The organism is Mesorhizobium sp. M0139, assembly GCF_040322455.1.
Lineage (GTDB): Bacteria > Pseudomonadota > Alphaproteobacteria > Rhizobiales > Rhizobiaceae > Mesorhizobium.
Window position 1 is genome coordinate 1 of sequence record NZ_JAMYTN010000015.1, and the last position, 56,337, is coordinate 56,337.

The window sequence follows — 56,337 nt, forward strand, 5'->3', positions numbered from 1 at the left end:
CCCACCCCCGCGGGGGCGGGGCGCCCCCCCGCCCCCTTCGTTTTCGCAGGCTTCGAAATCAGTCCTTTTCGAAGATGCGTGCCTTGGCGACGACGCCAGCGATTGCGCCGCCGATCAGCGGCGCAACGATGAACAGCCAGAGCTGGCTGAGGGCTGCGGCACCGGTAAACAGCGCCGGGCCGATCGAACGCGCCGGATTGAGCGAGGTGCCGGTCACCGGGATCATTGCGAAGTGCAGTCCGGCCAGCGTCAGGCCGATGACCAGGCCGGCGAACGCCGTCGAGTGCTTCTCGGCGGTGACGCCGAGGATGACGGTGACGAAGGTGAAGGTGCCGATCAGCTCCCACAGGAAGGCCGAACTCGTCCCCCATTTCGCCACGTCCCAGCCATTGGCGCCGAAACCGGTGGTGTGCCCGCCGGTCTGGCCGGAGACGATGATCCACAGCGCCAGCGAGGCCAGAATGGCGCCGATGATCTGCGCGATCCAGTAAGGAATCACACCCTTGGCCGGCAGCCGGCCGGCAAGGAAGACGCCGAGCGTGACGGCCGGGTTGAGATGTGCGCCTGAGATGGGACCCACCGCGTAAGCCGCCGCAATCAGGCCGATGCCGAACGCCAGGCCGATGGCTTCCTGGCCCAGCGGCAAGTCGGCGAGAAAGCCACCCGTCGCCACCGACGCCGTGCCGATAAACACCAATAGAAATGTCCCTAGAACTTCCGCAAGATACGTTTTCATTGCCCTCTCCTCGTATCGATCCGTCGGTCCGCTTTTCCGCGCCGCGAATCATGGCGCAAAGAGTATTCCCAACGCAAAAGCTTGGAAAGCAGAGCAATTGCGCCACAGATCGTGCTTACGGCGGCCAGTTACCAACATTAGAGACCTTGCATATATTTGAGATTTGTTATCGCCGGCGTGCAGACATTTGCCGGCGGGGAAAATCGTCGGCCGCGAGCGGAAGGCCTCGTCGCCGCGAAATTCAAGCGGGGTTCAATCTCGACGCGAAACGCTCTAAGAGCAGGCCGAAAGATACTGTGCTCGATAGATGGAATGACGAATGCGACTGGGCGGACGGCTGGCGGCAGCCATTGAAGTGCTGGACGACATTGGCCGGCGCCACCGGCCGGTGGCCGATGCGCTGAAAGATTGGGGCCTGTCGCATCGCTTTGCGGGCGGCGGCGACCGCGCGGCGATCGGCAACATCGTCTACGACGCGCTGCGCCACAAACGTTCCGCCGGCTGGCTTTTGGGTGAAGACACGCCCCGCGCCATCGGCTTCGGCGCGCTGCTCATCGAATGGGGCCAGACGCCGCAGTCGCTCAACGATGCGCTCGAGGGCGACAAGTTCGCGCCACCGTTGCTCAGCGCCGCCGAGTTGCAGGCGCTGGCCGAGCGCCGGCCTGAAGACGCGCCGGAGGCAGTGCGGGCGGACATACCCGACTGGTGCGCGCCGTTGTTCGAACGAGCCTTTGGCGCAGACTGGGTTGCGGAAGGGGCGGCTTTGGCGACCCGCCCGCCGCTCGACATCAGGGTCAACACGCTGCAGTCCGACCGCGCCAAAGTGCTGGCGGAACTCGCCGACACCGGCGCCAAGGCAGCTGCTATTGCGCCGCAAGGCATTCGCATCCCGCCCATCGACGGCGACGGCCGGCACCCCAACGTACAGGCCGAGCCGGCTTTCCAAAAGGGCTGGTTCGAGGTTCAGGACGAGGGTTCGCAGATCGTTGCAACCCTTGCCGGCGCGCAAGCCGGGATGCAGGTGCTCGATTTCTGCGCCGGCGCCGGCGGCAAGACGCTGGCGCTATCTGCGGCGATGGCCAACAAAGGTCAGGTCTTCGCCCATGATGCCGAAAAGGCGCGGCTGGCGCCGATCTTCGACCGCATCCGCCGTTCGGAAAACCGCAACGTCCAGGTTGTCACCAAGCCGGCTGAGCTCAGCCCCCTCGCAGGCCACATGGACATTGTGCTGGTCGATGCGCCCTGCACCGGCAGCGGCACCTGGCGGCGCCGTCCAGACGCCAAATGGCGGCTGACGCAAAGACAGCTCGATGCCCGCAAGGGCGAGCAGTCGGCGATCCTCGATGCGGCGAATGCCTATGTCAAACCGGGCGGCCTGCTGGTCTACATCACCTGTTCGGTGTTCGACGAGGAGAATGGCGAGCAGGTCGCCGCCTTTCGCGAACGGCACAAGGGCTTCGTTCCGGTCGATCATCGCGCGCTCTGGGATGCCAGCTTCCCCGGTCACGCAGCGGCCGCCCGGATCGGCAAGACAAGCGATATCTCGCTGTCGCCGGCTCTGAGCGGCACCGACGGGTTCCATTTCTGTGCGCTGCGTCGGGCGAATTGACGCTGCGATTGACAGGCTGACATAGCGCCAGTTGCAGATGCGCGGCGTCGGCCGCCAGACGGGGTAGAATTCTTGCAAAGATATGTGTCGCTTCTGCTTTTCCTCCTTCTGGTGCTCGGCGGCGGCCTGTTGATCGGCTATGCGACGCTGCCGGGTGAATGGTATGCCTCGCTCGCCAAGCCGCCCTTCAACCCGCCCAACTGGGTCTTCGCGCCGGCCTGGACGCTCCTTTATGTCCTGATCGCCGTAGCCGGCTGGCGGACATGGGAGCGGGAACGAGCAGGCGCCGCGATGAAGATCTGGGCCCTCCAGCTTGTTCTGAACTTCGCGTGGTCGCCGACTTTCTTCGGCGCCAAACAGATGGGGCCGGCACTGGTAGTGATCCTGGCTCTTCTCGCCAGCATTGCGCTGTTCATAGCCACGGTGTGGAACCGCGACCGGGTTTCCGGCTGGCTGTTTGCGCCCTATGCCGCGTGGGTAGCCTTCGCCACCTTGCTCAACGCGTCGCTGCTCCTGTTGAACTGAGTGCTTTGCTGCAGTGCAGCAAAAGCATTTGCGTGGCGTTCAGGCGTCTGCGATAAGCTTTGCAGATAAATCAGGGCGATGGCCATGGCAGCAAAGATCGTACCCGCACCCGATTATGAGGACCGCGTCAGGGCGTCGTTCGCGCGCCAGCAGGCGATGGCGACCATCGGCGCCGAACTGACGCTTGTGACGCCGGGCATCATCGAGATCGAAATGCCCTATTCCCAGGCACTGACCCAGCAGCACGGTTTCCTGCATGCCGGGGTGATTTCGACGGCGCTGGATTCGGCCTGCGGCTATGCCGCATTTTCGCTGATGCCGGAAAATTCCGGTGTGCTGACCATCGAGTTCAAGGTCAATCTCCTGGCGCCCGGCCGGGGCGAACGCTTCCTGTTCCGCGGCTCGGTGACCAAGCCCGGCCGCACCATCATCGTCGCCGACGGCCAGGCCTACGCCTTTGCCGCCGATGGCGAGGCCAAGCTGATCGCGACCATGACCGGCACGATGATGACGGTGGTTGGCCGTGACGGGATAGCAGGCTGATGGCCAAAATTACGCGAATTGGTGGCAAGGACGTCCTCTTCGTCATGGCGGCGCAGGCCGAGTACGGTCCGCATCTGCAAAAACTGTTCACGCCGCTGATGACGGGCGTCGGCCCGGTAGAGGCAGGTGTGCGGCTCGGCGCCGAACTGTCATGGCTGAAATCCGAGAAGGCGTTGCCCGATCTCGTCGTCTCGCTCGGCTCCGCCGGCAGCCGCACACTGGAGCAGACGGAAATCTACCAGGCGGTCTCGGTCAGCTATCGCGACATCGACGCTTCGCCGCTAGGCTTCGAAAAAGGCGCGACGCCGTTCCTCGACCTGCCGGTGACCGTCCCGCTATCATTCAGGATACCGGGCATTAAAGAAGCCAGCCTGTCGACCGGCGGCGCCATCATCACCGGCGCCGCCTACGACGCCATCGCCGCCGATATGGTCGACATGGAAACCTTCGCCTGCCTGCGCGCCTGCCAGTTGTTCGATGTCCCGCTTATCGGCCTGCGCGGCATTTCAGACGGTGCAGCCGATCTGCGCCACGTTGGCGACTGGACCGAATACCTCCATGTCATCGACGAGAAGCTGGCCGATGCGGTCATGCGCCTCGAACAGGCCATCGGCTCCGGCACGCTACACAAGGAGCAGCCTGGGCAAGAGCCGGCAGCGCTCTGAAAGTCGGGCTACGCACCCCATTGCGCCGACTCGTTTCTTTCTCTAAAGGCTCGCCATGACGACAGCCAATCATCCCGATACAGTCCTGGCCGACACCGTTCTCATCATCGATTTCGGCAGCCAGTTTACGCAACTCATCGCCCGCCGCATCCGCGAGGCTGGCGTGTTTTCCGAGATCGTGCCGTTCCAATCGGCCGAAGCTGCCTTCAAGCGCATCAATCCGAAAGCCGTGATCCTGTCGGGCGGTCCCGCCTCGACATCGGACATCGGCAGCCCGCGCGCGCCGCAGATCGTCTTCGATGCCGGCGTACCTGTGCTCGGTATCTGCTACGGCCAGATGGCCATGTGCGTGCAGATGGGCGGCGTCGCCGAAAGCTCGAACCATCGCGAATTCGGCCGCGCCTTCGTCGAGATCGAAAAGGACAGCCCGCTGTTCGAGGGCCTGTGGGCGCCAGGCCAGCGCCACCAGGTGTGGATGAGCCATGGCGACCGCGTCATCTCGCTGCCCAAGGGGTTCGAAGTCTTCGGCAAGTCGGAAGGCTCGCCTTTCGCCATCTTCGGCAACGTCGCGCGCAAGATGTACGGCATCATGTTCCACCCGGAAGTTGTGCATACGCCGGATGGCGCCAGGCTGCTGAGAAACTTCGTGCACAACATCGCCGGCATCGAAGGCGACTGGACGATGCGCGCCTATCGCGAGCATGCGGTCGAGACAATTCGCAAACAGGTCGGCAAGGGCAAGGTGATCTGCGCGCTGTCGGGCGGCGTGGATTCATCGGTCGCCGCACTTTTGATCCACGAAGCGGTCGGCGACCAGCTGACCTGCATTCTTGTCGACCATGGCCTGATGCGCAAGGACGAGGCCGCCGGCGTGGTGGCGATGTTCCGCCAGCACTACAATCTGCCGCTGATCCTGGTCGACGCGTCGGAAAAATTCATCTCGGCGCTGGAAGGCGAGTCCGACCCCGAGAAGAAGCGCAAGACCATCGGCCGGCTGTTCATCGAAGTGTTCGAGGAAGAGGCCAAGAAACTCGGCGGCGCCGATTTCCTGGCGCAAGGCACGCTCTATCCCGACGTCATCGAGAGCGTCTCCTTCACCGGCGGCCCGTCGGTGACCATCAAGTCGCACCACAATGTCGGCGGCCTGCCGGCGCGCATGAACATGCAGCTGGTCGAGCCGCTGCGCGAACTGTTCAAGGACGAGGTGAGGGCACTGGGCAAGGAACTCGGCCTGCCCGAAAGTTTTATTGGCCGCCATCCGTTCCCTGGACCAGGCCTTGCCATCCGCTGCCCCGGCGGTATCACCCGCGAAAAGCTCGAAATCCTGCGCGAGGCCGACGCCATCTATCTCGACGAGATCCGCAAGGCCGGCCTCTACGACGCCATCTGGCAGGCTTTCGCCGTGCTGCTTCCGGTGCAGACCGTCGGTGTGATGGGCGACGGCCGCACCTACGAATTCGTCTGCGCCCTGCGCGCCGTGACGTCCGTCGACGGCATGACCGCCGACTTCTACCACTACGACATGGCTTTCCTCGGCGCGGCGGCCACCCGCATCATCAACGAAGTCCGCGGCATCAACCGCGTCGTCTACGACGTGACGTCAAAGCCGCCAGGCACCATCGAGTGGGAGTGATTCAGGCCCACTCAAACGCCGCCGAAAACACGCCATTGTACGCCATAACTATTTGACAACACATATAAACCCATTCGGCGACAATCGGTGCGCAGAGATTGGATTGACGGACCGGCTGAGGGACCTTCCGCATATTGGTAGCTCAGATTTTTCGAAGTACCGTCAGATCCAATGAGGCTCTGACGGTATTTTTTTATGCCTTAAGGAATTGAAGATAAAACAAAATTTCTGCCGAAGAGCCTCGAAATTGTACTGACGGTACTTTTCAGGAGGTAGCGGGGAATGCTGACGGACGTCGCCCTTAAAGCCCTGAACCAAAAGAGAACATCTACAAGATTGCGACGGCATGTATGTTCGCGTCATGCCCAGTGGCGCGATCTCCTTTCGGCTGGATTACAGGCTCAACGGAGGCCGCGAGACGGTCTATCTTGGCAGGTATGGACGGGACGGAATCTCGCTTGCCTCAGCCGGGAGAAGTGTCTCGACGCGAAGCGCGCTATTGGCGAGTGACGGTCGCCGGCGATAGAAAAGCAGCGCGACAAGCGCCGAGTTGTCACCCCGGTCTCCGGCCGACTTCAGCGCCGAAATGGCTACCAAACCAAAGCGATGCCCGGGCCTCCAAGGCCTCTTCTTATTCCGGCCAAGCCGGCCCGGAGCGCCGCATTCACTCACATCCCTTGAACCTGAGTGCAGAGTTGCCGCATCGAAGCCATTTGAGCAGCCGAGTTCGCGCCCGAACCCGTGCTGGTGCTGGCGGTCGTATCGCCAGCTGTATTCGAGGATCCCGACGTGCCGGTGGTTGTACCCGAACCAGTGCTGTTGCTGGCCGTGGTGTTACTGCCGGTCGAACCAGAGCTGCCTGAAGTGCCGGTGGCTGTGCCAGAGCCGGTGCCGATACTCGCCGTTGTATCACTGCCGGTCGAAGCCGAGCTACCTGACGTGCCGGTCATTGTGCCAGAGCCAGTGCCGTTACTGGCCGTCATCCTCGAGCAGTCGGAGCGAACCTGTGCCTGCTGTTCAGAGCTCAGGGACGACCAGTTCTTGCGGATCTCATCCTGCGACAGAAGTCTTCCCGAATTGGCGTCGCTGAAGAATGAGCCGGAGAGCTTGCTGTCCCAGCCGCTCGGGATACCGCTTTGGCCGGAGCCAGACGTAGAGCTCATACTGGACCCGGCCGATGAGCCGGACGTTCCGTTCGTGCCGCTGGATGTTCCCGACGACTGCGCCAAGGCCGCGGTGGCGAGACAGAGAGAGATCGCTGTAGCTGTCAAAATCTTACGTTTCATGTGAGTCTCCTTTGGGGTTCGACGCCGTTGCGGCGTCGAATCCTAATCCCGAGGAAAGGCACTTGTTCCTGTAAAGAGTGGAATTCGATGTCATGATCCTTGTGCACCAGCCTTGGCCTCGAATGCGATGCCGGAGCGCTTCAACGACGACTGACGCCTCAGGCGAGAGCTGTCCGCTACTGGGTGTTAGAGGCGATATGCGGAACGCTTCCCGAATAGTTGGGTGCCACCATCGGGTAATTGCGAGGCAGGTTCCATTTGGTTCGGTAATCGTCCGGATTCATGCCCAGTCGGCCAAGGTGCGAACTGCGTCGGGTCTCGGTTAGAGACAGGAGGGTGGCCTTTGCCGCGGCGTATAGCTCGACGTGCGGAGCTCGTCTCGACCGCGCACACTCAATATGTTTTACGATGACGCCCCCCAGATGTCATATGAGCGAATGCCTTTCCGGCGAAATAAATTGCTCCCAGCAGGTCGACGCTCAGCACCTTCAGCCAGCCCGCTCTAGTGAATGCCTCAATGGTTAAAGATTATCAGGCCGGCGCGTTGTTGACGATTATTACCAACCTGCCGAACGCGTGAGCGCAAGTCGACAGCACCGTGATAGCGGCCTCCCCGGCGCGCCCCTTGTCGAACCGATGCGCGCCTTCTCGACCTTGCCTCCACCCACGTCGGCTCACCCGTGCACCTTCGGTGCCCAACCGCATGGCGATGGCCAGTCCAATGCCGCTTGCAGCACCGGTTACAATGCAGTCTTGTTATCCAGGCGCATCGGGTTCGACCTCTTTCTGGGGAGCAGCAAGTGGTTCAGTCCAGCCTTCAGCGACCCGATCCACGCTCAGCAGGCTGCGCGCATAATCCTGTTGCGCGCGAACAATGGCATCGTCTTGCTGTGAGGGAAGAAAGACCGGCAAAGCAAGGCAGACACTTTGTGTGGCCAACAGCTTGTTCCAGTTCGCGATCAGCGCCTTGAAAGCGCGCCCCACCGCCCTCGGATTTCGGTCGAGGTCATAGAGGCCGAGCGGATTGATCCGTCCGTTGTTCTCCCGAAGCGCACTGTCCCAGTCCACCTGATCCGTCAGCGAGTACCAGGTGAAGCCTACGATGGGGATGCCATCGTTGCGGATCCGCAGCACGTTGGCCCACTCTTTCCACAGCCAATAGACGGCCTCGTCTCCATTGGGGCCTTCGCTGATGTTGGTCTCCGTATGCATTACGGGAAGCCGGTAGCGGTTGAAGTACTGCCGCGTGATCTCGTCATAGCCAAACACCTCGCCGGACCCGGACGTCGTTCCGTCTGCCCAAACCCGATGTTCGTTGGTCTGGTAATAGTCGGTGCCCATCACGCAATGCCTGCGCAGATGGCTTTCCAGGAAGAAACTGTATTCTTCGGCCGTCATCCCGTTTTCGAGAAGATAGCGATAGGTGTGCGCGTCGACGTCATGACCGTAGTTGAGGTCAAGCGACAGGAAACGCTCGCTGTTGAACCGTTCCGCTCTGCCGACCGCCTCGGGAGAATCGGCGTGGAAGTATTCCGAGGATTCGCTCTGAATGAAGATGGCGTCCGGCCGCACCTCGAGAATCGCCCGCATGGCAAGCACGTTCGCCTTCACGATGTGCTTGAGGGCGGTGACGAAAGCAGTGTCGCTGCTCAGTTGTTCGTTCCACCATCCCCAGCGGGCCGAAAAGGTGGCGCAGATGAACATCTCATTTATTGGGGTGAAGAGCTGGATCCACGGATAGCGCATCGCGAAATCCCTGGCGTAGTGCTCGAATAGTGTCGGAAAGTCCGGGTTCTGGAAGTTGCCAATCCAGTCCGGAACGCCAAAATGGCAAAGGTCGACGATCGGAAGAATGTCTTTCGCCTTCAGGTCCGCGAAGGTCTCATCGGCGAATGCCCAATCATAACGTCCGTCACCCAGCCATGTTTTGTGGATGGGAGGTCCGTAGCGGAGGAAATGCACCCCGAGATCCTGGACCAGTTCGAAGTCGGTGCGCCATCGTTCGTAGAAGCGGCATTTTTCCATTTCGTCGACGCGCTCCCGGCCTTGTCGAATGGTGGGGGTGCTGTTCTCGATGCCGGTGGCAAACATGAACGTGAACATTGATGGTCCTTAGCCAAGGCGGAGATGCCCGCGCTTGGTCAAACGTTCAGTGCTCGACGCAGTTCCTGCAAGACTGCTTGTCAAGTTCGGTGGGCGCCTGACAACCACGTGCCTGCAAGTGCTATTCACAGTCGGTTGACCGTTCGTTGCGAAAGGCAACGGCACATGGCGGAAAAGCCTTCGAACCGGCTTTTTGCCAAAGCCGGAGAATGGCTGGTCGAGAAGGTTCAGCGGCGATTTCTCCAGCCTCACCCGGCCATTCGGAAAGATGGCGCTACGCTCGTGATTGTGAGCAGGGGCCACCCAGGCATAGGCGGGTCGAGATTGGCGGAATTCTATCCCACGGTTCAAGCGAGCAGCTTGCGCCGAATATGATCGGACTATGCTGGACGGAGAGGTCGGCTTCGGGCCAGCCCAGTTGGCGTCAAACGGGTCTTTGCGAGTTAAGGCGGTATGGTAGTTATCCACGTTTGCAAACTGCAAACGGACGTTCCGCTGCCGGCCCCATTTGAGCCATTCACTGGGACGCAGACCCGCGGTACATCACCGATATTCTCGAAGCCAATAGTTGGTCTCGTTCATCGTCCCATGGTTCGACAGACCCATACGAGAGAATACGAGAGATATGGACCGGCGAACCATCCGCTGTATTGATCTCCTGTAGAAAACAGTGCCCCTCAGAGACTAGCATGATCGTTATTTGTCAATGCGCTGCGAAGCTGTTCGCCCAATTGATTCAAGAAGCTGATCCAGCCACTCCCTGACCGCATTTATCTTCTGCCGAACGGCAGCACCGCGCCTGAATCCTGCCTCCGGATCAATGTTCGCGTGCGCAAAAACGGCCGCTCGCGAACATACATTGACAGGTCCAGTTCCGAATAATAAGTTCGCTCATAGAACGAATTAACGGGAGTTCAATGTGACTGACCTGCCGCGCATATCCCGTCAGTTCTCACAGCGCTCCGTGATGGAAGCGATCGTCCAGGGCGGGCCGATCTCCCGCGCCTCGATCGCCAAGCTGACGGGCCTGTCGAAGCAGACCATCTCCGAAATCATGCGCGGGCTCGAGCAGGAGGGCTGGGTCCAGGAAACCGGCCGCACCAGCGGCCATGTCGGGCGCACCGCCGTCACCTACGAACTGGTCCACGACGCAGCCTATATCATCGCCGTCGACCTTGGCGGCACCAAGGTGCGGGTCGCGCTGACGGACCTTGCCTGCCAGATCTTTGCCGAAGCCGCCACACCGACCGACCCGCGCGGCGGCCAGTTCGTCGTCGATCAGATTGCAGCGCTGGCCTTCGATGCCGCGGCCAGACAGCACGTCGCGCGCAAGAAGATACGCCTGGCCGTCATCGGCGCGCCTGGCGCTCCTGACCCGGCCACCGGCCGCATTTTAATGGCGCCGAACATTGCCGGCTTCGACACAATGAATGTGCTGGATGCCTTCGAAGAAGCGCTCGGCGTCGCGGTGATGATCGAGAACGACGTCAATCTCGCGGTGCTTGGCGAGAACTGGCTCGGCCAAGGCCAGGGCATCGACAATCTCGCCTACATCGCGCTCGGCACCGGCATCGGCAGCGGGCTGATGCTGGGCGGCCATCTGGTGCGGGGTGCTGGGCACGCCGCCGGCGAGATCGGTTTCATGCCGATCGGGGCCGATCCCTTCACCGAGGAATCACTGCGCACCGGCGCATTCGAACGCGCGGTGGCCACCCACGCCATGACCGATCGCTACCACGCTCTCACCGGCAGGCAGGTCTCGGTGCCGGCAATATTCGAGAATGCCGCGCTTGGCGACAAGGACGCGCTCACCGTGCTCGACGAAACTGCCCGCCATCTGGCGCAAGGCGTTGCGGCAATCGCGGCAATCGCCAATCCAGAAAAGTTTATCCTCGGCGGCTCGATTGGGTTGCGGCCCGAAATCCTGTCCAGGGTGCAGGCGCTTCTGCCGCTATGCTTCCCCTATCCGGTCAGGGTCGAGGCGAGCGAACTCGGCGCACGCGCAGCCCTCATTGGCGCGGCGGCAATCGGCCTTGGCCAGTTGCACAACACGCTGTTCGGCGTCGACGCGCCTGATGGCCGGATTTCGCTGCCGCCTGCCCAGGCCGCCGCCCTGAAGGAGGCCGCGATATGACTCACGATATTACCGCCCGCCTGCAGGCAGCGCTCGACCGCGACGACGCACTAACGCTGTTTCGCCGCGCCATCGGCCGAGAGAGCATCACCGGCAACGAAGCCAACTTCGTCGACTTCCTAGAAGCCAGGATGCGCGACCTTGACCTCAGCGGCCTGACCAGGACGGAATTTCTTCCCGGGCGGCCCAACATCTGGGGCGAGCGCAAGGGGGCCGACCAGGGAAAGCGCCTGCTGTTCATGGGCCATACCGACACCGTCCATGCAGACGGCTGGCGCGAGCATTGGGCAGGCACCGAGCGTGAGGATCCGTTCGCCGCCCCGATCATTGATGGTGCTGTCTGGGGCCGCGGCTCAGGCGACCTCAAGGCCGGCATCACTGCTTCGCTGGCGGCACTCGCGCTACTCGACAAGGCAGGCGTTCGCCTCAAGGGCGACGTCGCCTTCGCTTTCATCGGCGACGAGGAGAGCGGCCAGCCCGGCACCGGCATTTCCGCCGGGATCAAGCACTTCGTCGGACGCATCGAGACCGGCGAGGTCACAGCACCCGATTTCAGCGTCTATGTCGAGCCGACCCGCCTGGCCGTTTATGCGGCGCAGATCGGCTTCTTCATCACCGATATCTCGATTACCGGCAAATCCGCCTATTTCGGTGTGCCAGAACTCGGCAAGGATGCGCTCCGTGCAAGCCATGCCGCGATGACGGCGCTTTGGAAGCATTCGGATGAGGTCGCCGCGCGCGCTGAGCACAAACTGGTCGGGCGCGGCTTCCTGCTTATCACCGGGCTTGCCGGCGGCGGCTACATTGCCGTTCCCGAGCGCTGCACGCTCTCGCTGATCCGTAAGCTGTTGCCTGGCGAAGACCTCGACACCGCCGCCGCCGAGATCGAGGCTGCCGTGCGCGGCGCGATCACCGATCCGGATATTTCGGTAGAGTTCGCCTACCCCGCCGGCCGCGACCACAGGCTGGGCGGCACCGCTGCCGAGATCGGCGAAACGCGGGCAGAAGTCGCCATGCTGTCCGACGCGATGGCTGGCGCAATGAGCGGACGCGGCGTCATCGAGGGCGCACCGTTCTGGTCGGAGTCCCCCTTCATCATCAATCAGCTCGGTATTCCTGCCGTCTATTGCGCGCCCGGCGACATCAGGAATTGCCACACATTCGAGGAGCACGTGGATGTCGAGGAATATTTCGCCGGCATAGTCGGCTTCGCCGCCTTCATGGCCCGCTATTGCGGCGTGGCCGACTGAACCACCAACGAAGCAAAATGGGAGAACTGACATGCCGATGAAGACACTGATCGCCGCCGCCTTTGCCGGCGGATTGATGCTTGCCGCCAACCCAGCTTTCGCACAGACGGTCGGCCCGCAGGGCGAGAGCGCCACGCCGAGCGCCGACGTGATCCTAAGCGATGCCGACATCGCCGCGCTCAAGGACAAGGGCTACAAGGCTGCGTTGCTCTGGCACACCTCGTCCGATTTCACCAATGCGGTAACCGCCGGCGCCACCGACGAATTCGCCCGCGCCGGCATCACCATTGCGGTCAAAACGGATGCCCAGTTCGACTCCGCCCGCCAGCGCAGCGACATCGAGACGGCGTTGGCCGCCAAGCCCAACGTCATCTTGGCGCTGCCGCTCGACCCGGTCACCTCGGCAGAAGCCTTCCGCCAGGCGGTCAAGGACGGCACCAAGTTGGTGTTCCTGTCCAACTTGCCCAAGGGCTACAAGCAGGGCACCGATTACGCTTCGATCGTGACTGACGATCTATTCCAGATGGGCAAGCAGGCTGCGGACGCGATGGCCAAGGCGATTGGCGGCAAGGGCAAGGTCGGCTACATTTTCCACGACGCTGCCTACTACGTCACCAACCAGCGCGACCAAGCCTTCAAGACCACCATCGAGAAGGTGTATCCCGACATCAAGATCGTCGCCGAACAGGGCATATCCGACCCGGCCCGCGCCGAGGAACTGGCCAACGCGATGCTTTTGCAACATCCCGATCTCGACGGCATCTACGTGACCTGGGCCGAGCCGGCCGACGGCGTGCTGTCGGCGCTACGCGGCGCCGGCAACGCCAGGACCAAGATCGTCACGCTCGACCTCGCCGAGCCGGTCGCGCTCGACATGGTCAAGGGCGGCAATGTCGCAGCCCTCGTCGCCGACAAGGCCTATGAACTCGGCCGCGCCATGGCTGCTTCCGGCATGAAGTCGCTGCTTGGCCAGCCGACACCAGCCTTCGTCGTCGCCCCGGCCCTGACCGTCACCAAGGAGAATGTCGCGCAGGGCTGGAAGGACTCGCTCAACCGCGACGCGCCGCAGCCGGTGCTCGACGCGTTCAAGTAAGGCTCTCGCTCCGGCGCGGCCCGCCGCACCGGAGCTTTTCTTCGACAACAAAAAGGGGAATCGGGACATGCGCATAGCATCTGCAATCATAACGACGGTGGCGAGCCTGCTAGCCATGCACGCCTTCGCCGCCGAAGGCGTCACCACAGGACCGAATGGTGAAAAGCCGGTGCCGGCGAGCAGTCTTACGCTGACGCCAGCCGAAGAGCAGCAGATCAAGGACGGCAAGTTCACCGCCGCCCTCGTCTGGCACGAGATGAGCGAATACACCAACGCCGTCAATGCCGGCGCCCATGACGAATTCAAGCGCCTCGGCATCGAGGTGGTGGCGCAGACCGATGCCGGTTTCGACGCCGCGCGACAGAAGGCCGATATCGAGACGGTGATGGCCAAAAAGCCGTCGATCATCCTGTCGCTTCCCGTCGATCCGGCGACTGCAGCTTCGGTCTACGATCCGGCACGACAGGCCGGCGTCAAGCTCGGCTTCGTCGACAATTCCCCGGCCGGCTACAAGCAGGGCAGGGACTATGTCACCATCGTCTCCGACGATCTCTTTCAGATGGGCAACAAGGCCGGCATCGCCATGGCCGAGGCGCTCGGCAAGAAAGGCAAGGTCGGCTACATCTTCCACGATGCCGACTTCTACGTCACCAACCAGCGCGACCAGGCCTTCAAGAAGACCATCGAGCAGGACTATCCCGATATGAAGATCGAGGCCGAGGCCGGCATGGCCGACCCGGCGCGCAGCGAAGACATCGCCCAGGCGATGATCACCCAGCATCCGGACCTGGACGGCATCTATGTCACCTGGGCCGAACCGGCGCTGAGCGTGCTTTCGGCCTTGCGCGGTGCCGGCAACACGCACACCAAGATTGTCACGCTCGACCTCAATGAGCCTGCCGCGCTCGACATGGTCAAGGGCGGCAACATCGCGGCCCTCGTCGCCGACGAGGCCTACAGCATTGGCGTGACGCTGGCGCGCGCCTCGGCAGGTTCTCTGGTCGGCAAGAAGGCCGAACCATTCTATGCCGTAGATTCCATCGCCGTCACCAAGGACACGGTGAAGGACGGTTGGAAGAAGTCCCTCAACAGGGACGTACCGGCGGCTATCGCGGACGCGGTGAAATAGGCTCGAGGCGAAGCGCTCACCACCGGAGGAATAAAATGTCCAGTGCCAACACCAGCGCCGGTAGCAGCTTCGCCAGCCGCTTCAATCTGCAGCAATATGTCGTCTACCTCGGTTTCCTGGCGATCTTCCTGTTCTTCGCCATTGTGCTGAGGGACAGCGGCTTCCTCACCGTCCGAAACTTATCGAACATCGTGTTGCAGACGACGCCGGTGACGATCATGGCCATCGGCCTGGTCTTCGTCATGTCGGCCGGCGAAATAGATTTGTCGATCGGCTCGATCGTGGCGGTGGCGGCCCTTGCAGCCGCCGTCACCATCAACGCGTACGGCATGCCGGCAGGGATAGTCGCCGGCCTCGGCGCCGGCCTGCTGATCGGCGTCATCAACGGCGTGCTGGTGGCGTATGTCAGGCTGCCCTCCTTCCTGGTGACGCTGGCGACGCTCGGCCTGTTCGCCGGCGTTTCGCGTTCGATGACAGACCTTCGCTCGATCTCGGTGACCAACGAAGCGTTCACCGGCTTCTTCGGTTCCGGCTCGCTGCTCGGTGTCCCCTCACTCGTCTGGTGGTCGGTGATTGCCGTGGCCATCGGCCACCTGGTGTTCCGCGAAACCCGTTTCGGCGCGCATTTGCTGGCGACCGGCGACAATGCCCGCGCCGCAAGCGTATCGGGCATCAGCGTGCCCAGGATCAGGCTCGCCGTGCTGACCATCAGCGGCGGACTCGCCGGTCTTGCCGGCTTGCTCTATGCCGGTCGCCTGCAGGCGGCGAAATATACTCTCGGGGAAACCGACCTGATGACGGTCATCGCCGCCGTCATCGTCGGCGGCACGCTGCTCAATGGCGGCAAGGGCTCCGTGGTCGGCGCGCTGGTCGGCTCGTTGATGATGGGCATGCTCAACAACGGCCTGATCCTGATGGGCCTGTCGGTCTCCGACCAGATGATCGTGCGCGGCCTCATCATCCTGACCGCAGTCGCCGTGTCGCTGCGCGAAAAGAACCGCTGAAGGAAGCCATCCATGTTTCTCGACATTTTGCGCCGCCGCAACCCCGCCTTTATCGAATCAGCTATCCGGTTGCACCAGCAAGGTAAGCTGCCGGCCAATGCTTATGTGCTCGATCTCGACACGGTTGAGGCCAATGCGCGGGTTCTCAAGAGCGAGGCCAACCGCAACGGCCTGAAGATCTTCGCCATGACCAAGCAGGTCGGCCGCTCCTCGTCGTTCTGCCGGGCTGTGATGCGCGGCGGCATTGACCGCGCGGTCGCCGTCGACATGGCTTGCGCCCGCGCCACCCACAAGGCAGGCATGAAGCTTGGCCATCTCGGCCATCTCCAGCAGGTCGCAAAATTCGAAGCGGCGGCTGCGGCGAAAACCTTCAAGCCGGACTACTGGACCGTGTTCAATGATACCAAGGCTGGGGAAGCGGCAACAGGCGCCAAGGCGGCCGGCTATGTGCAGCATCTGCTGGCCCGCATCGCCGCCGAAGGCGATATCTTCTATCGCGGCCATGAAGGCGGTTTCAATGCCGCCGACATTATCGATGTCGCCGACCGGCTGGATGCCGTCGAAGGCGGCCGTTTCGCCGGCATCACCACTTTCCCTGCTCTGCTGTTCGACCATGCTTCGCGGAAAGTGCTGCCGACCCCCAATCTGGCGACGCTCGCGAAAGCTGCGGAAGCGTTGGCCAAGGCAGGCCGCAAGGACATTGAGATCAACGCGCCGGGCACCACGTCGAGTGTCATGCTGGCGGCACTCGCCGAGGCTGGCGCGACGCAGTGCGAGCCCGGCAATGGACTGCATGGCACCACCGCGCTGCATGTCATGGAAGATTTGCCGGAGCTGCCGGCGGTGCTCTATCTCACCGAGGTCTCGCATCTCTCCGGCGGCAAGGCCTATTGCCTTGGCGGCGGCTTCTACATCGATCCGATCTTCCCCGACTACGACGTCAAGGCGATCGTCTCGGCTGAACCGACGACGGCAGGCTCGGCACTGCGCAGCGTCGAGGTGCCGCCGCCCTCTGCGATCGACTATTACGCCATGATCGATGCCGCCGGCGCGAACGCGCCGAAGCCTGGCGACAGCGCCGTGTTCGGCTTCCGTGGCCAGGCCTTCGTCACCCGCGCCCATATTGTCGGCGTGTCGGGCATTTCGACGGACAATCCGAAAGTGGAAACCATCGAGAACGGCTTCGGTGAACCCTATGCCTGGCCAGTCTAGGAGAAACACATGACGGTGAGCGCGCCCATCCTTCAGCTGCACGACATTCGCAAGAATTTCGGCGGCATCACCGCGATCGAGAGTTTTTCGCTCGAGGTTTTCCCGGGCGAGATCGTTGCACTCGTCGGCGACAACGGCGCCGGAAAGTCGACGCTGGTCAAGATCGTCTCGGGCGTCCACCCGCCCTCGTCCGGCACCATCGTCATCGAAGGAAAACCGGTGACGATGTCGAATGCCACCATGGGGCGCGCGCACGGCATCGAGGTCGTCTACCAGGACCTGGCGCTGGCCGACCAGCAGACGGTCTACATGAACATGTTCCTCGGCCGCGAGCCGCTGAACCGCCTCGGTTTGCTCGACCGCCGCCGCATGATCGACGAGACCGAGAAACTGGTGAAGGAACTGGACGTGCGCATCCCCTCCGCGCACGCCACTATCCGCGATCTCTCCGGCGGCCAGCGCCAGGGCGTTGCGATCGCGCGCGCCACGCATTGGGCAAGCAAGCTGATCCTGCTGGATGAGCCGACGGCGGCGCTGGGCGTTGCCGAAACCGCCCGGGTGGAGGCTATCGTCCAGTCGCTGAAGCAGCGCAATGTCGGCATCCTGATCATCAGCCACAGCCTCGACCAGGTCTTCAAGCTCTCCGACCGCATCTGTGTTCTCAGGCGTGGCAAGCAGATTGGAATTCGCGAGACCGCGAAGACCGATAAGAACGAGATCATTGCCATGATCACCGGCCTGCAGCAGCAATAGCAGGAACCTCTCTGAGAGCCCCCGCCCGAGATCCGGATGTTGTCGGCGATCACGCGATCGATCAGCTTGTGCCGCGTGGTGATCGCCATCGGCCCGTCCTGGTCGTAGCTGCCTTGCCACTCCGGATGCGGCGCCAGCAGCGCTGGCACATACATCGTGTCGGCCGAAATCATGCGCTGTTCCTTGCCGGAGTTTGCGAGGTAGACCGAGTGGCCGGGCGTGTGGCCGGCGCAGCGATGATCTGGAAGCCGGGCGCGACTTCGGCGCCGTCATGGATGCTGCTGGAGCTGCTGCGTCTGGTGAAGTTGCCTGCATCGCCTGAATTTCTCCAGGCGTATCCGCACCAGCTTTCTGGCGGCCAACAGCAGCGCGTTGGCACCGCTATCCCAGTCTCGATTTGATAGGACCTATGCAATGTATGGCGGCGCCGACATCACCGTGCCGCCCGGCGGCGTCAAGCTGTCCGGCTTCGGTCGCGACAAGTCGCTGCATGCGCTGGACAGATACACCCTCTCAAAACAGCCTGGATTTCTCTCGGCTGACCGTTTCTCGCTAAGCGCTGCCGAGGATGAAATCGGCGCAGCGGTCGGCGATCATGATCACCGGCGCGTTGGTGTTGCCGCTGATGAGACGCGGCATGATCGAGGCGTCGCTGATGCGTAGGCGCGGCACGCCGCGCACGCGCAATTGCGGGTCGACCACCGCCTGGTCATCGCTACCCATCCGGCAGGTGCCGCAGGGGTGATAGACCGTCTTGGCATGTTCGAGGATGTGGTCTGTTATGGATTGATCGGAAAGGTCGGCGGCCCCGCCCGGCGACAGCTCCTCGGCGATCACCGCCTGCAGGGCCGGCTGACGCAGGATGGTGCGGGCGATCTTCATGCCGGCGAGCAGCAGGGCAACACCAAGATGCGACGGCAGGCTTTCCCTACGAAACCCGCTTCGAGGATCTGGAATATCTCACCACCGGTCGCACCGATCTGGTTTCGGTTCTTACCAACAATGCCTACCTCCATTCCCATTCCTCATTCTTTTGTCTTCCTGCTTGTCCTGGCGGCGGTGATGTTGGTCGTTCTGCACCGTACCGCCTTCGGACTATACCTCTACGCCGTCGGCAAAAATGAAGAGGCCGCGCGGTTTTCGGGAATCCGTACCGGCCGGGTTATCATCTGCGCCTATGTGATCTGCGCCGGGCTGACGGCGCTGTCATCCATCTTTCTCGCAATGTACACACGCTCGATCCTGCCAAGCTCGCACGGCAATTTCTACGAGCTCTACGCGATCGCCGCCGCCGTCCTTGGAGGGTTCTCGTTGCGGGGCGGGGAAGGCTCAATCATTGGTGTGGTGCTTGGAACGATCTTGCTGCAGGTGCTTCAGAACCTTGTCAATCTTCTAGGCATTCCCTCCTCACTCAACTTTGCCGTGAGTGGATCGGTGATCCAGATCGGGGTACTGGCCGACCAGGAATACACAGAGTTTCGAAAGCGCCGCGAATTGATGCGGGGCCGGCTCGCAACCGCCGAAGGTAGGCTGTGATGCCCGAGCCGGTGAAATAGGTTGTTCACGGCAGTTGCGATCGCCGACCGGTTGGCTGCTTGCGCCCGGGGGGCAGCCGAAGGCCGGGATCTAAAACGCCGCAATATTGCCTCTCGAGCGGCTCCTGCTTCGAAGGCAGTCGCCGCAATGTCGATGCAGTCGGCTCATGATGTGCCGAGTTTCGATCTCGCATGGCGATGTAACTTATGCGATCAGCCCGTACTGCCGTGCCTTGTTGCGCAAGAACGGCAGACCGTTGCCCATTACAACCGCTTCACTCTCGGCCACCGGACGCCACACGCTGAGGCCAAAGGCCAGACGCGGATCCATGTTGATGAAGCTCTCCATCGCGAGCCCGCCCTTGAAGCGGATCGCGGCCAGCGTTGCGAACGTCTCATCCCAATTGCAATTGCCCTCGCCTGGGGTGCCGCGATCAGACTCGGAGAGATGGATATATTTGAGGTAATCGCGGGCGGTGATAATGCCGTTGCCCATGCCCTTTTCCTCGATATTCATGTGGTAGGTATCAAGGTGCACGAACATATTGTCGGCGCCCACTCGTTCGATCAAAGCCACCGCCTGAGCCGCGGTGTTGATGATGTGGTTCTCGTAGCGGTTCACGGCTTCGACACCGAGTTCGATGCCGCGAGACTTGGCTTGCGCGGCGGCGGACGTCATCACTTTCGCAATGTTATCAAGTTCGTCCTGCGTAGGTGGCACGCCAGTACGCTCGCCGATGCCGCCATAGATTACGCCGCACAGCGCCTGGGCTCCGATGTCGGCCGTCTTGTCGATAGCCACCTTGAGAAAGTCAATCGCTTCCTGTGGGTGGCGCGATGCCCAAGCATGTTCGGGCAACCCTAGCGAGCACACCGCCTGCATGCCATTTGCCGCCAGCAGCTTGCGGGTGTGATCGGCATCGCAAGAAAATGGATCGGCCAGCGAAATTTCAATGAAATCGAGATCGTATTTTTTCACCGCCGCTACAGTGTGCTCGGCGCCCTCTACGGACCAACCACTCGTCCACATGCTCGTATGAACGCCAAAACCCTTCATCGTGTTATCCTCATGAAATTGAGCTGCCCGGCAGCCCACCGCAAGATCATGACGCCGATCAGCATGATGCCCCAAATGGCTGTGGCCAGGTGCTGGCTGGCGCCCAAGAGATTCAGTCCCGAAGAAAGCAACTGCAAAACGATGAGGGCTAGGAAGACCGAAACGACCTTGCCGAAGCCGCCAAACGGATTCACCCCGCCCAAGAAGCAGGCAAGCACCGTAATCAGCACATAGGACTCGCCATGGCCGACACGGACGGAATTGAATCGTGCCATCATGATAATGCCGGCCAACGCACACATGGCGCCAGACAGCGCGTAGATCAGAATGATCACGCGTCGCGTCGAGATGCCGGAATAGCGCGTCGCCTCGATGTTGGAGCCGACCATATAGTTTGAAAAGCCAAGCCTGGTTCGGGTCATCAAAACATGCCAGACGATGACTGCGCCGAGCAGTATCAGCAGCGGGACAGGAATGCCGACGATGCTGCCGTGGCCCAGGGGCTGGATGAATTCGGGAAAGCCCGAAATATCGGCGCCGCGGGTCAGAAACTCGCCAAGGCCGCGCAGGAAAATCATCACCGAGAGCGAAACGAGGATGGGGTGCGCGCCGGTATAGGCTATCACCGGGCCCATGACCAAGCCGCTTGCCGTGCCAACGCCGACCGCAAGAACGGAACCGAGTAGAAAGGCATAGATGCTTGCGTCCGGTCCTCCGTTGGCCTGAAGAACCCAGGCGAGCGTGAGGCCACAGAGATTGGCCGTGAACGTCACGGCGAGATTGATGCCGCCCGAGATGATCGGCATCAACATCGCGAGCGTAAGCAGTCCAAGTTCAGGCAACTGGAAGGCCACCGATTCAAAGGTAGCTTTGGACAGGAATCGCGGCGAGAGAGATCCGAAGAATGCAATCACCAAAATCAATGCCAGCAAAAGTCCGATATTCTCGGCGCCCAACGTGCCGGCAAGACGGCGCAAGAATCCGTGCCGTAGCGCTCCAGTTTCGAGCACGCGCTGCGTCATGTACCCATCCTCTGCCGCAAGCCCGCGAGGATATGCCCGAGCGGCGCGTTGGACAGCGTGATGGCAATCAAGATGATCGCCCCGACGATCATCTTGAAAGCATAGGGAGAGATGCCGAGGAGGTTCAGCCCGTTTTGCGTCACCGACACAAGAAACACGCCAAGGATGCAACCGAGCACGGTGCCGCGCCCGCCACCCAGCCTGGCACCGCCAAGGACAACAGCTGCCAGCACGTCCAGCTCGCGCCCCACCAATGCGTTGGGCACGATTTCCTGGGAATAGTGCACCTGCACAAGTCCCGCGATCCCGGCCATCAAACCAAGCCAGCCGAAGGCAATGAAGTGCATCGCCGCGATGTTGATACCGAGGCGACGGGCGCCCTCCGGGTTATCGCCAAAAGCGTATAGCTGCCGTCCCGTGGTGGTATACCGGATAAGCCCCCAGGTGGCGGCGACGCAGACCGCCATGATCGCAACCGGCAGTGTTAGCTCGGCCCAATTGCCATTCGCCTGTTGGAACTCGAAAAGCACAGTGCGATGCGTCCACCATGCAGGCAGATTGTAGATCGATACACCGTGCGTGAAGAACATCAGAAGGCCGAAAAAAATATTGAAGGTGGCGATGGTGACAACGATTGAAATGATCTGGAAATAGTAGATGAGGCCGGCGTTCACCGCACCCAGGGCGATCCCGACAATTGCCGCCAAGGTGAGGCCGATGAACCAATCACCACCTCCCATTTGGGCTAGAGCCAGCGCCACAACGTATTGAACCACTGACGCGGCCACAGCGAAGGAGATGTCGATGCCCCCAGCGATCAACACCACCAGCAGCCCAACCGCGAAGATCAGATTTGTCGAGCTTGTGTTGAGCAGATTGAAGAGATTGGCAATGGTGAAGAATTTGTCGCTCGCAACGGAGAGACCTGCGCTCATGATGAGAAGAACCACAACGAGCCATGTCTCGGTGGGATGAGCCCGGAAGAGCTTGCCGCGGTTACGCATAGACGGCAGCTTCCAGGTCGCCGAGCGGGATGGCGTGCGGATCGTATTCGGCGACTATCTTGCCCGCAGCCATATGAAGGATACGATCGGCGTTGAAATAGACCTCCGGCACTTCATCGGATATCAGCAGAATCGCCAGGCCTTCGGCAGCGAGCTTGGCGACAATCTCGAAGATGCCGGCCCGCGCGCCAACGTCCACCCCCACGGTTGGCGAATCAAGAATGATCAGTTTCAGGCCGACCGCCAGCCATTTGGCGATGGCCACCCTTTGCTGGTTGCCGCCCGAGAGCGTGGAAATCGCATCGGTCTGCCGCCCGACTTTTATCGCCAATTCCTCGATCCAATGATTGACGAGCGCGTCCTTCTTCTCCGAGGAGATCAGCCCTCGATCAAGGATCTTGTCGAGCACCGGGATAACGGCGTTGTCGGCGATGGACTGAGCTTGTATGAGACCAAGGGACAAGCGGTCTTCGGAGAGATATCCAATACCCGCGCGGATTGCGTCGCGGTTGGAGTTCAGATGAAGAACCGTCCCGTTGAGTGCGATGCTGCCGCGGTCTGGGCGCAGCATGCCGAAAATAGAAAGCGCGAGTTCTGTGCGACCGGCGCCGAGTAGCCCGGTCAGGCCAAGCGTTTCACCTCGCCGTATTGTCAGCGAAACGTCGTCATAGTCGCCTGCGCGGGTCAATCGATCGATCTTCAACACGACGGGTGATCCACTAAGGTTTCTCGTGCTCACGGTTTGGTCGAACGTCTTGCCGGTCATCAGTTCGGTGAGGCGTGATTGGGTCATTCCGGCGGTCGGGAACACCCCAACGACCTTACCGTCGCGCAGAACGGTGACGCGACTTGAGATCTCCAGAACTTCCGCAAGGCGATGGCTGACGAAGACGATGGCCATGCCTTCATTCGAGAGTGTTCGAACGATCGCGAGCAACCGGTCTGTTTCCGATTGAGTAAGCGACGATGTGGGCTCGTCCATGAAAATAACCTTCGCATCGCCGGCGAGCGCCCGGGCGATGGCGACGATCTGACGTTGGGCGATTGCAAAGCTACGCAGAGGCGCGTCGACATCGAGGTCGGCGCCAAGCCGCGCCAACAGCCCTCGCGCCACCTCGCGAATGCGCGAATGATCGACGAGCCGAGGCATGTTGCCGAGGACAGTTCTGATCCCGATATTTTCCGCGACTGTCATTTCAGGAAACAGTGCGAGGTCCTGCCAGATGACTTCCACCCCGGCGCTGCGCGCCGCAGCCGGCGACATGATGTCGACAGACTTTCCGGCGATCGACATGTTTGCGCCGGCTAGCGGCTGACAAACGCCGGTGATTACCTTGATCAGGGTGCTCTTGCCGCTGCCGTTCTCACCGGCGATGCATTGCACTTCACCCGGGAGAACCTCGAAGGCGACATCCTGGAGGGCTCTAACGCCACCAAATGTGACGCTTATGTTGCTAAACGACAGAACCGATGGGAGGTCCTGCGTCGTAGACGCGACGAGGTTCACGGCGGGCCCTTCTGAAATGACTAGGATGGGGCGTGCCGGGATTGATTTGCCACCCCGGCACGCCAGCCATGGTCCGCCATCTAAAGCCCTAGGGCTGCAAGACCATCGACCGTTTCGACCGTGATAGGCTGCACAGCGTCCACGATGATGGTGCCGGTTTTGAAGTCAGGGTGAACGACACCCAGACCTTCGATCGTCATGCCGTCGGTAATTTCACCGCCGCCCGCCAGAAAATCAGCCATCGTTACGAATACTTTGCCCGCTTCCAGAGGATTCCACATATAGCCGCCGTCAATAATGCCGGATTTGAGCATTGCGCTGCCTTGGCTAGGCGAGAATGAACCGACAAGAACCACCTTGTCACCAAGCTTCTGCTCCTCGATCGCGCGTCCGGCGCCGATCGGTCCCTGACTGCCGAACGTCAGGAAGCCGCCGAGGTCAGGATTGGCGGCAAGCACATCCAGAGCCGTCTTTCGGCTGTCATCGGCGCTCTCGGCGACGCCATATCTGTCGCCAACCATCTGCATGTCGGGAAAGTTCTTCTTCAGGTAGGCGATTGCAGCATCGGCCCAGGCATTGTGTGCGGGCACAGTAAGAGAACCTACGTACACAACGTACTTGCCTTTGCCGCCCATTTTCTCGGCAAATAGCTTGGCATGGGCCTCACCGAAACCAACGGCCGAGACCATTTCGAAGTCCCAATCAGCGTTCACCTGGTCTGGCGATTCATGGGTTATGACCTTGATGCCCGTGTCGCGCGCCTTTTTTAGAACCGGCTCGAGAACGTTTGCATCATTCGGCACGACGCCAATTACGCTGACGCCCTGAGCTATCAGGTCTTCGATCGCGCGGACCTGAAGTGCCGGGTCGGCGCTGGTCGGCCCGACCATGAAGCCGTCGTCGCCAAGCTCTTTCGACTTTTCCTTTATTCCCGTTTCCATGGCATTGAACCAGGGAATGCCGCCGATCTTCACGACAACTCCAACCTTGACGTCCTTTGCCAGCGCAGCATTCATTGTGGCGACCGAAAGGGCTGCGCCGAACGCTGCCGCGAGTATAGTTTTTGCTAACATTTAATTCCTCCCTGATTGACGAGTTTTTCAGTTGCCTATTGCCCATGTCGGCTTTGTTTGGCCCACCCCTTTGTGCCCGACGGCATTGACGCACTCGGCGCCGCATTCCTCCCAGAACGCGCCATAAAAGACTTTGAATGCCGGCCGGTCAAGGTGCTAAATAGATTTAGCAAGGCGGTCACGCCACCAGCGTCTAAAAACATTTCTCGATTGATGTAAACGATCCGCCCTTCGCACTCAGGCTGCACCCGTAGAACGACATGCGATCGCCCGCGAGCCTTGGGTGGAGGCGGTGCTACCCAGATCCGAGGTGCTGATGAACGGAGTTGAACTTCTGCAACGATGTCTCGTGACAAAGAATTGCTAGTGGTCGATGCTCGATTTGGATGCCGAATCCCAATCTTCTTGGGCGCCGTCATGCTCTCCGGTTCGCCCAAAGCTGGTCGGTACGGTCACCAGCGGAAAGTGGTCTATCGAATAATTCTCGAGAAGCGAAAATCCTTCAGCAATCATCACCTCGACATTCTGTCGGACCATGGTCACATCGAAGGGCAAATGCGCCGCGAATGGATCCCAGTCGAAGCTTCCGACAACAACCCGTCCAAGCTCACTTGAGGCTAGCGTCGAAGTGAACCGCAATGTTCCTTCAAGAGCGGTCACGCCGTTGACGAACATACCTGAGGGCAGATGCCCAAGCTGAGCGTATCGTGCAGCGAGAGACCGAGCAGCGTTGGTCGGTGCGTATCCGCAGCAGTCAATCGTGCCCGGGCCCGTAACAATCCCATGCGCTGCCAGCGCATCGTGAAAACCCAGCAAACGGCTACGTGTTGCGTCATCATCGCTGACCCCGCCAAAGAAGAAGAGATCTTCGGTGGAGCCCCCTCGTTCTTTCAATTTCTGAACAATGATCTCTGTGAGCGCCTTGGCGCCCCCGTAGTTGTCAGAAACAACTGAGGGAGCCCGGCGGCCTGGCAGATCGATGTTGATGCACCGGACGCCCGCTGCCCGGCACAGATCATTCAGCGGATCGGGGTCACGAACGCCCGCAAGGAAGAGAAATTCCACCTGCTGAGCCAGCAGGGTTTCCGTCACACTCAACTCGTTATCAGGATTGCGATGGGTGCTGACGACGATCGGGCACAAGCGGTGGACGCGGGATTCCGCTTCAAAGGCTTCGGCCAATCCGGCGAAGAAGCGATTGCGGTAATGTGGCAAGATCATTCCAGCGAGTCCGGATCGGGAAAGCCGCAATCCTCGTGCCTTGAGGTTGACAGCATAGCCAAGCCGCTCAGCCCAATCGAGGATGGTCGCTGCGGTTTCCGCCTTGATCCGGTGCTGTTGCCACGAGCCATTGAGGACGAGACTGACGGCGGTCGGGGACGACTTTGCCGCCACCGCGATATCATAAATCGTTGACTTGCGTCGGACAGACTTTCTCGCCATTGGTGACGCTCCCGCTGGGAGATGCAGTAGACGCTAGTGCGGGGTCAAGGCAACATCTCTAAATTGCGTCAAACGGTTTGGAGGAGCGACCCCACGGAAGGACGCGGCGTCTCGTGCCTCCGGTCCGGTCTCCCTGATTGTCTCGATCGTTGCAATGACAGCGCCAGGGAAATCGGCAGATTTGGGATTTTCCCTGAAGCTTCGTTCAGCGTCACTGGAGACACCAACCCCAGTGTTTCGGCTTTGGTCTCCCCGATGATCAATCACCTTGCAAAGGTCGACGAGAAGTTTCGATCAGTTTGGAGCCCACCGTTGGCGATGGTCGGGCGCACGCGTCACGATCGAGTCCTCCGTTTCAATAGCGGGAAGATGAAAGCTTTGGGTTTCTGAGTCTCTATCTGGCCCCAAAAGGGTGCTGCCGGATGCGCCTCGTCTCCGGGCGTTGTTTGCGTACTTGGCCGAGGTGCCCTTGCTTGGCAAGTTCCTTCCGCGACAAGGGTCTGCTCGACAGCATTTTCGTCGCTATTGCCAATGCGGAGCCCCGGAGGATCAAAACCGGTTAGCAGCATGATGCCGACGGTTCAGAGCAAGCGACTCAGATTCCCGATTTGCTCAGAGTCTCCCAGCCTATGGCTCTCCGTGCAGCGGGCCTTGAGCGTCTGGCTCGACCTTTTTGAAAGCTCGCCTCCAATCGCTGGACGAGTTTGGCGGCAAGGCTAGTCGTCTCCATCGGTGTTATGATCGATGCCAGGGAGGCCGCCTGGACCATGGCGTGAACTCATTGCCGTATGCTGGCAGTGCAAGGCAATGAACTGACTGCACAACATGTAGGTGCATTCGTGAATCAAATTTCCAGATAGCCAAACAGCGCGCGTATCTCGATTAGGTGGCAAGGAGTTGCGAAAGCTATGTTCGCAGTTTGAGAATCGTCCGATATGCCGCACAACGATGCCGGCAAGACGAGCCGAGGATGATCTGACGCAATGTTCAGATCCAAGAAGGACGGTTACCTGTGGCCCAGAAAGGAATCACACTAAAGGACGTTGCCGCAGCGGCTAAGGTGTCGCGCGCCACGGCCGCCCGGGCGCTCAACAGCTATGGTTACGTTGGCGACGAGACGGCGCTCCGCGTGGTTGAGGCAGCCGAAAGGCTGGGCTATCGGGCCAACCTCGTCGCGCAGGCGCTGCGCAGCGGACAATTGCCGATCATAGGCTTCGTGCCCGGCGATATCCAGAATCCGTTCTTCGCCCGAATCGCGCACGACATAGAGGTGGAACTGCGCAAGCACCGCCACAATCTTCTGATTGCCAGCAGCGAGGAGAATGTAGAACAGGAGAAAGAACTGCTTGAGAGCCTTCGCTCGCTCAGCATTCGCGGCTTCATCCTTGCCCCAACGTCTGCAACCGACAGCCACCATATCGTGCAACTGGCCCGCGAAGGCGCACCGATCGTGCTCATCGACCGCGTGGTAAAGGACCTGCAATGCGACAGCGTCGTCGTCGACAACGAGGGCGGGGCACGCGAGGCAGTGGACTATCTGGTTGGCAACGGTCACCACCGGATCGGTCTTTTGCGCGACGAGTCACGCATCTTTACGGCACAGGAACGCTTGGCTGGCTACCAAAACTCGCTCCACTCGCATGGGATCGCAATCGATGAAGCGCTCATCGGCGTATCGCGCTCGACCGTCGAGCACGCCATCGAAGCCACGATCCGCCTGTTCAGCCGGCGCAATCGCCCGACCGCACTGTTCACGGTGGACAGCCTCATGACGCAAGGCGCGCTTCTTGGCCTGCGTTCAATGGGGCTCTCGATTCCGCATGATGTGTCGGTGGTTGGCTTCGATGACTTCAACCTCGCCACGTTCACCGATCCGCAGATAACGGTCGTGGCGCAACCCATCTCCGAGATCGGACCGCTCGCCGCCAGATACCTGCTGGAGCGGCTTGCCGGCAAAAAGGTTGCACCGCGCCGTACCCGATTTCAGACCCGCTTGATCGTACGCGGATCGGTTGCCCGGCGCGCTGTGCGCTAAAGAGCAAACCCCTCGATTTCGGAGAATTTCGTCTAAAGGACTTGCCATTGGCGAAATTGCGTGCCCATTATTGCTTGTGAGATCGATCTCACATCGGGAAAACGAGCTAGACGGCCCACCGACGCCTAAGGCGGGCTAGAGGCCTGTAACATGCGAAATACAAGGAAAACGTCATGCTGAACTTCGATAGGGACCGCTTCGTGAAGATCCAAAGCGGGGCCGTCGCCGTCGCAGGTGAGGTTCGCTCACTGATGCGCACACTGCTGGCAGATGGCGTCGAGCGGCTGTTTTTCATGGGCACCGGCGGCGTGCAGCTTCTAACCTTGCCCGCGATCGAGTTGGCGCAGCGCTGTTCCACCTTCCCGGTGAGCGGTGCCTATCCGGCGCAGGTCGTGATCGATCCGCCCGCCGGTCTCGACAGCAAGGCCGTGGTGGTCATCCCGTCCTTGTCGGGCACGACCAAGGAAGGCGTCGAGCTCATGGCCTTTCTGAAAAAACGTGGTGTGCGCACGATTTCGCTCACCGGCCATTCGGATACGCCAATCGCACGGGAGGCTGACCACAATTTCACGAACTTCGCCGAAGACGACACCTCGTCGGAATCCTTCTACCTGCAGACGCTGCTGATCGTCCTGGCCCTGCTGGAAGAGCGCGGCGAATATGATGATTTTGATGGCACTGTCGCCGAACTCAAACTGCTGCCGGATCTGCTTGCCGACGCCAAGGCTGCCTTTGAGGACAGGGCGGCCGAACTGGCCCAGACAATCAAGGACGATACCTATCACATCTTCACCGGCGCCGGCTCGGTGTGGCCGGAGGCACACTATTACGGCATGTGCATCCTCGAAGAGATGCAGTGGATTCGCACCCGCCCGGTGCACGCCGCCGACTTCTTCCACGGTACGCTCGAGTTGGTCGAGCCGGGCGTCAGCGTTTTCGTGTTCAAGGGCGAAGATGCCCTTCGGCCACTGGCCGACCGGGTCGAGAACTTCGCCAAGCGCTACACGGACCGCGTTCGCACGCTGGACGCGGCCTCGGTCAAGTTGCCGGGCATCTCCGCAAAGGTCCGCGGCATGATCTCGCCGGTTCTGCTCGCCACCTTGCTCGAGCGGCTGAGCGCCCATCTCGAGGTGCTGCGCAACCACCCGCTGACCACCCGTCGCTACTACAAACGCGTGGAATATTGATCCCCTCTTACCTCTGAAGGAGCTATCCATGAAACGTTCGCTGCAAGTCGTGGCGGTCACGGTGGCCGCGGTATCATCATTGGGGTTGTCGATAAGCGGCAGTTCCGCCGCTTCGCCGGCTGTCACGGCCGACCCAAACGCCAAGGTGGAATACACCGGCACGCTTTCGGTCCTGACCAAGTTCGGGCTGCAACAGCTGTCGCCCTATTTCGTCAACCTGGCACAGGCCTATGAGAAGCTCCATCCGGATGTGAAGGTCGAACTTATCCAGGAGAGCGACGACAGCGTGAAGGGCAAGACCAAGACGCTGGTCGCTTCCAACTCGCTGCCCGATATCTATTTCTCCTGGACAGGCAGTTGGGGTGGCAATTTCGTGCGCGGCAATCGCGCCGTTGATCTCACGCCCGTCATTGCTGCCGATACCGAGTGGGGCAAGTCGCTGTCTCCAGCCGCCGTCAAGGCGTTCCAGTACAACGGCAAGTTCTATGGCATTCCGCTTTACCAGGATGCCAAGTTCATGGGCTACAACAAGCAGATCTTCGCCAAGCTCAGCCTCAAGGCACCCGCCACTTTCGAGGACTTGCTGACCAGCTGCGACGCCATCCGCAAATCCGGCGTGACACCGATCTCCTTCGGCAACAAGGAGGCTTGGCCGGCGATCCACTTTGCAGGCCAGCTGCTCGCCTACAACGTGCCGCAGGCAACGCTGGAACGCGACTTCGATCCGGCCACCGCCCAATACAGCGATCCAGGCTATGTCGCAGCACTCAAGCAGTTCAGCCAGCTTGTCGAGCGCTGCACCGATGGCGCCGGCGTCAACGGCACATCCTATGCCTCGGCTCTCCAGGCCTTCACCAACGCCCAGTCGGCCATGTACTACCAGGAAATCATCGAGTTCGATCAGGCCGCCACGCCGGAGTCGGCGTTAAAGCCCGCCGATTTCGGATTCTTCCGGCTGCCGGTGCCCGCCGGCGCCAAGGGTGACGCCAGGTCGATCGAGGGCGCGCCGGAGGGCTACATGATCAATGCGGCATCGAAGAACATCCCGCTGGCGATCGATTTCATGAAGTTCGTGACCTCGAAGGAAAATGCGCAGGTCTTGTCTGCGCCACCCTATGGCCAGCCGAGCGCCACCATCGGCGGCGCCTCGGAATCGAACATGAGCGCGGCTGTGGTCGATGGCCTCAAGGATATCAACGCCGCCTCATACCTCATGCCCTGGCTGGATACGGCCAACCCACCGCGCGTCGCCGCCGTCTGGCTGTCCAGCCTGCAGGCGCTGGCGGGCGGCTCGATGACGCCCGAGCAAGTGATGGACGAGGTGCGCAAAGCCGCATCCGCGGCCAAATAAAGCAGGCGAGCATGGCAAGGGCCTCGGACACAGTGGACAGCGGCGCCGACATCGGCGTCGCCAGGCCGCAACGGCCAAAGAGCCGGCGGGCCTGCTTCGCCAACCTGTTGTCGTTGCGATGGGCGGCGATCGCGCTCATCCTCATCGGCTGGTTCGTCTATTATCCGATCGTCGACAATTTCATCGTCAGCACCACCGACCAGGACATCTACACCGGCGAGGTCACCAATGTCGGCCTCGCCAACTACGACCGGCTGCTGCATGACCCGGTCGTGCTGCTGGCGCTGTGGAACAACTGCCTCTACGCTCTCATCTCCGTCATCTTCCAGGTCTTCGGCGCGTTCCTGCTGGCGGCCATTATCGAGGACCTGAAAAGCGAAAGCTGGCGCCGGCTGTGGCGCGCCGTCTATTTCGTGCCGTCGGCAATCTCGATCACGGTGACCGGCCTGCTGTTTTATTTCATCTACCAGCCGCAGATCGGCTTGCTGGATGCCGCGCTCAGCCGTGTTGGACTGAGCCAGCTCGTCATGCCTTGGCTCGGCAATGAGCACACCGCCATCTATGCCATCATCGCCATGAGCCAATGGCAGGGTTTTGGCTATTCGACGCTGCTGTTCGCCATCGCCATCCAGAAGATCCCGCGCGACCTCTACGATGCCGCAACGATCGACGGCGCGGGTCCTCTTCGCCGCCTGTGGAGCATCACCTTTCCGCTGACCCGGGAAATGACGGGGTTGATGATCATCGTCACCATCACGGGCGCGTTCCAGGTGTTCAACGAGGTCATGGTGATGACCGCAGGCGGGCCCAACAACAGCAGCCAGGTGCTGGGCACGTGGCTCTACCAGAAGGCCTTCATCGAGGACAATTTCGGCTATGGCGCGGCGATCGCCGCCGTCATCTTCATGTTGACCATGCTCACAGGTGCGGCACAGCTCTGGTACACCAAGCGCCGCCGGGTGCAGCTATGAGTGCGATGGTCGCAGCCGGTCGCAGCCGGCACGTCAATGTGTGGTCGGTCATCGCCAGGACGTTGCTCTATTCATTCCTGGTCTGCCTTGGTGTCGTCGTCATCTATCCGCTGATCTGGATGGCGCTGAGCGGCTTCAAGGACAATGCGCAGATCTTCGGCGATCCCTTCGCCCTGCCCACCCATTGGTCGTGGAACAATTACGTGCAAGCGTGGAACCAGGGCGTGCGTGGCTACGTGACAGTCTCGGTGCTGGTGACCGTCGCTTCGGCCATATGCACCGTGCTGATCAGCGCCTGGACGGCTTTCGGCCTGACCCGCACCAAGATGCCGGCAAAGCCGCTGGTTATAGCCATCGTTCTGGGCGGCTTGATGCTGAGCCCCACGGTGGCGATCATTCCACTGGTGAAGATGTTGCAGGCGCTCGGTCTCTACAACACCTACTGGGCGCTGATCATTCTCTACACGGCGTTCCGTGTGCCGTTCACCACCTTCCTCATCCGCGCCTACATGCTGGATCTGCCTGAAGACATCGACGAGGCGGCGACGATGGATGGCGCCAGCGAGGGTCAGATCTTCTGGCGCATCACCTTGCCGCTGTGCCGGCCGATCATCATTTCCTGCGTCATCCTGCACGTCCTGTTCGCCTGGAACGAATATCTCTTCGCCATGATCTTCACGAGCGGCTCGGATGTGCAGACGCTGCCGGTCGGACTGACGTCGATCATGGCAACCCACGGGACCAACTATGCCGTGGTGTTCGCGGCCATGACGATCTCGGCGCTGCCTATCGTGATCGTGTTCTTTGGCGCGCAACGCTACTTCATCCGTGGCTTGGCCGAAGGCATCGGCAAATAACAATTCCCGAAAGGAGCCTTCATGCCGCAGCTCGCTGCTCATCAGCTGATCGGAGCCAATTTCAGCTTCCAGCACTTCCCCTTCGATGAGGTCGCCAGGACGATCCGAGGCTTTGGCCTGCGCGAGATCGAGCTGTGGGGGATTGCCCAGCATCTGGACCTGTTCCACGCCACGGACGCACGTGTCGAATCCGTTCGCCGGGTACTCGCCGACAACGAGCTGTCGGCCTGGTGCTTTACGCCTGAGCAGGTGTTGTATCCAATCAACATTGCCTCCGGCGACGCCGCACTGCGCCAGGACAGCATCGAGCGGTTTTGGCGTGCAGCCGACATCTGCGCGGCGCTTGGCGCCCGCTATCTCTTCCTGACGCCCGGCCGGGGCTACGAGAGCGAACCCCGGCAACCGGCATGGGACCGCGCGGTCGGTTCGATCGGCGAGATCGCCCGGCGCGCCGCCGCAAACGGGGTGCGCTGCCTGCTCGAGCCGTTGCAGCGGTTCGAGAGCAACCTCGTCAATAATGCGGCAGGCCTGCGCCAAATGCTGGATGAGGTGGGCGCCGGCAATATCGATATCGTGCTCGACACTGTCGCCATGGCCACGGCCGGCGACACCGTGGCCGGCTATGTCGACCTGTTCGGCTCGCGGCTGGCGCATGTTCATCTGGTCGACGGCACGCCAGGCGGGCATCTGGTGTGGGGGGAGGGCACGCTGCCGCTTGGCCACTACGTCAGCGAGCTCGCGCGCCTCGGCTATGCCGGAAAATTCACCTTCGAGCCGTTCGGCAACGGCTCCTACGCGCTCGATCCGGTAAAAGCCTGGACACGCTGCCTTGGCGCCATCGCGCCATACCTCAATCGCGCAACGGTGCCGGCATGATGTCGAAGGAGCTTACCGCGGTCGGGGACAATTGCCTTGATGCCTATTTGACCAACAACTTGATGACGGTGGGCGGCAACGCCTTGAATGTCGCGGTGCAATGGCGGCGCAACGGCTGGGCCGCGCGCTATTTCGGCGCCGTCGGGAACGATCCCGAAGGCGACGTGGTGCTTGCCGAGCTGGCAGGTGCCGGCCTATCCCCCGACGACGTCGAACGGCGTCCCGGCGATACGGCCGTCACCTTGCTGCGCGATGAATCCGGCGACCGGAAGTTCCTGCACGAATCCTTCGGTGTGGGCGAAAACTTCATGCCGGTGCCCGCGCATTATGCGGTCATCGCCGCGGCCGACTGGGTGCATCTCGGCACCAACGCCAACAAGCACCTTGTTCAACGATTGGTGGCGGACCATGTGCCGTTCAGCATCGATCTATCGACCGCCCATATGGCGCTGCCGCTCGACGGTGTCCCGCTTTTGTTTGCGTCCGGACCGGACGATGTCGATGTTCCCATCGAGCCATCGCTGGGCGCGCTCAGGGCGGCCGGCGCAAGGCAGGTGGTTTTGACCTGTGGTCGACGCGGCTCCTACTTCGACGATGGCACGAATGTCGTGCATGCGCCGGCGACGCTTGTCGATGTCGTGGATACGTGTGGCGCCGGCGACAGTTTTATTGCCACCTTCCTCGCCGGCTTCCATTTCGGCGGCCTTGGCGCCCTGGAGGCATTGCACAGGGCGTCGATCGCGGCGGCACAGACCTGCACCCATCTCGGCGGGTTTCCCCAGAGACCGCGTCCGATACCCGATTGGCTGCGAGCCAAATATGCCAGCTTCATTGTCGATGCGCAGGGAGCCCAAGCGTGAGTACACTTCGTTTGCGACAGCCTGCGGTCGCGCTTGCATCTGACCGGTCGTTTTGGCTGCAGGACATTACCGCCGCCCCTGCGACCGAGCCATTGCGAGGCGACGAGCGCGCCGACGTGGTGATCGTCGGTGGCGGCTATACCGGTCTGTGGACGGCGCTGCGGATCCTTGAACTGGCGCCGCAAACGCGGGTGGTCATCCTTGAAGCCGATCTGTGCGGATCGGGGGCCTCGGGGCGCAACGGCGGTCAGGTCCATTCATGGTTCGCCGAAATCGACCAGATCAGTGCGGTCGTCGGTCTCGAGGAAGCGCGCCTGCTGTGCGCCGACACGGTGGCATCGATCGCGGAGCTGAAGGCGCTGCAGCAAAACGGCACCATAGACATGGACCTGAGGCTGGACGGATGGTTGTGGACAGCAAGCTCCATTGCGCAGGAAGGCGCTTGGGAGACCGCCGTGGCCTTGACGGCGGCTGTTGGAGAAAACCGTTTCAGCCCGCTGACAGCCGAGGACATTCAACGCCGCACCGGTTCATCGGCCTCCTATGTCGGCGTGGTCGAGACCACTGCCGGCACGGTCCATCCCGCCAAACTTGCCATCGGATTGCGCAAGTTGGCACTGGCACGCGGCGTCATCATCCATGAGCGCAGCCCGGTCCTCGCCATCGAACCCGGCATGACATGCACGGTGCGCACGGCGCATGGCGCGGTACGGGCTGACAAAATCGTGCTTGCCGCCAACGCCTGGCTTTCCGCGCTGCCGGAACTGCGGCGGCATCTTTATGTGGTCGGCAGCGAGGTGATTGCCACTGCCGCCGTTCCCGAACTGCTCGACAGCATCGGCTGGCGCGACGGTGCCTCGATCTGCGATTCCCAGGCCCAGGTGCTCTACTATCAGCGCACCATCGGGGGCAGGGTGGTCTTCGGTCGTGGCAGCGGCAACGTCGCCTTCAGTGGAAATTTCGGCGCCAGCTTCAACCGCAGCCCGGAGCACGGCCGCGACAATATGCGAGAGCTGCATCGGGTCTACCCGTCGCTGCGCGGTGTGGCGATCGAATATGACTGGTCGGGGCCGATCGACTGCGTGCCTGAACACGTTCCTGTCTTCGACCACCTGCGCGATTATCCCAATATCTTCTACGGCATGGGATTCAACGGCACCGGCATCGCGCAGACGCCGATAGCCGGACGCATTCTGGCGAGCCTGGTGCTCGAGCGAAAGGATCGCTGGAGCGAAAGCGGTCTGGTCGGCATCGAGCGGCGCATGTCGCTGCCGCCCGAGCCTTTGCGTTATCTCGGCGCCAGGCTTGTCCGCGCCGCGGTGCGCCGCAAGAACGAGGCCGAGATCCGCAACCGCAAGGCCGGCAGGATCAGCAGTCTTCTGGCGGCCCTGAAGCCAGGCAGGCGCAAGAAGTAGCCGGGCATCTGGCTCATCGTCATGCTCTTCAAACCATGAGCCGGCACGTGCCGTCCCGATGACGGTGGACGCGGCATTGCGATCAGGGTGCTTGCTGGGTTGATCGACGTACATTCTTAAAGCGGAGTGCGTCGACCTTGTTCTAACGTATTCATGTGGGCCGTACCGCCGTCAGGCCTATGCTTGGCGCACTTGCGGCTTTCCATCCGAGGGCGGGCCAACGGATCCGCGTGTAATGATGGCGGTCGGCAAAACGAGCCTTTCCGCCGGGCGGGAATCTCCCTTCAATCGCCGGATGAGCAATTCCGCGACGCTCTTGCCAAGCGCGTAGACGGGCTGGTCGATAACGGTGATGGGCGGCGTGGTGACGCTCGTCCAGTCCGCATCATGGAAAGTGATGAGCGAAATGTCGTCGGGAACCCGCAGGCCGCGCTCGCGGGTCACCTTGAAGATCTCCAGCGCAATGACGCTGTCGGAGGCGAGGATCGCCGTCGGCCGATCCGGCGCCAACAGCATCTCGCCGGCAACCCTGCGCGTTTCGGTGGGGCTTGTCGCGCCAAGGCGAACAAAGCGTTCTGGCCGATCAAGTCCGGCCTCTCGGCACACGGTGAGGAAACCGTCGATGCGCTCACGGACCGACGAGGTGTAGATCTGCCCGAGATCGCGGTACTCGTGCCCTTCGGCGTCGACCGCGGTCACATAGGCGATGTTGCGGTGGCCGGCATCGGCTAGAAAGCGGGTCGCCAGCATGGCGATGCCGCGATCGTCGGTCGTGACCGTATCGACATCCAGATCTGCCAGCGCCCTATCCAGCAGGGCAAGCGGTCGGCCCGAGCGGTGGATATCGCGCAGGTGCGCGATGTCGCGCGATTCCGACGGCGTGACGATCAGCCCGTCGACGCGCTTGCCGATGAGCAGTTTCACGGCCGCCTTTTCCGCCTCGATCTTCTCGCCGGAATTGGCCAGGATGACGTTGAACCCGGCTGCCTTTGCCGCGTCGCTGATGCCGCGTACCGCGAGGCTGAAGAACGGGTTCTCGATGTCGCCGACAACCACGCCGATGATGCCGGAGCGGCCGGTCGTCATGCTGCGGGCGAGCTCGTTCGCACGATAGTCCAAGGCCTTGGCCGCGGCCATGACTTCCGCGCGGATCATGTCGCTGACGACGCCGTATCCGCCGAGCACGCGCGCGGCTGTCGCTTTCGAAACATTGGCCGCGCGGGCGACGTCGCTGACCGTTATCGACGGGGTCTTGGGGGCGGTTCTTTTCATCGGATGACGACTACAAGAGTTGTTGACGGGAGGTCAACGTGGCGATAACGATTAACAAAGAGACCGGTCTCACGCAATATGAGACCGGTCTCTTTAAGGGAGTGGAGCCGAGAGGCGTGACGGACCGTGATTTCGGCAAGGGCATGTCGGCGCGCCAGATGGCGGCTCGACGGAAATACCAAGAAGAACAGACCTTCAGAGTGGAGAAAGACATGAGCAGGAAAGAAATTCTCAAGTCGTTGATGTGCCCGGTCAGAACCGGCGCAATGGCTCTTATGGCGATGTGCGTCGGCGCCGGGCTGGTTTCAGGAGCGGCCGCCGCGGATGACAATCCCTATGGCCTCATTGATGCGAAGGTCATCAGCGTCGGAACCATGGGCGATGCCAAACCCTACGCTTTCACCCAGGCCGATGGGTCGTTCACCGGCTTCGACATCGAATTGTTCCGCAACGTCGCGAGCCGCCTTGGCTTCAAGCCCGACCAGGTGATCTTCACCGGCCAGGAATTCTCGGCGCTGATGCCTTCGGTTGCAAACGAGCGTTTCGATGTCGCGGTCGCGGCAATCGGCACGACGGAAGCACGCAAGAAGACCGTCGACTTTTCCGACGGGTATATCGCAGGCTATCTGTCCGTGCTTACTGCCGACAAGGCGATCACGTCGGCGGACGAGCTCAAGGGCAAACGTCTCGGCGTCGTACAAGGCACGCTCCAGGAAATCTACGCGGCGAAGAATTTTGTCGGAACCGATCTCGTCAAATTCCCCGACAACAACTCCGCCGTTTCGGCGCTTAACAACGGAACCGTGGATGCCCACTTCCTCGATTACGAGGCCGCCAAGGACTATGGCGTTCGCTATCCGAACCTGAAGATCGCGGTCAATATTCCTTCCTTTGACGCGCCGGCCGGCTTTGTCCTGCGCAAGGGCAACGACAAGCTCCGCAATGCGCTGAACACCGCCCTTCACGCGGCCATGCAGGACGGCACCTGGAAAACGCTTTATGAAAAGTGGTTCCCCGGCTCGCCGATGCCCGACCAGTATCTTCCCAAGAAGTAGACCGTACCCGGCCGCTGGCTCTCATGCCGGCGGCCGGATTACGCCGCCGTCCTTGATGCGGACGATGTGAATAGCGCAACCGAAAGGGGGGCGAATGAACTGGCTCGAAAACCTGCGGCGCAGTTTCCTCGACTGGCAGGCCATGGCGGACGTGCTGCCCAGCATGATCACCATCGGATTGAAGAACACCTTGATCCTCGCCGCCGCGTCGACGGTGCTGGGTGTCATTCTCGGCATGATCCTGGCGGTCATGGGCATCTCGCAATCGCGCTGGCTGCGCATTCCGGCGCGGGTCTACACGGATATATTCCGTGGGCTGCCGGCGATCGTCACCATCCTGCTGATAGGCCAGGGCTTTGCCCGCATCGGCCGTGAAATCTTCGGCCCTTCGCCCTTTCCGCTCGGCATTCTTGCGCTGAGCCTGATCGCCGGCGCCTATATCGGCGAAATATTCCGCTCGGGCATCCAGAGCGTCGAGCGCGGGCAGATGGAGGCCTGCAGGGCGCTCAGCATGAGCTACGGCCAAGGCATGCGCCTGATCGTGATCCCGCAAGGCATCCGCCGCGTCTTGCCGGCCCTCGTCAACCAGTTCATCGGCAACGTCAAGGATTCAAGCCTTGTCTACTTCCTCGGTCTGCTCGCCTCGGAGCGCGAGATCTTCCGTGTCGGTCAGGACCAGGCAGTGGTCACCGGAAACCTCTCGCCATTGCTTCTGGCCGGCGTGTTCTATCTCGTCATCACCGTGCCGTTGACCCATGTGGTCAACTACATCGACAACTCGCTGCGGGTCGGAAAGCAAAAGGCCGGCCTCGTCATCAGCGGCCTGGCCGAAGTGAGCGAACTGGAGGGCGCCACCGGCAGTGCACCTTCGGAGGCCGGCTCTGATGCCCGCTCAGCGCTGCCCCGCTTCAAGGGCGGCAGTCTCGCCATCACCGATCTCGACATGGCCTATGGCGACCTCGATGTTCTCAAAGGCGTCAGCCTGGCAGTCAAGCCTGGCACGGTCACATGCGTGATCGGCCCATCAGGTTCGGGCAAGTCGACCCTGCTGCGCTGCCTCAACCGCCTGGTCGAGCCCAAGGGCGGTGAGGTGTTGCTCGATGGTGCGAGCATCCTGGCGATGAAGCCTGAAAAACTGCGCCGGCGTGTCGGGATGGTTTTCCAGCAGTTCAATCTGTTTCCCGACCACACCGCGCTCGAAAACGTCATGCTGTCGCTGACCAAGGTAAAGGGGCTCCCTGTACAGGAAGCTGAGCGCATCGCCGAGGCGCGCCTTGCCGACGTCGGGCTTGCGACCCGCAAACACCATCGTCCAGGGAGCCTTTCCGGTGGCCAGCAGCAGCGTGTGGCAATCGCTCGTGCATTGGCGATGGACCCGGAGGTCATCTTGTTCGATGAGGTAACAAGCGCACTCGATCCCGAACTGGTGAAGGGCGTGCTCAACCTCATGGCGGATCTCGGCCGGCGCGGCATGACAATGGTCGTGGTGACACATGAAATGGGCTTCGCCCGCAAGGTCGCCGATCAGGTCGTCTTCATGGATGAAGGCCGCATCATCGAGGCCGGCACGCCTGCAGCGATTTTCGACACGCCGAAAAGCCCACGTCTGAAGCACTTCCTTGCCGAAGTGCTTTGATCACGCATGAGCCCTTCAAGACGGCCGCCCAAACCAACCTCCACCAGTGAAAGATATCTCATGGCTGCATCACATCAGGTTTCCAAGGTCGTTGTCGTCGGCGGCGGCATTTTTGGCGTCTCCTCGGCCGTTCATCTTGCAAGGCTCGGCATCGAGACCGTGCTGGTCAATGATGGACCGCTCGCCAAGGGAGCTTCCGGCCGCTCGCTCGCCTGGATCAATTCGGCGCGCAGGCGCTCGGCTGAATATCATCGCCTGCGCATGATCGGTATCGACCGCTACCGCAGTTTGTCGGCGCGATGCCCGGATGCCGCCTGGCTGCGTTTCAACGGTGGCCTGACGTGGGATGCGGACGATGCCTCAAACGAGATCGCCGATGTCTTCGCTCACGAAAAACGTCTCGGCTATGATGCGCAGCATCTGTCCGCGGACGCCATAAGGTTGGTCGCGCCGGGTGTCTGCGCAAGCGCTGTCACGCCTCAAGGCGCGATCTTCAACCCGGGCGAGGGCTGGGTCGACCTGCCGTCGCTGATCGAAATATTGATCGCGGAATTCGTGGAGCGGGGCGGCCAGGTGGTCACCGAGGCCGGAAGCGCTACCGTCACCGTCGCCAACGGCCGCGCCACCGGCGTCACCACCACCAGCGGGATCAGCTTCGCCGCCAACGCGGTGCTTCTGGCGACCGGTGCGGATGTGCCGCGAATGGTTGCCGTGGCCGGTCAGCGTATTGCCGATGGGACACCGATCGCGCTGCTGGTCAGCACCAAGCCAGTCGACTTGCCTCTACGCGCCGTGCTCAACACGCCGCGCGTCGCCATCCGGCCGACGCCTGATGGCGCCCTCGCGCTCGATTCTGCCTGGTCGGAAAAAGAGGTGGTAGTCAATCCGGACGGGACTTATCGCGTAAAAGCATCGACCATCCAGGGGCTTCTCGACGAAGCGTCGAATGTTCTCGACGGTCATCCGAAATTGGAATTGGAGAGCTACGGTGTCGGGCCCAAGCCGATCCCCGGAGACGGCGAGCCGGTCTTCGGCCAGTTGCGGGAGATCGAGGGGTATTACGTCGCCTTCAGCCACAGCGGCGCAACACTTGGCTTGATTGCCGGCGAACTGCTTGCAACCGAGATCGCCACCGGAACAGAGCACCCACTCCTTGCAAGCTTTCGACCGTCTCGATTTTCACTTTAGCCTGCCAATTCGCCTCGGAATGGGATGTAATGTGGCATGCTTGGAGTTTCGCTAGCCGAGACGGCGGCCGCCTGGCCGCTTACGCGCACCTGACAAGCGAATATGTTCCGGAACATTTTCTCCACGTTGAAGTTGGACAGCGCCAGGACCGTCTTTCGTCCAAGCTCAACCAGCGCTGAGAAATTCCATGACCAACCAACACCCCAAGACTAAACAGCCCACGGACAAGGATCTGCGAGACAACCCGGGAATCGGCACCTCGAAGGGCGCGGTCAAGGGCGGCGATATGCTCGACGAGAGCGATGCTCTCGATGGGGACAATACGTTCGAAGGCGATGTCGAGAACGACGTCACGCCTCAGGGCGGCATCAACCCTGACCAGACCGGACGCACGAACAAGTAGGAGGCACCTTGCCATGGCCGGCCGGAAGACCCACGAGCAGCAGCTGCGCATCATCGAAAAGCGCGAGAACTCCAGCAATGCCGGCGACGATTTCAATGCCGAGGATGAGCTGAAGACATCCAAGCAGGAGCGCGAGGCGCGGCAAGACGGCGCCAATCTACGCGACGAGGGCGTGGAATTGACCGACAAGGACGATCGCCAGATGATCCGCGGCGAAAACCAGGAGAGCGAGCACCACAAGCGCAGGCAGGACGACTAAGCCTGCCGTCTTTTTAAGGCTATCGAGGAGCCATCCCAGACTACCGGCACGCCAGGCACCGCATGGTCGAGGCGCACATCGCCCGCCGCGGTGTGCGCGACGAACGAGTCCTTTCGCCACTGAGGCGGAATCCCGCGCGAGAAATCGTCGACGAGGGGTGCGAGGAGTTCGCCTATGGGGACGGTCCGGGCGGCGTTGCGCTCTGGCTATAGGGACCTGCGAAGACGCGACCTGAACATCGGCCAGCTCTGCCGCGAGAGCTTTTGGCGATCAGACAGCCTCGGCCACTACATGCAATCCTCGGCCTCGCAGCAGTTCGATGCCTTCGTCTGTTCGATCGCACCTCGCCTGTTCAGCCGCTGACTGCCGAACAGCGCCTCATCGGGTGGTACTGACACGTTTGCCTTCGGCACCTGACTAGGCGGCCTTGCCTTCGGGCACGGAACATCTCACCGACTTTCTGGTTAGGCAGGCCGGATGTAGGGAGCTTTGCGCATGGCCACTAATTTGGAAGACGGCAAGACCGCTCAATCTTCCGACGAGTTGCATGGCGGCAATCGCGGCGGCAACAAAGACCAGCGTAAGACTGACAAGACCGCGAACAAGAGCAGCCAGGCGGCGGGATCCGCATCGCGGTAAGGACTGAGACATGCCGACCGCCGCGGACATCCTCATCGAGACGCTGATCGACTGGAACGTCGATATCATCTTTGGCCTGCCGGGCGACGGCATCAATGGCATCATGGAGGCGCTGCGCAAGCGGCAGGACCGCATCCGCTTCATTCAGGTGCGGCACGAGGAATCCGCGGCGTTCATGGCGTGCGCCTACTCAAAATGGACAGGCAAGCTCGGTGTCTGCCTCGCAACTTCCGGCCCTGGCGGCACACACCTCCTGACTGGACTCTACGATGCCAAGCTCGACCAAGCGCCGGTGCTCGCCATTACCGGCATGCAGTTCCACGACCTCATCGAGACCTTCACCCAGCAGGATGTCGACTTGACGCGCGTCTTCAGCGATGTCGCCGTCTTCAACGCGCAGGTCTCCGACGCGGCGCATATGGAAAGCCTGGCCGGTCTCGCCTGCAGGTCGGCGCTGGCACGTCGCGGCGTTGCGCATCTGTCGATCGCCAGCGATGTGCAGGAGCACACGCTCTACCAAGCCAAGCGCTCGAAGCGCAACAAACCGTCGCATACGCCGGATCGTTGGTTCGAAGGAAGCAGGCTTCCCGACGAAGAACAACTTGCGAAAGCCGCCGAGATCCTGAACGGGGCGACGAAGGTCGCGATCCTCGCCGGTCGGGGCGCGCTTGGTGCCAGGCACGAGTTGGAAGAGACGGCGGAGCTGCTTGGTGCCCCCGTCGCAAAGGCCTTGCTCGGTAAGGCTGCCTTGCCCGACGATCACCCGCTGACGACTGGCGGCATCGGAATTCTCGGCACGCTGCCGTCGCAGGAAATCATGGAGGAATGTGACGCGCTGCTCGTCGTCGGCTCGACCTTTCCCTACATCGAATACTACCCGAAGCCGGGACAGGCGCGCGGGGTGCAGATCGAGCGCGACCCGCAGCGCATCGGCCTGCGCTATCCCGTTGAGGCCGGCCTTGCCGGCGATGCCGCCGTGACGCTGCGATTGCTGAACAGGCGCCTGAAGCGCAAGGATGATCGCAGCTTCCTCGAGAAGGCGCAGGCGGGCATGCGACGCTGGCGCGAGATGATGGCGCAGTCGGAGCAAAAGGCCGCCACTTCGCTCAAGCCCCAGGTGGTTACACGCGCATTTGGGAAACGATTGCCCGATGATGCGATCCTGGTTGCCGATTCCGGCCAGAACACCGAGATGGCGGCCCGCCATATCGAGCTGCGTGACGGGCAGGCCTTCGGCGTCTCGGGCGCGCTGGCCTCGATGGCATGCGGACTGCCCTATGCGATCGCCGCGGGCCTAGCCTTTCCCGGCCGGCCGGTCTTCGCGGTCGTCGGCGACGGCGGTCTCGCGATGCAACTCGGCGAGTTCTCGACGGCAGTTCGGTACCGGGTCCCACTCAAGGTGCTCGTGCTCAAGAACGGCATGCTCAATCAGATCGCCTGGGAGCAGATGATGTTCCTCGGTAACCCGCAATTCGCCTGCGAACTCCAGCCCATCGACTTCGCCATGGCCGCCGAAGCCATGGGCGGCATCGGCTACAGCGTCTCTCGCGCCGAGGAGGTGGAAGGTGTTCTCGACGCTGCCCTGGCTGCTGAGGGTCCGGTGGTCATCGAGGCCGTGGTCGACCCGTACGAACCGATGATGCCACCGAAGATGCCACCGGATTATGCGAGAAATTTCCGCAAGGCGCTACCGGATACCCCCGGACGCGCGGAAATCGAGGCGAATGTGGCGCAAGAGCCGCTGAGGTCGATGATTACCGCCGGCGAGAAAGACTGACCACACGCAAGAAGGAGCACGAGTTGAACAAGACCGACAGCGGCACCGCAAATCGCGGTTCGCCGGACCTCATGGGCGGCGACCAAGCGTGCAAGGCCGAGGAATGGGGCGGTGGCTCGAAAGCCGCCAAGGGACCGATCACGGAACCGGATCGACACAACCGCAACTCCAGCCAAAAAAGGAGCTGACATGCAGGATGCCCAGCAGAAATATCCTCAGCCGCCGCTTCCCGAACAGCAGCAGGACATGCCCGGCTATACCGACGAGATGGATCCACGGCCCGACCACGGAGAGGAGAGCTATCGCGGCAGCGGTAAGCTGACGGACCGCGTCGCGCTGATCACCGGCGCGGACTCGGGCATCGGCCGGGCGGTGGCTATCGCGTTTGCACGCGAAGGCGCCGACGTCATGATCTCCTATCTTGAAGAGGACGAAGATGCGCAGGAGACGGCGCGCTTGGTCGAGGAAGCGGGGCGCAAGGCGGTGCTCGCACCCGGCGACATCTCGGACGAAATCTTCGCGCGGTCGCTTGTGCAGCGAGCTATCGATGAATGCGGGCGCCTGGACATCCTCGTCAACAATGCAGCCCACCAGGCGTCGTTCGAGAAGCTGGAGGACATCAGCGCGGAGGAATGGGATCTCACCTTTCGCACCAATGTCTATGCGATGTTCTATCTGTCCCAGGAAGCAGTGAAGCACATGGAACCCGGCTCGACCATCATCAACACATCCTCAATCAACGCGACCAGTCCCTCGCCGGCACTGCTTGCCTACGCCACTACCAAAGGAGCGATCGCCAACTTCACCGCCGGACTTGCAGGACTGGTAGCTGAACGCGGCATTCGGGTAAACGCGGTCGCTCCCGGGCCGATTTGGACGCCGCTGATCCCGTCGACAATGCCCTCTGAGAAGGTCAAGGAGTTCGGGAAGAACACACCGCTCAAGCGTCCCGGGCAACCGGCAGAGCTTGCAGCGACCTATGTGCTGCTTGCCTCGGAAGGATCGAGCTACACCACCGGCGCACTCTACGAGGTCACCGGTGGACGGCCGATGCTTTGAGCGAGCGTACCTGCTAGCTCCACGGCGCCCACTCCCCGTAGCACACCGACATGTGGCGAGGCTCATGCCGATCAGGATCGCGGACAACCGCCACGTCCGCAAACTGGTCGAGGCGCATGCCGAAGCCTCCCACCAGGCCCTGAGCCGGAGGTTGGTAGACGGGAAGCTGACTTCATTCCGGGTTCACCGGAGCGTCAGGTTTCGGGGGGGCAAACGCTGGGTGAATGTCCCTGATAGGCGCATTGCAGCCATGCCGCCGTCGCGTTGTGAGACTGATTTGGCGGCCAGCAAAACAGCAGCCTCTACGACTCGTCCCTCTCATCGCGCAAATTAGACACAACGCGGCGGTTCTGCGACCTGCAGGCGGAGTCGGGGCAGTCGCGGACGAGCCTGTCCTTGCCGTAGCCCTTGGCCCACATGCGGTTCCGGTCTATGCCGCCGGCGGCGAGGTAGTCCATCACCGCATCGGCGCGCTGCTGCGACAGCGCCGTTTCACTTGCGCCGGGATCGTCGGCGAAACCCTGCAGCTTGAGCAGCCAGCGCGGATGCTTTGTCAACCAGGCGATCTGGGTGTCGAGGGTGGCCTTGGCGACAGAATCGAGCGCGGCCGAACCTTTCGTGAAATAGGTGCGGCGGCCGACATTGAGGATAAAATCCTCCTCGCTTCCCGGCTGCACGTTCTGGAAGCCGGCAATCTCGGCGTTGGTGACGTCAGGCGTGGACGGGGCCAGCGTGTTGCTGGTCGAGCAGGATGCGGCCACAACCAGCAGGCCGGCTGCGAGCAGCCGGCACGTGTTTTCAATCATGCGGTTCATGATGCGCCAATCATTCGACAGTGGTGGAAGCGGGCGCCTGGTCGGCGATGTGCGGCAGGACCTCCACCGCGGTGCCGATCGGGCACCGCTGGTAGAGGTCGATGATGTCTTCGGGGAACATGCGGATGCAGCCGCTGGAAGCGTCGGTGCCGATGCTCCATGGCTCCAGCGTGCCATGCAGGCGGTAGCCGATGTCGGCGCCGTCGCGGTACAGATAGAGCGCGCGCGGCCCGAGCGGATTGTTGGACGCGCCGCCTGCGATCATGGGCGGTAAGTCCGGTTTGCGCTCACGCATTTCGGGGGGCGGGACCCATTGCGGCCACAGCGCGCGGCGATCGATCGTCGCGCGGCCGTACCATTTGAAGCCTTCCTTGCCGACGCCGACGCCGTAGCGGATGGCAGTCTTGTTTTCCATGATGAGGTAGAGGAAGTGGTGGCGGGTATCGACCACGACGGTGCCGACCGGCTCGCTGCTGAAATACTTGACGATCTGGCGATGCCATCTCTTGTCGATCTTGGCGAAGTTGGTCTTGCGATAGACGAAATCGTTATCGCTGGCGGTACCGGCGAAAAAGGATTTTGCCGCCGCGGCTTGAACAATATTGCCGGTTCCACCGACCGCGACCAGCGCCAGACCGCCGAGCACGACACCCCTGCGTGATAAAACCATCGGCAATCCCCCATGCCTTAAGCCTGGCGAACCATAGTTGAGAATGATTTCGGCTCAAAGTGGAAAAATGCTGCAGTGGGTGGGCCGCAAGCGGTCTGTCCGCTTGACGGCAAAATAGCGATTGCCCGCCGGCTCACGCCGGCGGGCTTTTTTGTGCGGACGGGAACATCCTCGCTCCAAGGGTGTTTTGTCACACCCGGCTCGTTCTTCATCGGTCGTGCCGGTGACCAAGATGTCCCCTCATTCATCATGGTCGGCCCGCGCAGCCTTGACCGCACGCGCGGGCCATCCCATCACAAGGCCCGCTGGCTCACGCTGGCGGGTTTTTCCGCGTCCATGCGCCGACACTCATCTTCGCATGCCTGTCACAACGAGCCAGGCGGATTCCAGTATCCGCACGCGGCGAGGAGGACTTGCGACATGCCTCGCTGCGGGATTTTCGCGATGAGTCTACCTGGCTCCCGCTGAACGCCACCGCCTGACCACCGGGACCTGTTGGACGACCTTCAAGTCGAAAAGCCCGCGGCAATCGCACCTTAGGCGAAGAGGCTTTGCTTTGTTGATGCAGTTGTCATCGCATCAATCGTGGGTAGCAACGCGGTTGTTGCGTGTTGTTGGAGAGATGGGGTTTCCCGAAAAGAATGAACATGCGCAGACAAAAGAAGCGAGCAGGATGGCCGTGAGTACATCTGCCAAATATCTATTACCTCATATGCGCTCGCTCCTCGGAAGGTGATCCCGCCACCCTCTCGACAGTGAAGATGCGGGATCTCAACCGGCGACAAGGGACTTCGATCGACGGTGGGTTTCCAATTCGGCGTCCGGCTGCGTGTTCCGCCGTTCGGGCTTCTTCCAACCGCAATCAGACGCAAGTCCTATCCCATAAGACTGATGGCCAAATTCGGAACATCCGCTGAAGCATTGCGTTCGGCAGCGTGAAACGCCAAGGCAAAGGATGACTAATCATGTCGAATTGCGAGACTGCAAAATCACATTCGTTAGGAAATCGCGTGGCTGATCTCACAGCCAAGATGCGTGAAGCGCAGATTGACGCGGGTGAAATGATGGCCTTCCACAAGGTTGCAACTATGTTGGAGGACAGCCAAGGACGTATCAATGGCGACGACTTGATCGCCGCATCCTTCGTTCTGCTGGAAGACCGAGCGCCCGAGTGACCTTGCGTTGGTCGGCTTCGATCGTTCCTCGATCAGCAATGCGAAGCCTTTTTTTTCACGGCTGGCGTCTCGCGGGACTGCGGGAATAGCTCAAGCCTAAAGGGTGCTGGCCGGGCGCCTAACAGCCAAGAGACACCTCTTCGGGATCGGCCGCCACGCGCCCGCTTTGTCCGAGGGAGGGCATTCACTTTGAAGGCAGCTACGGCGTGTCCTCGCTATCAGTGCCATGCATGCTGGAGCCATGCATGAAGGACTGGATCTCGTCCGCATCGATCTTGCCGTCACCATTCTCGTCAATGCTACTGAACATCCTGCCCACCGCGCGTTGAACCTCGTCCTCGGAAACCGATCCGTCGCCATCGGTGTCCAACAGCCCGAACATCAGTCGCATGCCGGCACTGCGCATCAGCTGATGATGCCAGCGTCCAGCCATTCTGTGTCCACGATCGCGGCCACCGTGGTTCTGCCAACGGCCGCCATCTTCATCGTGGCGGTCAGCACCCTCGTTGCGATCGCCTTGATAGTTGCGACTATCTTGCTCGCGGAAACCTTCTTCGGAACCGCGATCCTGCTGCAGTCTCTCCCGGACAGCTTGCTCAACCATCTGGCGGATCATTTCGCGTGTTGGTGCATCCGCTTGTCCGGTCGCATCCGGCAACTGTCCGGCGGTCGGCGGTTCGGTTGCCGGAGCGGGTGCAGGTGTCGAGGGTGATGGTGTTCCGCTTGTCTGGGCGAGTGCGGGGGAGGTCAGGGCAATGAAAACGGCGGCCGCGGCCGTCTTGCTGTGTGGAAATCTCATGGCATGCTCCATCAGTGCTTTCGCTTGAAGGCCAAACTGGAGCTCGATGTGATTGTTCCCCGAAGGGATCAGGTCACGGCGAAGTTACTGAGGCATGCCCCGTCTGAGGTAGATCAGGGTCTCCGCCAGGGAATAATTCGGCTCTTCTTCCCTAGGCACAAGAGGAAGCCGGCGCCCATTTTTGCGGGCAATGAACGTTGGACATTCGGCCTCGCCAATTTTCTGCCAATCGATCATACCGACGCACCAATTCCCTCTGCGTCCTCTCCTTTCGTGGGACGGAAGCCGTTTCGACCGCACGCCGTCAATCGCGAATCCCGCGTCCATATGCTGCGCGGCCATGAAGCATATTTTTTATGTCACGGACCTCTGTCCGTCTGGACACGATGTTAGCCAGCGCTAAATCAGAGCAATGCGACGCCTACTGCTGGGACTTACAGTTTTTCTCTTTTGGACCACGTTGCTTCAGGCCGAGGCGTGGCAGCCCTTCGGCGTCCGACAGCTTGGCTTTAGTTTCGATATTCCTCCGAATTTCGTCCTGACCCAGAATTCGGAGCAGGGCGCGGCTTTTCAGGGCCCAAGAGACGCGTTTCTGGTCGTTTGGGGCGCGCGACTGGGCAAAGCAAGTTTTCGCGCCGAGATTGAACATCGCATGATCGAGGACGAAAAGGCCGGTTGGCGACTGACCTATCGGCGCCTAGCCCCGAAATGGGCCAGCTACTCCGGGGTCAAGAATGGCGAGATTCGCTACGTCCGTGCAATTATGGTCTGCAACCAGCGTGCTGCGCTTTTCACAATGAATTATCGGAAATCCGAAAAGAAACCGTATGACCCTGTTGTTGTGCGCATGGTCCGGTCCCTGAGAGCGGAAGGATGTTAGCCAGCAAAGAGCGAGGTTGCCGTACTGTGCTTCCCTCGGCTAAGGGCCAGCGGTCAACACGGCTCCCCAATAGCCCCGCCCAGTCACATGAAAGCAGGCACCGGCAGATATGCGGCCGAACGTTCTCACGCTGGCTCAGCCGCTCAAAGCCCATCACCGAAAAGCTGCTTAGTGCGGTCGCCAGCTAGAGCTACCACTGAGCCATTCCCGCTGCGGCTGGGTAGCGCCTCAGTTCCGTACGCGTTCATACCAAGAACGGGCGGGGCGAACGTCCTGATGGAGCTACGGCTGTAGAAGCGCGCCGCCAAACTGCGCCCACAAGCGCTCGCACTCTCTCGCCCTTAGGCTCGGGGTGCCGGGCGCGCCATAGAAGACCATGGCGCCGCGAATGTCGTATCCAAGCACCGAGGCGTTGGCCACGAACTGGATGGCTCTTCCCAAGCTGGTGATGCCGATGTCGACCTCAGCTTTGTTGGTGAGGTCGACCACGCCTACTATTTCCGCATTGGCGCTCCTGCCCGCCAAAACGGCCGTCGACATCGCATCATGCACGGCAAGAAGCATTTCGGTGAGTTGCCCGGTGGAAGGGCTCTACAAACGCTTAAATGTCAGGTTTGTTCCCAACTGGCCTTGGCGGCTTCCCGACTACCAAGACTGGGTCACGCGGCCTCTCATGTGCGCGTAGTTGACATCGTCTGCTGGACCGAACGGTCAGGCCGACGAGCCCAGTTCCTCTCAGCATCAAGCAGTTCATTCTGCCCAATCAAGCCGTTCATAAACAGCCTGAGTATGTGCGCAGCTATGCGCTCTCCGTTCTGCGAAGCAAGAGGTAGGGCGCGCTCTTTGCAGACCGTGTGACAAACCTGGGCGAGCATCTCAATGTCGCTTGGCCCCAAAAACCGACCCGGATACAACATACCGTTTTCCTGTTGGAGAGTTGGAATGGCTATCCATTACGCAGGGTCACCGGCAGCCACAATCAACTATGATAGTGAGATGTCGAGTCCCGGTGGAAAAACAGTGAGGTCCCACAAGCGGTCGCGCTTGTCTCCGATTGACAGATGCCTCGACGCTACACCGACCAGCGCTACCGCACCCGCTTCATCGACGCGGCTTTGCAAAGGCCTATGACCAGTTCGCTACCAGCTGCCGGACCGCCCAGGCGAGCATGCCGCCGGCCATTACCGAAAGCGCGATGTCGTGGATGAGGCAGCCTTTTCCGTATACATCCAGTTGTTACGCTGCGCATCTGCTTCGGTTCGAAAACTCGCCGCGAGCCTGGCGTGCTCGCGTGTCCGGGCCGAAAACGCCTTCACAGCCCATATGTTGATAACGACATTGATGAGGCTGCCGCCGACCTCATTGGCATAGGATGCTTCCCGGCAAGGGCATCGACCAATGCCCCGGGGCCGACCAGCACGAACCTGCGGGGGCTTTCCCGGAACAAAGCGTCGACGATCCGGTTCGGCAGGGAAGCGGCCAAAATTCATGCCATCGGAGATGCCGAGGCAGATGACAGATGAAAGGGAAGCTGAAGATGACGAAGTCTCGCGACCGCACCGTTCCCGGCGACGGCAAGATCGAAACCGGCCCGAACACATCTCCGCAACAGGATCCGGCAGAGGGGTCGCGCGAGACAATCGATCGCGAACTCGAGCGGACAGACGACGATAATAATTCCGACGAAGCGGAACGCTTGCGCCGAGACCTGCGGAAAGGGGTGGCGGAAGAGACCGAGCTTCCCGAACGCGACTCGGCCTGAGGATCGCCGGAACCTTGCCAAGGCAAGAGACATGGAAGGCTCGACACCGGTCGGATCGCTGCTTGCTTCGTGCCTTTAACGCACCGGCCACACAACCCATGCGCGGCGGTGACCCAGGAGACGGCGAGAACGGCCGCGCGACGGTCCACTCTGTTCCAGCAAACTCGGCTCGCCGAGAGCAACCACCTCTGGCGTTAGGGCCTGACGAGATGCCACCTGTCCAGGTCGCATAGCGCCAGGGTTCGGAAATCTCTATCAGGCTGCGCCGGCCTCCTGGCTACGCTGCGAGCGGGCACGGTCGCGGGCTGCGGCAGTGCCTCCGGGAAAGCCGCTTCGATCGCTGTAGTCGCGTGGCTTGGTCCTGCTCCGAGAGTGGCGCGCGGTCACGCTTTTCGCACCGATGATGTCGAGCAATGTGATGCCGGCGACCATGGCAAGCGCAAGGCCTACATTATCGCGCTTTGGGTTGCCATGCCGATATGCTGTCAGCAATGTCGCGATATCCAGGCCGTCGCCGGCCACCCGGCTCCAAAGCCCGGCCTGCTTGTCCACTGAAAGCGAGAGTATGCCGCTGCTTATTTCCCGCGCCCCATAAGCGCGGATCAGATCTTCCTTGCCGCGCATGCCGAGCGCGCCGGCAATCCGTTCGGCGCCAACCAGCTCGGCGACGCCAAGCGCGATGCTGAACCAGCCGAGCTTGCGGGCAAGGCCATCGGAGGCCGCGACCGCACTCTGCCCAGTCTTCAGCACTTTGGGATCGCCAGGCGATCGGGTGATGTTGGTAAGTTTGGCAATCACGTTCATGACGATTTCCCTACGGTTTCAGTACAACCTTGATGCAACTGTCCTGCTTGTCGCGAAACACCTTGTACATCTCGGGTCCCTGCTCGAGCCCCACGGTATGGGTGATGACGAAGGATGGGTCGATCTGGCCATCTTCGATGCGGCGCAACAGATCCTCGGTCCAACGGTTGACATGGGTCTGCCCCATTCGGAAGGTGAGCCCCTTGTTCATTGCCTGTCCCATCGGAATCTTGTCGACCAGCCCGCTGTAGACGCCGGGGATCGAGATCACGCCGGCCGGCCGGCAGACATAGATCATCTCACGCAGAACGTGCGGTCGATCATTTTCCATCAGCATCAACTGCTTTGCGCGATCGTAGACGGTATCGGGCTGGGCCAGCGAGACGTGGCTTTCCATGCCGACGCAATCGATGCACTTCTCCGGGCCCTTTCCGCCGGTGAGTTCCCGCAGTCGTTCGACGACACTTTCCTCGGCGAAATTGATGGCGATGGCGCCGCCGGCCGCGGCCATGGAAAGCCGTTCCGGCAGGCAATCGATCGCCACCACCTGTTTGGCGCCGAGCAGCAGGGCGCTGCGTATGGCCATCTGCCCGACTGGGCCGCAGCCCCACACCGCAACCGTATCGGTGGGCTCAATGTCGCACTGTGCCGCCGCCTGCCATCCGGTAGGAAAAATATCGCCGAGGAAGAGAACCTGCTCGTCGGTAAGGCTGTCAGGCACCTTTACGTGCGTGGCATCGGCGAACGGCACACGCATGTATTCCGCCTGTCCCCCGGGATAGCCGCCGGTCAAATGAGTGTAGCCGAACAGACCCGCGGTGGTGTGCCCGAACACCTTGTCACCGAGATTCTTCTTGCGGTTTGTGCGTTCGCAAACCGAAAAGTTCTGTCGCTTGCACTGGTCGCACTCACCGCAGATTATGGTGAACGGCACGACGATGCGGTCTCCCTCCTTCAGAGCGCCGTTGACGCCCTTGCCGACCTCAACGACCTCTCCCATCATCTCGTGGCCCATGATGTCGCCGGGCAGCATGGCTGGCACATAGTTGTGGTAGAGGTGAAGGTCGGAGCCGCATATGGCACAACTCGTCACCTTGATGATCGCGTCACGTTCATCCTCAATTTCCGGGTCCGAAACCTGATCGCAGCGTATGTCTTCCTTGCCGTGCCAGACCAACGCTCGCATAGCTTGCTCCTATTTTCGCAAGATCTGTGGGTAGGGACCTCGCGCCTGTCCTAAGCGGGCCGATGCCTGGTTGGATCGACTGTGCCGCTGCTTGTCGAACCACAGGGGCGGACCGATGTTCCGGGAGCTCGAGAGAATTTTTGGGCCGTTCCAGACCCGCACCTTGGAAGGATCTGTCGCGGGCACCAGCGGCCTTCCCCGGGGCGCGTCGGGCACGAGCCGCTGGAGCCCGACCCACGAATGGACGTACTCAAGTGTACCAAAAACGTTCCGTCCGCAGGTGTCCCTTCGCGGCGATCGACACCTCATCTGCTCGATTCTCGCGGCCATAACCGGCATTCTCTTCCTCGCCCTCACAGGTCGGCGGAGGCGCTCAAGGGTCAGCGCTGTGTGACCGGAGCAGGTAGGAGATGCCGCTCACCGGCGGGCGCGCAGCCCGACCCGGCGCGATCGACATGGGGTGGATGGGCGCCATCGCGCCGCCGACTCTAGCGGAGTATTTCGCAGAAATACAATGATTAGCGGGCAGGGCGGACTGCTAGCCGTGCGCAGCGATGAACATGGCGACGGCCGACCGGCAATAGGATTCGATTTCGTTGTCGTCCGCCGCTCTCGCCTCATCGAAGCGTGCGATAATCAAAAGATCGGATCCTTTGAAAAGCGCGGCAAACAAGCGGGCGGACCGGAGAGGATCGGGCACGTTCAGAACCGCCTTCGCGTGCAACTGACGCAACAGGACCTCGATTTGGGCGATGACATGGGCGGGGCCGGCTTCGTAATGGAGCTTGCTTAAGGACTTTGGATTCGTCTGGTCGGCCATGACCATGGCTTCGACACTGCGGACATCTGATCTCAACAGCGTGCGAAGTAGGGATGATCCCACCGCCATGAGCTGATCCTCGACCGAACCGCCGACGCCTTCAAGAAGGGCCTGTGGTGCAAACAACTGATGGCAGCCGGACGCGATGGCCGCGCTGAACAGCGCCTCCTTGTTCTCGAAGTGCCGATAGATGCTGAGTTTGGATATCTTCGCCCGCTGGGCGACCTTGTCCAATGTGGTCGCTTGAAACCCCAATTCCACAAAGAGTTCGGACGCAGCGTCGAGTATCGTTTGGCCAAGCGCCTCGTTGGCGGGCCGGCCGCGCCGGCCCTGGCTATTTTCGGTCACGACAATTCCAGTCCTTGACAGTATCCTAATTCTTGGATTACGATACCATGTAGTTTCTGAAATGCGCAAGCCGATGGGTAGGTTTCAACCAGGTCTAACCAGCCCCTCATCCACAACACGGAGCCCATCATGGATGACGTCATCATCATCGGCGGCAGCTTTGCCGGTCTCGCCGGCGCCCTGCAACTCGGCCGTGCCCGCCGTAAGGTCACCGTTCTCGATACCGGCCTGCCGCGCAACCGCTTCGCCGGCCACTCGCATGGCCTGCTCGGCCACGATCACAAGCCACCGCTGGACATCCTGGCCGAGGCGCGGCGGCAGCTGGCGCGCTATCCCACGATCAAGCTGGTCAATGCCCGGGCCGACAGCCTCTCCGGGGCCATCGACGATTTCTCCGTCCTCACTGGCGATGGCGGAAGCCTCGGCGCGCGCCGGCTGATCCTGAGCTATGGCGTCGCCGACCAGATGCCTGATGTTCCGGGCTTTGCCGAAGGTTGGGGCACGTCCATCGTGCCCTGCCCCTATTGCGACGGCTTTGAAGTCGCCGGCCAGCATTGGGGCCTCGTCTGGTCCGGCCCACAGTCGATGAATCAGGTCAGGCTGTTCCACGATTGGACCGACAGGTTGACGGTCTTCGCTGATGGTCACGACATTCCGCCCGATATCCGGGCCGGTCTGGCGCGCCGCAACATACCTGTCGTCGACGGCCGGATCAGCGAGATCGCCCATCATGGGGGGCATAACGCCACCGTCAAGCTCGATACCGGCCCCAAGGTCGCGGTCGACATCCTGTTCGCGCATCCGCGCAACAAGCCGTCCGCAAGCCTGCATGAATCACTGGGCCTCGCCACGGTCGATACGCCCCTCGGCGTAATCCTCAAGGTCGACGAGCGCCGCGAAACCAGCATGCCCGGCATCTACGCCGCGGGCGACCTCGCCAACCCCCTCACGCCGCCATCGGTCACCCTGGCAATATCGCACGGCGCGATGGCGGGCATCTTCGCCCAGCAGTCGATGCTGGTGTGAGAGCGCAGATTCCCTTCTCCGGGGTGCCGCGGGCTATCATATTCTGAGGTTGCGGGCCGGTGTTGCGGAACGTCGGCCCGCTCTCCCCTGAAGGGCGTCTTTGGCCGGCCAGCCTTGAGAACTCAACTGGGCTGCCTGCATGACGGCGATCGCCGACGTCGGTTATCAAGCTCAATCACGCTGGAAAGCATGAACCACGTCGACGTCGACATCGCCGGCGGGCTTACGGTATGGCGACCGGTGGCGGAAGATTTGCCACCGCTGTCGGCACCTCGATGCTGCGACGCTACTTTGAAGAACGGTCGCGCCCAGCAGCGCTTCTGGCGGAAGTCTCAGGCGGCCACGACGCGGGCCAGCAGTGACGCGGCCTCGGTACCAGCCAAGCCAAGGTCACGGACGCTGCTCATGTGATTGGCCCCACCAAGGGTGGTGCGCGAAACAGTCAGTCCCTGTGTGTCAAGGTGGTCCGTGAAGAGTGCGGCCTGGCTGTGGAACGGCGGCGTTTCATCGGCGCCGACCGAGATATCTACGCCCACGGATGGATCGAAACTGTGGTCGATCGGCGAGAATCGGCGGGCCTCCTCGTCGGTGATCGCGATCTCCGCGGCAAGGAACGACATCTGCAATGGCTTCAGGTCGTAAAGGCCGCCAAGCAGCAGCGCAGCTTTGATGCCGGAAGGCCGCTCGTCACCGTCGAAAAGCATTGTTGCCAGATGCGCACCGGCGGAATGACCGCTAACGGTCAGCAGGCCGGGATTGCCGCCATGGTGTGCGACATTGTCAAATACCCATCGCTTGGCGCGGCGCACCTGGTCGACGATCCTGGCCATCCTGACGGTCGGCATCAGCGCGTAGTCGACAATGACCGCGATCGCGCCTGCGTTCGTAACGGTCTC

At 61.4% G+C, this 56,337-nt stretch carries 56 protein-coding genes and 3 pseudogenes (1 of these 59 only partly in view); 39 read left to right on the forward strand and 20 right to left on the reverse strand.

What is annotated here, in order from left to right:
- Positions 1-58: 58 nt before the first annotated feature.
- Positions 59-736, reverse strand: coding sequence for an MIP family channel protein (locus NKJ58_RS24035; protein ID WP_023686840.1), 678 nt, complete (start codon positions 734-736; stop codon positions 59-61).
- A gap of 319 nt (positions 737-1,055) precedes the next feature.
- Here NKJ58_RS24035 and NKJ58_RS24040 point away from each other — a divergent pair, with 319 nt between their 5' ends.
- From NKJ58_RS24040 to NKJ58_RS24070, 7 genes and pseudogenes are all read left to right on the forward strand, one after another.
- Positions 1,056-2,345, forward strand: coding sequence for an RsmB/NOP family class I SAM-dependent RNA methyltransferase (locus NKJ58_RS24040; protein WP_352853974.1), 1,290 nt, complete (start codon positions 1,056-1,058; stop codon positions 2,343-2,345).
- Between the two features lie 72 nt (positions 2,346-2,417).
- On the forward strand, positions 2,418-2,870 hold the full coding sequence (locus NKJ58_RS24045; protein ID WP_023818642.1) for a TspO/MBR family protein: 453 nt from the start codon (positions 2,418-2,420) through the stop codon (positions 2,868-2,870).
- An 84-nt stretch (positions 2,871-2,954) separates the two neighbouring features.
- Complete coding sequence (locus tag NKJ58_RS24050) at positions 2,955-3,413, forward strand: PaaI family thioesterase (protein WP_023701303.1); 459 nt, start codon at positions 2,955-2,957, stop codon at positions 3,411-3,413.
- Positions 3,413-4,078 (forward strand): 5'-methylthioadenosine/S-adenosylhomocysteine nucleosidase, encoded by a 666-nt coding sequence (locus tag NKJ58_RS24055; RefSeq protein WP_352853976.1) that lies wholly within the window; start codon positions 3,413-3,415, stop codon positions 4,076-4,078. The genes NKJ58_RS24050 and NKJ58_RS24055 overlap by 1 nt, the downstream gene beginning before the upstream one ends.
- Positions 4,079-4,133: 55 nt before the next feature.
- The gene (gene guaA, locus NKJ58_RS24060) at positions 4,134-5,711 is read left to right on the forward strand and encodes a glutamine-hydrolyzing GMP synthase (protein ID WP_023827931.1); all 1,578 of its coding nucleotides are present in this window, start codon (positions 4,134-4,136) and stop codon (positions 5,709-5,711) included.
- A gap of 282 nt (positions 5,712-5,993) precedes the next feature.
- Positions 5,994-6,218 (forward strand): annotated as a pseudogene (locus tag NKJ58_RS24065) (Arm DNA-binding domain-containing protein); the annotation flags it as partial.
- A gap of 240 nt (positions 6,219-6,458) precedes the next feature.
- The gene (locus tag NKJ58_RS24070; RefSeq protein ID WP_245260041.1) at positions 6,459-7,001 is read left to right on the forward strand and encodes a protein TonB; all 543 of its coding nucleotides are present in this window, start codon (positions 6,459-6,461) and stop codon (positions 6,999-7,001) included.
- A gap of 172 nt (positions 7,002-7,173) precedes the next feature.
- On the opposite strand, the gene NKJ58_RS31520 is transcribed toward NKJ58_RS24070, so the two are convergent.
- Both NKJ58_RS31520 and NKJ58_RS24080 read right to left on the reverse strand, forming a co-directional pair.
- Positions 7,174-7,419, reverse strand: coding sequence for a MucR family transcriptional regulator (locus tag NKJ58_RS31520; RefSeq protein ID WP_373420121.1), 246 nt, complete (start codon positions 7,417-7,419; stop codon positions 7,174-7,176).
- Positions 7,420-7,753: 334 nt separating this feature from the next.
- A complete protein-coding gene (locus NKJ58_RS24080; protein WP_023667728.1) occupies positions 7,754-9,100 on the reverse strand; it encodes a family 1 glycosylhydrolase in 1,347 nt (448 codons plus the stop codon).
- A gap of 919 nt (positions 9,101-10,019) precedes the next feature.
- Here NKJ58_RS24080 and NKJ58_RS24085 point away from each other — a divergent pair.
- The 7 genes from NKJ58_RS24085 to NKJ58_RS24115 all read left to right on the forward strand — a co-directional run bounded on the left by NKJ58_RS24085 (position 10,020) and on the right by NKJ58_RS24115 (position 17,675).
- The gene (locus NKJ58_RS24085; RefSeq protein ID WP_023681814.1) at positions 10,020-11,234 is read left to right on the forward strand and encodes an ROK family transcriptional regulator; all 1,215 of its coding nucleotides are present in this window, start codon (positions 10,020-10,022) and stop codon (positions 11,232-11,234) included.
- On the forward strand, positions 11,231-12,484 hold the full coding sequence (locus NKJ58_RS24090; RefSeq protein WP_352446568.1) for a M20 family metallopeptidase: 1,254 nt from the start codon (positions 11,231-11,233) through the stop codon (positions 12,482-12,484). The genes NKJ58_RS24085 and NKJ58_RS24090 overlap by 4 nt, the downstream gene beginning before the upstream one ends.
- A 31-nt stretch (positions 12,485-12,515) precedes the next feature.
- Positions 12,516-13,577, forward strand: a complete 1,062-nt coding sequence (locus NKJ58_RS24095; RefSeq protein ID WP_352853978.1) for a substrate-binding domain-containing protein — start codon at positions 12,516-12,518, stop codon at positions 13,575-13,577.
- Between the two features lie 67 nt (positions 13,578-13,644).
- The gene (locus tag NKJ58_RS24100; protein ID WP_023735717.1) at positions 13,645-14,706 is read left to right on the forward strand and encodes a substrate-binding domain-containing protein; all 1,062 of its coding nucleotides are present in this window, start codon (positions 13,645-13,647) and stop codon (positions 14,704-14,706) included.
- Positions 14,707-14,741: 35 nt separating this feature from the next.
- Positions 14,742-15,710 (forward strand): ABC transporter permease, encoded by a 969-nt coding sequence (locus NKJ58_RS24105; RefSeq protein ID WP_352498002.1) that lies wholly within the window; start codon positions 14,742-14,744, stop codon positions 15,708-15,710.
- A gap of 12 nt (positions 15,711-15,722) precedes the next feature.
- The gene (locus tag NKJ58_RS24110; RefSeq protein ID WP_023729115.1) at positions 15,723-16,922 is read left to right on the forward strand and encodes an alanine racemase; all 1,200 of its coding nucleotides are present in this window, start codon (positions 15,723-15,725) and stop codon (positions 16,920-16,922) included.
- Positions 16,923-16,931: 9 nt separating this feature from the next.
- Complete coding sequence (locus NKJ58_RS24115; protein ID WP_023686849.1) at positions 16,932-17,675, forward strand: ATP-binding cassette domain-containing protein; 744 nt, start codon at positions 16,932-16,934, stop codon at positions 17,673-17,675.
- A gap of 23 nt (positions 17,676-17,698) precedes the next feature.
- On the opposite strand, the pseudogene NKJ58_RS24120 reads toward NKJ58_RS24115, so the two are convergent.
- A pseudogene (locus NKJ58_RS24120) lies at positions 17,699-17,952 on the reverse strand (MBL fold metallo-hydrolase); the annotation flags it as partial.
- Between NKJ58_RS24120 and NKJ58_RS24125 the strand changes: the two are divergent.
- Positions 17,912-18,076: a hypothetical protein gene (locus NKJ58_RS24125; RefSeq protein ID WP_023704359.1), complete on the forward strand. Its 165-nt coding sequence runs from the start codon at positions 17,912-17,914 to the stop codon at positions 18,074-18,076. The pseudogene NKJ58_RS24120 and the gene NKJ58_RS24125 sit on opposite strands and share 41 nt — an antisense overlap.
- A gap of 16 nt (positions 18,077-18,092) precedes the next feature.
- Positions 18,093-18,217 (forward strand): annotated as a pseudogene (locus NKJ58_RS31525) (aldehyde dehydrogenase family protein); the annotation flags it as partial.
- Between the two features lie 10 nt (positions 18,218-18,227).
- Here the strand turns inward: NKJ58_RS31525 and NKJ58_RS24130 are convergent.
- A complete protein-coding gene (locus NKJ58_RS24130; RefSeq protein ID WP_023753926.1) occupies positions 18,228-18,557 on the reverse strand; it encodes a GMC oxidoreductase in 330 nt (109 codons plus the stop codon).
- Positions 18,558-18,677: 120 nt separating this feature from the next.
- Here NKJ58_RS24130 and NKJ58_RS24135 point away from each other — a divergent pair, with 120 nt between their 5' ends.
- A complete protein-coding gene (locus NKJ58_RS24135; RefSeq protein WP_050591080.1) occupies positions 18,678-19,211 on the forward strand; it encodes an ABC transporter permease in 534 nt (177 codons plus the stop codon).
- A 204-nt stretch (positions 19,212-19,415) separates the two neighbouring features.
- Here the strand turns inward: NKJ58_RS24135 and NKJ58_RS24140 are convergent, their stop codons facing one another.
- The 6 genes from NKJ58_RS24140 to NKJ58_RS24165 form a co-directional block, all read right to left on the reverse strand.
- Positions 19,416-20,267: a sugar phosphate isomerase/epimerase family protein gene (locus NKJ58_RS24140; protein WP_023753927.1), complete on the reverse strand. Its 852-nt coding sequence runs from the start codon at positions 20,265-20,267 to the stop codon at positions 19,416-19,418.
- Entirely contained in the window at positions 20,264-21,289 is a 1,026-nt protein-coding gene (locus NKJ58_RS24145; RefSeq protein ID WP_023667740.1) for an ABC transporter permease, read from the reverse strand. The genes NKJ58_RS24140 and NKJ58_RS24145 overlap by 4 nt, the downstream gene beginning before the upstream one ends.
- On the reverse strand, positions 21,286-22,293 hold the full coding sequence (locus NKJ58_RS24150; protein WP_023681803.1) for an ABC transporter permease: 1,008 nt from the start codon (positions 22,291-22,293) through the stop codon (positions 21,286-21,288). Before NKJ58_RS24150 ends, NKJ58_RS24145 begins: the two co-directional genes overlap by 4 nt.
- A complete protein-coding gene (locus tag NKJ58_RS24155) occupies positions 22,286-23,800 on the reverse strand; it encodes a sugar ABC transporter ATP-binding protein (protein ID WP_023704356.1) in 1,515 nt (504 codons plus the stop codon). Before NKJ58_RS24155 ends, NKJ58_RS24150 begins: the two co-directional genes overlap by 8 nt.
- Before the next feature lie 80 nt (positions 23,801-23,880).
- Positions 23,881-24,873 carry a substrate-binding domain-containing protein gene (locus NKJ58_RS24160; RefSeq protein WP_023704355.1) on the reverse strand — a complete coding sequence of 331 codons (993 nt, stop codon included), beginning with the start codon at positions 24,871-24,873 and terminating at the stop codon, positions 23,881-23,883.
- A 363-nt stretch (positions 24,874-25,236) separates the two neighbouring features.
- A complete protein-coding gene (locus NKJ58_RS24165) occupies positions 25,237-26,316 on the reverse strand; it encodes a substrate-binding domain-containing protein (protein ID WP_023692318.1) in 1,080 nt (359 codons plus the stop codon).
- A 1,012-nt stretch (positions 26,317-27,328) separates the two neighbouring features.
- Here NKJ58_RS24165 and NKJ58_RS24170 point away from each other — a divergent pair.
- From NKJ58_RS24170 to NKJ58_RS24205, 8 genes are all read left to right on the forward strand, one after another.
- Positions 27,329-28,351 (forward strand): LacI family DNA-binding transcriptional regulator, encoded by a 1,023-nt coding sequence (locus NKJ58_RS24170; protein WP_023753931.1) that lies wholly within the window; start codon positions 27,329-27,331, stop codon positions 28,349-28,351.
- Positions 28,352-28,524: 173 nt separating this feature from the next.
- Positions 28,525-29,538 (forward strand): SIS domain-containing protein, encoded by a 1,014-nt coding sequence (locus tag NKJ58_RS24175; RefSeq protein ID WP_023729125.1) that lies wholly within the window; start codon positions 28,525-28,527, stop codon positions 29,536-29,538.
- Between the two features lie 28 nt (positions 29,539-29,566).
- Complete coding sequence (locus NKJ58_RS24180; protein ID WP_352519527.1) at positions 29,567-30,889, forward strand: ABC transporter substrate-binding protein; 1,323 nt, start codon at positions 29,567-29,569, stop codon at positions 30,887-30,889.
- An 11-nt stretch (positions 30,890-30,900) separates the two neighbouring features.
- Positions 30,901-31,860: a carbohydrate ABC transporter permease gene (locus tag NKJ58_RS24185; RefSeq protein ID WP_023682778.1), complete on the forward strand. Its 960-nt coding sequence runs from the start codon at positions 30,901-30,903 to the stop codon at positions 31,858-31,860.
- Positions 31,857-32,717: a carbohydrate ABC transporter permease gene (locus NKJ58_RS24190; RefSeq protein ID WP_023686871.1), complete on the forward strand. Its 861-nt coding sequence runs from the start codon at positions 31,857-31,859 to the stop codon at positions 32,715-32,717. The genes NKJ58_RS24185 and NKJ58_RS24190 overlap by 4 nt, the downstream gene beginning before the upstream one ends.
- 21 nt (positions 32,718-32,738) lie before the next feature.
- On the forward strand, positions 32,739-33,593 hold the full coding sequence (locus NKJ58_RS24195) for a sugar phosphate isomerase/epimerase family protein (protein WP_352853981.1): 855 nt from the start codon (positions 32,739-32,741) through the stop codon (positions 33,591-33,593).
- Positions 33,590-34,453 (forward strand): PfkB family carbohydrate kinase, encoded by an 864-nt coding sequence (locus tag NKJ58_RS24200; protein ID WP_023804466.1) that lies wholly within the window; start codon positions 33,590-33,592, stop codon positions 34,451-34,453. The genes NKJ58_RS24195 and NKJ58_RS24200 overlap by 4 nt, the downstream gene beginning before the upstream one ends.
- Positions 34,450-35,868, forward strand: coding sequence for an NAD(P)/FAD-dependent oxidoreductase (locus NKJ58_RS24205; RefSeq protein ID WP_352519529.1), 1,419 nt, complete (start codon positions 34,450-34,452; stop codon positions 35,866-35,868). The genes NKJ58_RS24200 and NKJ58_RS24205 overlap by 4 nt, the downstream gene beginning before the upstream one ends.
- Before the next feature lie 177 nt (positions 35,869-36,045).
- Here NKJ58_RS24205 and NKJ58_RS24210 read toward each other — a convergent pair whose 3' ends face one another.
- On the reverse strand, positions 36,046-37,140 hold the full coding sequence (locus tag NKJ58_RS24210) for a LacI family DNA-binding transcriptional regulator (RefSeq protein ID WP_352519530.1): 1,095 nt from the start codon (positions 37,138-37,140) through the stop codon (positions 36,046-36,048).
- Positions 37,141-37,352: 212 nt separating this feature from the next.
- Between NKJ58_RS24210 and NKJ58_RS24215 the strand changes: the two genes are divergently transcribed.
- The 10 genes from NKJ58_RS24215 to NKJ58_RS24260 all read left to right on the forward strand — a co-directional run bounded on the left by NKJ58_RS24215 (position 37,353) and on the right by NKJ58_RS24260 (position 45,156).
- Positions 37,353-38,195 (forward strand): ABC transporter substrate-binding protein, encoded by an 843-nt coding sequence (locus tag NKJ58_RS24215; protein WP_023804463.1) that lies wholly within the window; start codon positions 37,353-37,355, stop codon positions 38,193-38,195.
- Between the two features lie 94 nt (positions 38,196-38,289).
- Positions 38,290-39,831 (forward strand): amino acid ABC transporter permease/ATP-binding protein, encoded by a 1,542-nt coding sequence (locus NKJ58_RS24220; protein ID WP_023667755.1) that lies wholly within the window; start codon positions 38,290-38,292, stop codon positions 39,829-39,831.
- 60 nt (positions 39,832-39,891) lie between these two features.
- Complete coding sequence (locus NKJ58_RS24225; protein WP_352519531.1) at positions 39,892-41,019, forward strand: NAD(P)/FAD-dependent oxidoreductase; 1,128 nt, start codon at positions 39,892-39,894, stop codon at positions 41,017-41,019.
- A gap of 187 nt (positions 41,020-41,206) precedes the next feature.
- Positions 41,207-41,422, forward strand: a complete 216-nt coding sequence (locus NKJ58_RS24230; RefSeq protein WP_023686879.1) for a hypothetical protein — start codon at positions 41,207-41,209, stop codon at positions 41,420-41,422.
- A gap of 13 nt (positions 41,423-41,435) precedes the next feature.
- The gene (locus NKJ58_RS24235) at positions 41,436-41,681 is read left to right on the forward strand and encodes a hypothetical protein (protein WP_023707235.1); all 246 of its coding nucleotides are present in this window, start codon (positions 41,436-41,438) and stop codon (positions 41,679-41,681) included.
- A gap of 174 nt (positions 41,682-41,855) precedes the next feature.
- Positions 41,856-42,044: a hypothetical protein gene (locus tag NKJ58_RS24240; RefSeq protein WP_023707234.1), complete on the forward strand. Its 189-nt coding sequence runs from the start codon at positions 41,856-41,858 to the stop codon at positions 42,042-42,044.
- A gap of 132 nt (positions 42,045-42,176) precedes the next feature.
- On the forward strand, positions 42,177-42,320 hold the full coding sequence (locus NKJ58_RS24245; protein WP_023686882.1) for a hypothetical protein: 144 nt from the start codon (positions 42,177-42,179) through the stop codon (positions 42,318-42,320).
- A gap of 10 nt (positions 42,321-42,330) precedes the next feature.
- Entirely contained in the window at positions 42,331-44,097 is a 1,767-nt protein-coding gene (locus tag NKJ58_RS24250) for a thiamine pyrophosphate-dependent enzyme (RefSeq protein WP_023710085.1), read from the forward strand.
- Positions 44,098-44,120: 23 nt separating this feature from the next.
- Entirely contained in the window at positions 44,121-44,285 is a 165-nt protein-coding gene (locus tag NKJ58_RS24255) for a hypothetical protein (protein ID WP_023815135.1), read from the forward strand.
- A gap of 1 nt (position 44,286) precedes the next feature.
- Positions 44,287-45,156 (forward strand): SDR family oxidoreductase, encoded by an 870-nt coding sequence (locus tag NKJ58_RS24260; RefSeq protein WP_023815136.1) that lies wholly within the window; start codon positions 44,287-44,289, stop codon positions 45,154-45,156.
- 302 nt (positions 45,157-45,458) lie between these two features.
- On the opposite strand, the gene NKJ58_RS24265 is transcribed toward NKJ58_RS24260, so the two are convergent.
- Together NKJ58_RS24265 and NKJ58_RS24270 are read right to left on the reverse strand one after the other, a co-directional pair.
- Positions 45,459-45,971 (reverse strand): OmpA family protein, encoded by a 513-nt coding sequence (locus tag NKJ58_RS24265; protein ID WP_023686887.1) that lies wholly within the window; start codon positions 45,969-45,971, stop codon positions 45,459-45,461.
- 10 nt (positions 45,972-45,981) lie between these two features.
- Positions 45,982-46,641 carry a L,D-transpeptidase gene (locus tag NKJ58_RS24270; RefSeq protein ID WP_023686888.1) on the reverse strand — a complete coding sequence of 220 codons (660 nt, stop codon included), beginning with the start codon at positions 46,639-46,641 and terminating at the stop codon, positions 45,982-45,984.
- Positions 46,642-47,651: 1,010 nt separating this feature from the next.
- On the opposite strand from NKJ58_RS24270, the gene NKJ58_RS24275 reads away from it, so the two are divergent.
- Entirely contained in the window at positions 47,652-47,816 is a 165-nt protein-coding gene (locus tag NKJ58_RS24275; RefSeq protein WP_023667766.1) for a hypothetical protein, read from the forward strand.
- Between the two features lie 199 nt (positions 47,817-48,015).
- Here NKJ58_RS24275 and NKJ58_RS24280 read toward each other — a convergent pair whose 3' ends face one another.
- Complete coding sequence (locus tag NKJ58_RS24280) at positions 48,016-48,615, reverse strand: EF-hand domain-containing protein (RefSeq protein WP_352519532.1); 600 nt, start codon at positions 48,613-48,615, stop codon at positions 48,016-48,018.
- A gap of 460 nt (positions 48,616-49,075) precedes the next feature.
- On the opposite strand from NKJ58_RS24280, the gene NKJ58_RS24285 reads away from it, so the two are divergent.
- Positions 49,076-49,495: a hypothetical protein gene (locus NKJ58_RS24285; RefSeq protein WP_245270154.1), complete on the forward strand. Its 420-nt coding sequence runs from the start codon at positions 49,076-49,078 to the stop codon at positions 49,493-49,495.
- A gap of 282 nt (positions 49,496-49,777) precedes the next feature.
- Here the strand turns inward: NKJ58_RS24285 and NKJ58_RS24290 are convergent, their stop codons facing one another.
- A complete protein-coding gene (locus NKJ58_RS24290) occupies positions 49,778-50,035 on the reverse strand; it encodes a hypothetical protein (RefSeq protein WP_245260390.1) in 258 nt (85 codons plus the stop codon).
- Positions 50,036-51,032: 997 nt separating this feature from the next.
- Between NKJ58_RS24290 and NKJ58_RS24295 the strand changes: the two genes are divergently transcribed.
- The gene (locus NKJ58_RS24295; RefSeq protein WP_352498008.1) at positions 51,033-51,257 is read left to right on the forward strand and encodes a hypothetical protein; all 225 of its coding nucleotides are present in this window, start codon (positions 51,033-51,035) and stop codon (positions 51,255-51,257) included.
- Positions 51,258-51,512: 255 nt separating this feature from the next.
- Here the strand turns inward: NKJ58_RS24295 and NKJ58_RS24300 are convergent, their stop codons facing one another.
- The 3 genes from NKJ58_RS24300 to NKJ58_RS24310 all read right to left on the reverse strand — a co-directional run bounded on the left by NKJ58_RS24300 (position 51,513) and on the right by NKJ58_RS24310 (position 54,415).
- Entirely contained in the window at positions 51,513-52,061 is a 549-nt protein-coding gene (locus NKJ58_RS24300) for a hypothetical protein (protein WP_031199265.1), read from the reverse strand.
- 10 nt (positions 52,062-52,071) lie between these two features.
- The gene (locus NKJ58_RS24305) at positions 52,072-53,247 is read right to left on the reverse strand and encodes a zinc-dependent alcohol dehydrogenase (protein WP_023682758.1); all 1,176 of its coding nucleotides are present in this window, start codon (positions 53,245-53,247) and stop codon (positions 52,072-52,074) included.
- 538 nt (positions 53,248-53,785) lie between these two features.
- The gene (locus NKJ58_RS24310; RefSeq protein WP_352519533.1) at positions 53,786-54,415 is read right to left on the reverse strand and encodes a TetR/AcrR family transcriptional regulator; all 630 of its coding nucleotides are present in this window, start codon (positions 54,413-54,415) and stop codon (positions 53,786-53,788) included.
- 129 nt (positions 54,416-54,544) lie between these two features.
- Between NKJ58_RS24310 and NKJ58_RS24315 the strand changes: the two genes are divergently transcribed.
- The gene (locus NKJ58_RS24315) at positions 54,545-55,441 is read left to right on the forward strand and encodes an NAD(P)/FAD-dependent oxidoreductase (protein WP_023667777.1); all 897 of its coding nucleotides are present in this window, start codon (positions 54,545-54,547) and stop codon (positions 55,439-55,441) included.
- A 332-nt stretch (positions 55,442-55,773) separates the two neighbouring features.
- Here the strand turns inward: NKJ58_RS24315 and NKJ58_RS24320 are convergent, their stop codons facing one another.
- A protein-coding gene (locus tag NKJ58_RS24320) for an alpha/beta hydrolase (RefSeq protein ID WP_352498010.1) crosses the window boundary here: on the reverse strand, positions 55,774-56,337 show its 3' portion. It continues 219 nt past the right edge of the window; the window shows 564 of its 783 coding nt (coding positions 220-783); its start codon lies beyond the right edge, outside the window — the gene reads right to left on this strand; it ends in the stop codon at positions 55,774-55,776.

Bases quoted from the DNA above. Each gene is read 5' to 3' on its own strand.
- NKJ58_RS24035 (WP_023686840.1), bottom strand. From the start codon at position 736: ATGAAAACGTATCTTGCGGAAGTTCTAGGGACATTTCTATTGGTGTTT.
- NKJ58_RS24040 (WP_352853974.1), top strand. From the start codon at position 1,056: ATGCGACTGGGCGGACGGCTGGCGGCAGCCATTGAAGTGCTGGACGAC.
- NKJ58_RS24050 (WP_023701303.1), top strand. From the start codon at position 2,955: ATGGCAGCAAAGATCGTACCCGCACCCGATTATGAGGACCGCGTCAGG.
- NKJ58_RS24055 (WP_352853976.1), top strand. From the start codon at position 3,413: ATGGCCAAAATTACGCGAATTGGTGGCAAGGACGTCCTCTTCGTCATG.
- guaA (WP_023827931.1), top strand. From the start codon at position 4,134: ATGACGACAGCCAATCATCCCGATACAGTCCTGGCCGACACCGTTCTC.
- NKJ58_RS24080 (WP_023667728.1), bottom strand. From the start codon at position 9,100: ATGTTCACGTTCATGTTTGCCACCGGCATCGAGAACAGCACCCCCACC.
- NKJ58_RS24090 (WP_352446568.1), top strand. From the start codon at position 11,231: ATGACTCACGATATTACCGCCCGCCTGCAGGCAGCGCTCGACCGCGAC.
- NKJ58_RS24095 (WP_352853978.1), top strand. From the start codon at position 12,516: ATGCCGATGAAGACACTGATCGCCGCCGCCTTTGCCGGCGGATTGATG.
- NKJ58_RS24100 (WP_023735717.1), top strand. From the start codon at position 13,645: ATGCGCATAGCATCTGCAATCATAACGACGGTGGCGAGCCTGCTAGCC.
- NKJ58_RS24105 (WP_352498002.1), top strand. From the start codon at position 14,742: ATGTCCAGTGCCAACACCAGCGCCGGTAGCAGCTTCGCCAGCCGCTTC.
- NKJ58_RS24110 (WP_023729115.1), top strand. From the start codon at position 15,723: ATGTTTCTCGACATTTTGCGCCGCCGCAACCCCGCCTTTATCGAATCA.
- NKJ58_RS24115 (WP_023686849.1), top strand. From the start codon at position 16,932: ATGACGGTGAGCGCGCCCATCCTTCAGCTGCACGACATTCGCAAGAAT.
- NKJ58_RS24125 (WP_023704359.1), top strand. From the start codon at position 17,912: ATGATCTGGAAGCCGGGCGCGACTTCGGCGCCGTCATGGATGCTGCTG.
- NKJ58_RS24130 (WP_023753926.1), bottom strand. From the start codon at position 18,557: ATGAAGATCGCCCGCACCATCCTGCGTCAGCCGGCCCTGCAGGCGGTG.
- NKJ58_RS24135 (WP_050591080.1), top strand. From the start codon at position 18,678: ATGCCTACCTCCATTCCCATTCCTCATTCTTTTGTCTTCCTGCTTGTC.
- NKJ58_RS24140 (WP_023753927.1), bottom strand. From the start codon at position 20,267: ATGAAGGGTTTTGGCGTTCATACGAGCATGTGGACGAGTGGTTGGTCC.
- NKJ58_RS24145 (WP_023667740.1), bottom strand. From the start codon at position 21,289: ATGACGCAGCGCGTGCTCGAAACTGGAGCGCTACGGCACGGATTCTTG.
- NKJ58_RS24150 (WP_023681803.1), bottom strand. From the start codon at position 22,293: ATGCGTAACCGCGGCAAGCTCTTCCGGGCTCATCCCACCGAGACATGG.
- NKJ58_RS24160 (WP_023704355.1), bottom strand. From the start codon at position 24,873: ATGTTAGCAAAAACTATACTCGCGGCAGCGTTCGGCGCAGCCCTTTCG.
- NKJ58_RS24165 (WP_023692318.1), bottom strand. From the start codon at position 26,316: ATGGCGAGAAAGTCTGTCCGACGCAAGTCAACGATTTATGATATCGCG.
- NKJ58_RS24175 (WP_023729125.1), top strand. From the start codon at position 28,525: ATGCTGAACTTCGATAGGGACCGCTTCGTGAAGATCCAAAGCGGGGCC.
- NKJ58_RS24180 (WP_352519527.1), top strand. From the start codon at position 29,567: ATGAAACGTTCGCTGCAAGTCGTGGCGGTCACGGTGGCCGCGGTATCA.
- NKJ58_RS24185 (WP_023682778.1), top strand. From the start codon at position 30,901: ATGGCAAGGGCCTCGGACACAGTGGACAGCGGCGCCGACATCGGCGTC.
- NKJ58_RS24190 (WP_023686871.1), top strand. From the start codon at position 31,857: ATGAGTGCGATGGTCGCAGCCGGTCGCAGCCGGCACGTCAATGTGTGG.
- NKJ58_RS24195 (WP_352853981.1), top strand. From the start codon at position 32,739: ATGCCGCAGCTCGCTGCTCATCAGCTGATCGGAGCCAATTTCAGCTTC.
- NKJ58_RS24200 (WP_023804466.1), top strand. From the start codon at position 33,590: ATGATGTCGAAGGAGCTTACCGCGGTCGGGGACAATTGCCTTGATGCC.
- NKJ58_RS24210 (WP_352519530.1), bottom strand. From the start codon at position 37,140: ATGAAAAGAACCGCCCCCAAGACCCCGTCGATAACGGTCAGCGACGTC.
- NKJ58_RS24215 (WP_023804463.1), top strand. From the start codon at position 37,353: ATGAGCAGGAAAGAAATTCTCAAGTCGTTGATGTGCCCGGTCAGAACC.
- NKJ58_RS24220 (WP_023667755.1), top strand. From the start codon at position 38,290: ATGAACTGGCTCGAAAACCTGCGGCGCAGTTTCCTCGACTGGCAGGCC.
- NKJ58_RS24225 (WP_352519531.1), top strand. From the start codon at position 39,892: ATGGCTGCATCACATCAGGTTTCCAAGGTCGTTGTCGTCGGCGGCGGC.
- NKJ58_RS24230 (WP_023686879.1), top strand. From the start codon at position 41,207: ATGACCAACCAACACCCCAAGACTAAACAGCCCACGGACAAGGATCTG.
- NKJ58_RS24235 (WP_023707235.1), top strand. From the start codon at position 41,436: ATGGCCGGCCGGAAGACCCACGAGCAGCAGCTGCGCATCATCGAAAAG.
- NKJ58_RS24240 (WP_023707234.1), top strand. From the start codon at position 41,856: ATGGGGACGGTCCGGGCGGCGTTGCGCTCTGGCTATAGGGACCTGCGA.
- NKJ58_RS24245 (WP_023686882.1), top strand. From the start codon at position 42,177: ATGGCCACTAATTTGGAAGACGGCAAGACCGCTCAATCTTCCGACGAG.
- NKJ58_RS24250 (WP_023710085.1), top strand. From the start codon at position 42,331: ATGCCGACCGCCGCGGACATCCTCATCGAGACGCTGATCGACTGGAAC.
- NKJ58_RS24260 (WP_023815136.1), top strand. From the start codon at position 44,287: ATGCAGGATGCCCAGCAGAAATATCCTCAGCCGCCGCTTCCCGAACAG.
- NKJ58_RS24265 (WP_023686887.1), bottom strand. From the start codon at position 45,971: ATGAACCGCATGATTGAAAACACGTGCCGGCTGCTCGCAGCCGGCCTG.
- NKJ58_RS24270 (WP_023686888.1), bottom strand. From the start codon at position 46,641: ATGGTTTTATCACGCAGGGGTGTCGTGCTCGGCGGTCTGGCGCTGGTC.
- NKJ58_RS24280 (WP_352519532.1), bottom strand. From the start codon at position 48,615: ATGAGATTTCCACACAGCAAGACGGCCGCGGCCGCCGTTTTCATTGCC.
- NKJ58_RS24290 (WP_245260390.1), bottom strand. From the start codon at position 50,035: ATGTCGACGGCCGTTTTGGCGGGCAGGAGCGCCAATGCGGAAATAGTA.
- NKJ58_RS24295 (WP_352498008.1), top strand. From the start codon at position 51,033: ATGACGAAGTCTCGCGACCGCACCGTTCCCGGCGACGGCAAGATCGAA.
- NKJ58_RS24300 (WP_031199265.1), bottom strand. From the start codon at position 52,061: ATGAACGTGATTGCCAAACTTACCAACATCACCCGATCGCCTGGCGAT.
- NKJ58_RS24305 (WP_023682758.1), bottom strand. From the start codon at position 53,247: ATGCGAGCGTTGGTCTGGCACGGCAAGGAAGACATACGCTGCGATCAG.
- NKJ58_RS24315 (WP_023667777.1), top strand. From the start codon at position 54,545: ATGGATGACGTCATCATCATCGGCGGCAGCTTTGCCGGTCTCGCCGGC.